This window comes from Amycolatopsis coloradensis (genome assembly GCF_001953865.1).
GTDB lineage: Bacteria > Actinomycetota > Actinomycetes > Mycobacteriales > Pseudonocardiaceae > Amycolatopsis > Amycolatopsis coloradensis.
Map to the genome: position 1 here is coordinate 57672 of NZ_MQUQ01000005.1, position 57006 is coordinate 114677.

54 protein-coding genes (2 of these 54 running past the window's edge) are annotated in these 57006 nt (G+C 68.2%); 30 read left to right on the plus strand and 24 right to left on the minus strand.

The annotated features are described in order from the left end of the window. Both BS329_RS09800 and BS329_RS09805 read right to left on the minus strand, forming a co-directional pair. Positions 1-1169, minus strand: partial view of an AfsR/SARP family transcriptional regulator gene (locus BS329_RS09800; RefSeq protein WP_084749549.1) — the 5' end (the start) only. It extends 1753 nt beyond the left edge of the window; 1169 of the gene's 2922 nt are visible here — the first part of the coding sequence; it begins with the start codon at positions 1167-1169; its stop codon lies off the left edge, out of view. 885 nt (positions 1170-2054) lie between these two features. Next, complete coding sequence (locus BS329_RS09805) at positions 2055-2486, minus strand: AfsR/SARP family transcriptional regulator (protein ID WP_076158387.1); 432 nt, start codon at positions 2484-2486, stop codon at positions 2055-2057. A gap of 184 nt (positions 2487-2670) precedes the next feature. Between BS329_RS09805 and BS329_RS09810 the strand changes: the two genes are divergently transcribed. Then, positions 2671-3165, plus strand: a complete 495-nt coding sequence (locus BS329_RS09810; RefSeq protein WP_076158390.1) for a hypothetical protein — start codon at positions 2671-2673, stop codon at positions 3163-3165. A 960-nt stretch (positions 3166-4125) separates the two neighbouring features. Here BS329_RS09810 and BS329_RS09815 read toward each other — a convergent pair. Continuing rightward, the gene (locus tag BS329_RS09815) at positions 4126-5196 is read right to left on the minus strand and encodes a hypothetical protein (protein ID WP_076158393.1); all 1071 of its coding nucleotides are present in this window, start codon (positions 5194-5196) and stop codon (positions 4126-4128) included. Positions 5197-6086: 890 nt separating this feature from the next. Here BS329_RS09815 and BS329_RS09820 point away from each other — a divergent pair. Beyond that, the gene (locus BS329_RS09820; protein ID WP_076158396.1) at positions 6087-6860 is read left to right on the plus strand and encodes a S1 family peptidase; all 774 of its coding nucleotides are present in this window, start codon (positions 6087-6089) and stop codon (positions 6858-6860) included. Positions 6861-6928: 68 nt separating this feature from the next. Here BS329_RS09820 and BS329_RS09825 read toward each other — a convergent pair whose 3' ends face one another. Beyond that, on the minus strand, positions 6929-7114 hold the full coding sequence (locus BS329_RS09825) for a hypothetical protein (protein ID WP_208619194.1): 186 nt from the start codon (positions 7112-7114) through the stop codon (positions 6929-6931). Between the two features lie 248 nt (positions 7115-7362). Between BS329_RS09825 and BS329_RS09830 the strand changes: the two genes are divergently transcribed. The 3 genes from BS329_RS09830 to BS329_RS09840 all read left to right on the plus strand — a co-directional run bounded on the left by BS329_RS09830 (position 7363) and on the right by BS329_RS09840 (position 11306). Then, positions 7363-8154, plus strand: coding sequence for an ArsR/SmtB family transcription factor (locus BS329_RS09830; RefSeq protein WP_076158402.1), 792 nt, complete (start codon positions 7363-7365; stop codon positions 8152-8154). Between the two features lie 41 nt (positions 8155-8195). Continuing rightward, positions 8196-8966, plus strand: a complete 771-nt coding sequence (locus BS329_RS09835) for a DUF3800 domain-containing protein (RefSeq protein ID WP_244197095.1) — start codon at positions 8196-8198, stop codon at positions 8964-8966. Positions 8967-9071: 105 nt separating this feature from the next. Further along, positions 9072-11306, plus strand: a complete 2235-nt coding sequence (locus BS329_RS09840; protein ID WP_076158408.1) for a terpene synthase family protein — start codon at positions 9072-9074, stop codon at positions 11304-11306. A 4-nt stretch (positions 11307-11310) separates the two neighbouring features. Here the strand turns inward: BS329_RS09840 and BS329_RS09845 are convergent, their stop codons facing one another. Then, positions 11311-12498, minus strand: a complete 1188-nt coding sequence (locus tag BS329_RS09845) for a beta-1,3-glucanase family protein (RefSeq protein ID WP_076158411.1) — start codon at positions 12496-12498, stop codon at positions 11311-11313. Between the two features lie 302 nt (positions 12499-12800). On the opposite strand from BS329_RS09845, the gene BS329_RS09850 reads away from it, so the two are divergent. Next, positions 12801-13424: a sigma-70 family RNA polymerase sigma factor gene (locus BS329_RS09850; RefSeq protein WP_076160091.1), complete on the plus strand. Its 624-nt coding sequence runs from the start codon at positions 12801-12803 to the stop codon at positions 13422-13424. 260 nt (positions 13425-13684) lie between these two features. Beyond that, positions 13685-14599 carry a LysR family transcriptional regulator gene (locus tag BS329_RS09855; RefSeq protein ID WP_076158414.1) on the plus strand — a complete coding sequence of 305 codons (915 nt, stop codon included), beginning with the start codon at positions 13685-13687 and terminating at the stop codon, positions 14597-14599. A gap of 168 nt (positions 14600-14767) precedes the next feature. On the opposite strand, the gene BS329_RS09860 is transcribed toward BS329_RS09855, so the two are convergent. Further along, on the minus strand, positions 14768-15772 hold the full coding sequence (locus BS329_RS09860; protein ID WP_076158416.1) for a small ribosomal subunit Rsm22 family protein: 1005 nt from the start codon (positions 15770-15772) through the stop codon (positions 14768-14770). A 134-nt stretch (positions 15773-15906) separates the two neighbouring features. On the opposite strand from BS329_RS09860, the gene BS329_RS09865 reads away from it, so the two are divergent. Continuing rightward, on the plus strand, positions 15907-16323 hold the full coding sequence (locus BS329_RS09865; protein WP_076158419.1) for a YciI family protein: 417 nt from the start codon (positions 15907-15909) through the stop codon (positions 16321-16323). 124 nt (positions 16324-16447) lie between these two features. Continuing rightward, positions 16448-17716: an RNA polymerase sigma factor gene (locus BS329_RS09870; protein ID WP_076158422.1), complete on the plus strand. Its 1269-nt coding sequence runs from the start codon at positions 16448-16450 to the stop codon at positions 17714-17716. 7 nt (positions 17717-17723) lie between these two features. Here the strand turns inward: BS329_RS09870 and BS329_RS09875 are convergent, their stop codons facing one another. Both BS329_RS09875 and BS329_RS09880 read right to left on the minus strand, forming a co-directional pair. Then, positions 17724-18119, minus strand: coding sequence for a sigma factor-like helix-turn-helix DNA-binding protein (locus BS329_RS09875; protein WP_076160092.1), 396 nt, complete (start codon positions 18117-18119; stop codon positions 17724-17726). 84 nt (positions 18120-18203) lie between these two features. Continuing rightward, on the minus strand, positions 18204-19076 hold the full coding sequence (locus BS329_RS09880) for a nuclease (protein ID WP_076158424.1): 873 nt from the start codon (positions 19074-19076) through the stop codon (positions 18204-18206). Between the two features lie 149 nt (positions 19077-19225). Here BS329_RS09880 and BS329_RS09885 point away from each other — a divergent pair, with 149 nt between their 5' ends. Continuing rightward, positions 19226-19636, plus strand: coding sequence for a GNAT family N-acetyltransferase (locus tag BS329_RS09885; protein ID WP_076158427.1), 411 nt, complete (start codon positions 19226-19228; stop codon positions 19634-19636). On the opposite strand, the gene BS329_RS09890 is transcribed toward BS329_RS09885, so the two are convergent. The 4 genes from BS329_RS09890 to BS329_RS09905 form a co-directional block, all read right to left on the minus strand. After that, complete coding sequence (locus BS329_RS09890; protein WP_076158429.1) at positions 19617-19937, minus strand: hypothetical protein; 321 nt, start codon at positions 19935-19937, stop codon at positions 19617-19619. The two genes, BS329_RS09885 and BS329_RS09890, sit on opposite strands and share 20 nt — an antisense overlap. Positions 19938-20056: 119 nt before the next feature. Further along, complete coding sequence (locus BS329_RS09895) at positions 20057-20839, minus strand: IclR family transcriptional regulator (protein ID WP_076158432.1); 783 nt, start codon at positions 20837-20839, stop codon at positions 20057-20059. A gap of 279 nt (positions 20840-21118) precedes the next feature. Continuing rightward, on the minus strand, positions 21119-21526 hold the full coding sequence (locus BS329_RS09900; RefSeq protein ID WP_076158434.1) for a CoA-binding protein: 408 nt from the start codon (positions 21524-21526) through the stop codon (positions 21119-21121). A gap of 52 nt (positions 21527-21578) precedes the next feature. Further along, entirely contained in the window at positions 21579-22151 is a 573-nt protein-coding gene (locus tag BS329_RS09905; RefSeq protein WP_076158437.1) for a hypothetical protein, read from the minus strand. 130 nt (positions 22152-22281) lie between these two features. On the opposite strand from BS329_RS09905, the gene BS329_RS09910 reads away from it, so the two are divergent. Both BS329_RS09910 and BS329_RS09915 read left to right on the plus strand, forming a co-directional pair. Further along, positions 22282-23085, plus strand: a complete 804-nt coding sequence (locus BS329_RS09910) for a 2-keto-4-pentenoate hydratase (RefSeq protein WP_076158440.1) — start codon at positions 22282-22284, stop codon at positions 23083-23085. Next, the gene (locus BS329_RS09915) at positions 23075-23836 is read left to right on the plus strand and encodes a 2-keto-4-pentenoate hydratase (RefSeq protein ID WP_076158443.1); all 762 of its coding nucleotides are present in this window, start codon (positions 23075-23077) and stop codon (positions 23834-23836) included. The genes BS329_RS09910 and BS329_RS09915 overlap by 11 nt, the downstream gene beginning before the upstream one ends. Here BS329_RS09915 and BS329_RS09920 read toward each other — a convergent pair. After that, on the minus strand, positions 23817-24701 hold the full coding sequence (locus tag BS329_RS09920; RefSeq protein WP_076158446.1) for an alpha/beta fold hydrolase: 885 nt from the start codon (positions 24699-24701) through the stop codon (positions 23817-23819). The genes BS329_RS09915 and BS329_RS09920 overlap by 20 nt on opposite strands. Before the next feature lie 14 nt (positions 24702-24715). Further along, positions 24716-26617 carry an ABC transporter ATP-binding protein gene (locus BS329_RS09925; protein ID WP_076158449.1) on the minus strand — a complete coding sequence of 634 codons (1902 nt, stop codon included), beginning with the start codon at positions 26615-26617 and terminating at the stop codon, positions 24716-24718. A gap of 346 nt (positions 26618-26963) precedes the next feature. On the opposite strand from BS329_RS09925, the gene BS329_RS09930 reads away from it, so the two are divergent. Genes BS329_RS09930 through BS329_RS09945 form a run of 4 tightly spaced genes read left to right on the plus strand, consistent with a single transcriptional unit; the run spans position 26964 to position 32080 of the window. Continuing rightward, positions 26964-27401 (plus strand): hypothetical protein, encoded by a 438-nt coding sequence (locus BS329_RS09930; RefSeq protein ID WP_143252963.1) that lies wholly within the window; start codon positions 26964-26966, stop codon positions 27399-27401. Positions 27402-27433: 32 nt separating this feature from the next. After that, a complete protein-coding gene (boxC, locus tag BS329_RS09935) occupies positions 27434-29026 on the plus strand; it encodes a 2,3-epoxybenzoyl-CoA dihydrolase (RefSeq protein WP_076158452.1) in 1593 nt (530 codons plus the stop codon). 5 nt (positions 29027-29031) lie between these two features. Continuing rightward, positions 29032-30453 (plus strand): benzoyl-CoA 2,3-epoxidase subunit BoxB, encoded by a 1422-nt coding sequence (gene boxB / locus BS329_RS09940; RefSeq protein WP_076158454.1) that lies wholly within the window; start codon positions 29032-29034, stop codon positions 30451-30453. Positions 30454-30472: 19 nt separating this feature from the next. Next, positions 30473-32080 carry a benzoate-CoA ligase family protein gene (locus BS329_RS09945; RefSeq protein WP_076158457.1) on the plus strand — a complete coding sequence of 536 codons (1608 nt, stop codon included), beginning with the start codon at positions 30473-30475 and terminating at the stop codon, positions 32078-32080. Between the two features lie 107 nt (positions 32081-32187). Here the strand turns inward: BS329_RS09945 and BS329_RS09950 are convergent, their stop codons facing one another. Beyond that, entirely contained in the window at positions 32188-32634 is a 447-nt protein-coding gene (locus BS329_RS09950) for a MarR family winged helix-turn-helix transcriptional regulator (protein ID WP_076158460.1), read from the minus strand. Between the two features lie 98 nt (positions 32635-32732). On the opposite strand from BS329_RS09950, the gene BS329_RS09955 reads away from it, so the two are divergent. Genes BS329_RS09955 through BS329_RS09970 form a run of 4 tightly spaced genes read left to right on the plus strand, consistent with a single transcriptional unit; the run spans position 32733 to position 35883 of the window. Next, the gene (locus BS329_RS09955) at positions 32733-33692 is read left to right on the plus strand and encodes a ring-cleaving dioxygenase (protein WP_076158463.1); all 960 of its coding nucleotides are present in this window, start codon (positions 32733-32735) and stop codon (positions 33690-33692) included. Beyond that, positions 33689-34321 carry an alpha/beta hydrolase gene (locus tag BS329_RS09960; protein WP_076158466.1) on the plus strand — a complete coding sequence of 211 codons (633 nt, stop codon included), beginning with the start codon at positions 33689-33691 and terminating at the stop codon, positions 34319-34321. The genes BS329_RS09955 and BS329_RS09960 overlap by 4 nt, the downstream gene beginning before the upstream one ends. Positions 34322-34330: 9 nt before the next feature. Next, complete coding sequence (locus tag BS329_RS09965; RefSeq protein ID WP_076158469.1) at positions 34331-35479, plus strand: dipeptidase; 1149 nt, start codon at positions 34331-34333, stop codon at positions 35477-35479. A gap of 38 nt (positions 35480-35517) precedes the next feature. Further along, positions 35518-35883: a LapA family protein gene (locus BS329_RS09970; protein ID WP_076158472.1), complete on the plus strand. Its 366-nt coding sequence runs from the start codon at positions 35518-35520 to the stop codon at positions 35881-35883. A 6-nt stretch (positions 35884-35889) separates the two neighbouring features. Here the strand turns inward: BS329_RS09970 and BS329_RS09975 are convergent, their stop codons facing one another. Continuing rightward, on the minus strand, positions 35890-36816 hold the full coding sequence (locus tag BS329_RS09975; protein ID WP_076158474.1) for an AraC family transcriptional regulator: 927 nt from the start codon (positions 36814-36816) through the stop codon (positions 35890-35892). Between the two features lie 82 nt (positions 36817-36898). Between BS329_RS09975 and BS329_RS09980 the strand changes: the two genes are divergently transcribed. Further along, positions 36899-37297 (plus strand): pyridoxamine 5'-phosphate oxidase family protein, encoded by a 399-nt coding sequence (locus BS329_RS09980; protein ID WP_076158477.1) that lies wholly within the window; start codon positions 36899-36901, stop codon positions 37295-37297. Here the strand turns inward: BS329_RS09980 and BS329_RS09985 are convergent. After that, entirely contained in the window at positions 37278-38129 is an 852-nt protein-coding gene (locus BS329_RS09985; protein WP_143252964.1) for a maleylpyruvate isomerase family mycothiol-dependent enzyme, read from the minus strand. The two genes, BS329_RS09980 and BS329_RS09985, sit on opposite strands and share 20 nt — an antisense overlap. Positions 38130-38209: 80 nt before the next feature. Here BS329_RS09985 and BS329_RS09990 point away from each other — a divergent pair, with 80 nt between their 5' ends. From BS329_RS09990 to BS329_RS10025, 8 genes are all read left to right on the plus strand, one after another. Beyond that, positions 38210-38992, plus strand: a complete 783-nt coding sequence (locus BS329_RS09990; protein WP_076160100.1) for an Abi-alpha family protein — start codon at positions 38210-38212, stop codon at positions 38990-38992. A 6-nt stretch (positions 38993-38998) separates the two neighbouring features. Further along, entirely contained in the window at positions 38999-40243 is a 1245-nt protein-coding gene (locus BS329_RS09995; RefSeq protein ID WP_076158479.1) for a DUF445 domain-containing protein, read from the plus strand. A 183-nt stretch (positions 40244-40426) separates the two neighbouring features. Further along, the gene (locus tag BS329_RS10000; RefSeq protein WP_076158481.1) at positions 40427-43396 is read left to right on the plus strand and encodes a patatin-like protein; all 2970 of its coding nucleotides are present in this window, start codon (positions 40427-40429) and stop codon (positions 43394-43396) included. Positions 43397-43611: 215 nt separating this feature from the next. Then, positions 43612-44103 carry a diaminobutyrate acetyltransferase gene (gene ectA, locus BS329_RS10005; RefSeq protein ID WP_076158484.1) on the plus strand — a complete coding sequence of 164 codons (492 nt, stop codon included), beginning with the start codon at positions 43612-43614 and terminating at the stop codon, positions 44101-44103. A gap of 38 nt (positions 44104-44141) precedes the next feature. Next, positions 44142-45392 carry a diaminobutyrate--2-oxoglutarate transaminase gene (gene ectB, locus BS329_RS10010; RefSeq protein ID WP_076158486.1) on the plus strand — a complete coding sequence of 417 codons (1251 nt, stop codon included), beginning with the start codon at positions 44142-44144 and terminating at the stop codon, positions 45390-45392. 34 nt (positions 45393-45426) lie between these two features. Beyond that, entirely contained in the window at positions 45427-45816 is a 390-nt protein-coding gene (locus BS329_RS10015) for an ectoine synthase (RefSeq protein ID WP_007033454.1), read from the plus strand. 22 nt (positions 45817-45838) lie between these two features. After that, complete coding sequence (gene thpD, locus BS329_RS10020; RefSeq protein WP_076158489.1) at positions 45839-46738, plus strand: ectoine hydroxylase; 900 nt, start codon at positions 45839-45841, stop codon at positions 46736-46738. A gap of 593 nt (positions 46739-47331) precedes the next feature. Then, positions 47332-50121: an AfsR/SARP family transcriptional regulator gene (locus BS329_RS10025; RefSeq protein ID WP_076158491.1), complete on the plus strand. Its 2790-nt coding sequence runs from the start codon at positions 47332-47334 to the stop codon at positions 50119-50121. A 279-nt stretch (positions 50122-50400) separates the two neighbouring features. On the opposite strand, the gene BS329_RS10030 is transcribed toward BS329_RS10025, so the two are convergent. The 6 genes from BS329_RS10030 to BS329_RS10055 all read right to left on the minus strand — a co-directional run bounded on the left by BS329_RS10030 (position 50401) and on the right by BS329_RS10055 (position 55207). Next, on the minus strand, positions 50401-51051 hold the full coding sequence (locus BS329_RS10030) for a DUF4190 domain-containing protein (RefSeq protein WP_076158494.1): 651 nt from the start codon (positions 51049-51051) through the stop codon (positions 50401-50403). 161 nt (positions 51052-51212) lie between these two features. Further along, on the minus strand, positions 51213-52097 hold the full coding sequence (locus BS329_RS10035; RefSeq protein WP_076158497.1) for a hypothetical protein: 885 nt from the start codon (positions 52095-52097) through the stop codon (positions 51213-51215). Beyond that, complete coding sequence (locus BS329_RS10040; protein ID WP_076158499.1) at positions 52094-52570, minus strand: DUF6932 family protein; 477 nt, start codon at positions 52568-52570, stop codon at positions 52094-52096. The genes BS329_RS10035 and BS329_RS10040 overlap by 4 nt, the downstream gene beginning before the upstream one ends. A 91-nt stretch (positions 52571-52661) precedes the next feature. Next, the gene (locus BS329_RS10045; RefSeq protein WP_076158502.1) at positions 52662-53099 is read right to left on the minus strand and encodes a hypothetical protein; all 438 of its coding nucleotides are present in this window, start codon (positions 53097-53099) and stop codon (positions 52662-52664) included. A 7-nt stretch (positions 53100-53106) separates the two neighbouring features. Continuing rightward, positions 53107-53823: an OmpA family protein gene (locus tag BS329_RS10050; RefSeq protein ID WP_244197096.1), complete on the minus strand. Its 717-nt coding sequence runs from the start codon at positions 53821-53823 to the stop codon at positions 53107-53109. A gap of 544 nt (positions 53824-54367) precedes the next feature. Further along, positions 54368-55207 (minus strand): SGNH/GDSL hydrolase family protein, encoded by an 840-nt coding sequence (locus BS329_RS10055; RefSeq protein WP_076158507.1) that lies wholly within the window; start codon positions 55205-55207, stop codon positions 54368-54370. A gap of 272 nt (positions 55208-55479) precedes the next feature. Here BS329_RS10055 and BS329_RS10060 point away from each other — a divergent pair, with 272 nt between their 5' ends. Further along, positions 55480-56163, plus strand: coding sequence for a DUF3159 domain-containing protein (locus BS329_RS10060; protein ID WP_076160103.1), 684 nt, complete (start codon positions 55480-55482; stop codon positions 56161-56163). Between the two features lie 107 nt (positions 56164-56270). Here the strand turns inward: BS329_RS10060 and BS329_RS10065 are convergent, their stop codons facing one another. Continuing rightward, positions 56271-57006, minus strand: partial view of an N-acetylglucosamine kinase gene (locus tag BS329_RS10065; RefSeq protein WP_084749554.1) — the 3' portion only. The gene runs 197 nt beyond the window's last position; 736 of the gene's 933 nt are visible here — the last part of the coding sequence; its start codon lies off the right edge, out of view; the stop codon is at positions 56271-56273.

Below are 57006 nucleotides of genomic sequence, written 5' to 3' on the forward strand. Positions count from 1 at the left end.
TCCAGGTCCGGCGGCAGGGCGCCCTGATTCACCCCGAGGACGGTGAGGAACCTGCGCATCGCGTCGGCCGGTTCGGTCGGCCGCCCGGCGGGGCTGAAGCCGTGCAGGTCGACGAACAGTTGCCCGTCGGGAAACCGGTGCAGGTTGCGGTGCGCCCAGGCCAACGCCAGCCACGTCTTGCCGATCCCGCCCGCCCCGCCGATCGCCGAGATCACCACCGTCCCTGCCGCCGTGGAGTTCCCGGGCACCGCGCCCGGCTGGAGGCCGCGGACCTCGCCGTCCGGGACGGCGAGTGACGGCGCGACGGTGGTCAGGGCGCGGTCCAGCTCGGTCAGCTCGGGGACACGGCCGGTGAACACCCCGGGCGCGGCGGGCAGTTGACGGGGCACCACCGGTGGCCTGGCCGCCCCTGCGCCGAGGTCGGCCAAGCCGGGGTCGGCGGTGAGGATTCGCTGGTGGAGTTGTCGCAGGTCCGGGCCGGGGTTAGTGCCCAGCTCGTCGGCCAGCCGGGTACGCACCTGCTGGTAGTGGTCCAAGGCGTCGGCCTGGCGGCCCGCGCGGTAGAGGGCGAGCATGAACTGGGCGGCCACATGTTCATCCAGCGGGTGCGCGGTGGCGCGGGCGGTCAGTTCGGGCAGCAGCGCGGCGTGCCTCCCGGCCCGCAGCGCGAGGTCGAGGCGGTCGGTGTCGGCGGCGAACCGCTCCCTCTCCAACCCTTGGCGCACCGTGGTGATCCACGGCGTGTCCAGACCAGCCAACGCCTCGCCCCGCCACAGTCCGCAGGCCTGTTCCAGCAGGTTCAGCGCGCGGGCCTGGTCGGTTTCGGCGCGAGCTTGGGCGACCAAGCGGCGGAACCGGTGCAGGTCCACGTACTCGGGGTCGACCAGCAGAACATAACCCCCGCCGCGTCGCTGGATCACCATCTCGCCCGCGCCGCCGGCGGCCAGCAGGTGGCGCAGGAGGGAGAGGTAGTTGCTGACCAACTGCCGGGCCCGCCGAGGCGGGTGCTCACCCCAGATCCGGTCCACCATCTGATCGGTGGCGACCACCTGATTGGCCTCGGCCGCCAGCACCGCCAGCACACACCGCTGCCGGGCGTGCCCGAGATCCACCCGAGTCCCGTCGGCCCGGAGCTCAATCTGGCCCAACACCTGAAGCTCTACCGTCATCGCACAGCCCTTCCCCTTCCCGGCGTCGCCGGGTGCTGTGGAAATCCGTCTGCCCGCCGCTGGCGGCGGAATCGTCGGCGCACCGTAGTTCGACCGGCTGCTCAACTCCTGATAAGTCGATGTGCTGCCTGTGCGCAATTCCGCAGGCCGGCCGCGAACTCGACCACGGGTCATGACCGTTTCCAAGAACGTTCCCTGCGCACCATTGCGACACTCCCGCCTGTGCGACCGTCACAGACCTTTCCAGAGCCCCCTTCCGGCGTCCACCATGCTGTGCACGATTACCCAGATGTTCTATGCCGCGGTCCGATCCGCCCACATGTCGGCGACGATCGGTGGTACCGCTCTACCGACAGCCGGCGCACAGAACACCGGGTAATCGGGTACTCCTCCGGTAAGGATGATTGGCACGGTTCGATATCACTTCAACTAGCTCGTGAGTTCGCCGCGTCGTCTCGAATGGGCGATGAGTATGCCGTGTTCAAGCGGCCGAGCGTAACCCGTGTGTCGGTGCAGGTGGGTGTATGTGAGAGGAGCGTGGGTGGGCGGAACAGGTACGGAGGGTCCGGGAGGTGTACCGGGTTTCCTGCTCGGCGCCTGGTCGAGGTCGTCAATGACCTATCGCTCCGCAGGACCGTGACTTTCACGGTGTTCTGCGCGTCGACTGGCGGTTTGGTGATCATCGCAGCCTTGCCGGGTGGCTGTTCTGGAACCCAAGAACGACGGTCGGACGTCGCCGAGAATGCCTTTTGCCTTCCAGTCAAGACTTTGAGTGCTACGGCGACGAGCCGTTCAAGATTGTTTGACGCATCAGTGTCGGACAGTAAATTCGCCACGTGAAAGAGGTGACAACGCAGAGCCCATGATCACTCGTTTCGACTGGGTCTAGACTGACTGCGATTGTTGACAGTCTTTTCCAGCCCGGCCAACGGCTCCCCCCCCCCCGCCACAGCGCCGCGGCCTGCTCCAGCAGTTCCAGCGCACGGCCGGGTTGGTCTCGGCGCGGGCCCGGGTGACCAGGCCCCGGAACCGGTGCAGGTCCACCCGGTCGGGATCGACCAACACGACATAGCCCTCGCCGCGCCGCTCGGTCCCCACCTCGTCCCTGACGTCGGCATCCGCGGGCAGGTACAGGTAGTTGCTGACCAATTGCCGGGCCCGCCGGGGCGGGTGCTCGCCCCAGATCCGGTCGATCACCTGGTCGGTGGCCACCGGCTGGTCGGCCTCGACCAGCAGTACCGCCAGCACATACCGCTGCCGGGCGTGCCTCCAGTCCACTCGCCTTCCGTCGGCCCAGCCCTCGACCTGGCCCAGCACCCGCAGCTCCCGCCATCGCGCGTGCCGTGGAGGAGTCCTGCCTATGCCCGCCGACCGGTGTCCGGCACCACTGAACAGGCGATTCGCAGAATGTCGTGCAGGCCCAAGGCACCGGGCGCCCAGACTTCTCCGTGCGGCGGGGCAGATCGCACCCGTCCGCGGACCCGATGGAAGGAGTTCGGAGATGTCCGGAACGAGGACCAGGCGGCCCGCCGCCCTGCTGCTGGCGGTGGCCGCGGCGCTGACCACGCTGGTCGCGGGTGGGGCGCAGGCGGGTGCCGCGCCCGCGACCGGCGGGACCACGACCTTCACCCTGCACTTCCCGAGCGCGGGCGGGGCGTCCGCAGCCGCGACGATCGTGTGCCAGGCCAACACCACCGCCACGATCATCTACGGGCTCGACGACAGCGTCTACGGGACCGGGACGTCGAAGTGCCCGGTGGCGATGACCAACCTCGTCGCGCAGACGACCCTGTACCAGTGGTCGCCCGACCTGGGCCGGTGGGAGCCGGTGTCGTACGGCAAGTACGACAGCGGACCGGGGGAGAAGAAGGAGTCGACGACGGGCGAGTACCTCTGCTCCGCGCCGCGCACCTACATCGCGTCCACCTACCACTTCGCCCGACTCGGCAACGCCACCGCCACGGCCGTCACGGCCAGCCAGCAGCGGGTCTGCTAGCCGGTCACGGCCGCCGCGAGGTCCGCTTGGTCGCTGTCCCCTGCTTCGGCCGGCCGGCCGAGGTGGTCTGGCGCAAGCGGACCTGGCGGTGCGCGGAGTCGGGCTGTGCGGCCGGGTCGTTCACCGGGCAGCAGGAGAGCATCGCTGCGCCGCGGGCGCTGCTGACGACCCGAGCGTGCTGGTGGGTGATTGGGCAGCTGCGTCGCGAGCACACCTCGGTCCAAGGGCTCGCACCCAAGTCGGGACCGCCTGGCGGACCGTGTGGCGCTCGATCAAGCCGCTACTGGACTGGCCGGCCGGCCCCGAGTCCCGGTTTGCGGGTGCGACCAACCTTAGGATGGACGAGCACGTGTGGCACCACGTCTCGACCAAACCGATCGATCAGGGCGGTCGCGGGCCGAAGGAACTGACCGAATAGTGGATCTGACCGCGACCAGCAGGGACGCGTCCAGGCACGGCTGCTCGATAGCGTTCGGTCAGGCGCGGATAGGGGCCAGGCCGACCCAGTGGGCCACACGCGCAGAGACTCCCGCGTGAGTCTCGACGGGGACGCCGCTGTCGAAGACATGTCTACGACGCAGAAGCCCTGTTCGGGAGGCTGAATCTGTGTCGAGCTGGAGATATCGCCCTGACCACCGCGAGCTCGTCCAATGTGAAATCCCGGCTGGTCGGGTCAGTGAGCCAGCGAGCGAAATCGCGGAACTTATGTCAACGATGAAGCTGTCGCAGGTGCTGCCGTGTCGCACTCGACGGCGGTGCCGCACCTGTCGGAACGACAGCCAAGCGGCCGTCACTGGTGGCCAGCCGACCGGCGAGCAGCCGGTCCAAGGCCTGCTCCAGGCGGAGCTGGAACGACATTTCAGGCAACCCCGGTGTCGGCCACGGCGCCGGGCTGTCTCGTGCGATCTGCTGACACTGGCCGCACGACGCGGGACGGCGCTGCCGACGCTCTCGAGTTCCTCAGGTCAGACCGGAAGCGTTGAGCAGGTTGGTAACCGCTTCCAGCAACGGAGTGCCAACAGTGCCTACGGCCGTTGCGACGCGCGTGAGTCGTTCAGCTGCCGCGCGGATCCTGCCAGGGTTCTGGCTGTCGGCGCCGGCGGCCTGCTCAAGGTCCGTATGGGCTTCGACCAGCTCTTGCCGCTGTTCGTCCGAGAGCAGGCCGGAAAGTTCGGAGACACGGTCCGACACACCACGAAGCTCGTCGCTGCTGACGGGATTGATGGTGAAGTCTCGGGTGTGCGCCTGGGCGTGAGGGCCGAACGCGCTTCCGTAGGCCCCACCATGGACGTTGTAGGTGTCCCCGGTGCTCATGGTGATGTGTCCTCCATGCTCGACGTGGATATACAGGCTCGGCGCGACCGGCACTACGTAGTCGTAGCCAATCGCCTTCTCGATAACGAGGTCCAGCGACCGAAGGAGCCCTAGGCTCTCGCGGCGCAATTCCCTGCGCAGGTCGTCAATCACGTCCGGCGGAGCGAGCGACTCGATTTGCTGCGCTATGTCCAGCAGAGGGATCTGATCAACACCAGCTCTGTGCTCGCGGTTGAGGATCTTCAGCCGCTCCGCAAGGTAGTCCCGCAGGCGCTGACGGTCCAGCGCCACGTCGCCCCGTCGCCACGCCCGGATCGCCGCGCGCAGCGACTCGCGCTCGGTGTGCAGTCGCCAAAGGTTTCCTCGGACCTGGCGCGCCCGGTTGCCGTCACAATGTGGCAAGAACGTGATCGTCCAAGACGGCATCCGATGCCCCGCGAATAGCACCGGCCGACACTGGAAATGGACGCCGTCCCGCCGCACGGCGCTTGGCGGGAGCCCCTTGTCGGTGTGCCATTCGGTGAGAATCATCGGCGTACCCGCTTCGACCAAGTCGTACCGCACCTCGCTGCCGTGCCGAGTGGTGATCTCGGCGAATCGCCGCGCCAACTGGCGGCCAACAGACCCGAGCGGCACCAGGCCGTCACCACGCCACGGCAGCCCAACCGGGACAGACAGGTAATCGAGGTCCTTGCGCCACACGAACCCCCAGGTCAATGTAGGGCCACCGTGAGGTGAATGCGACATCGACTCGTGTCGACAGCCGATCGCTGTACAGCCGCCGGTAACACGGGATCATCGTGATCGCTTCCCCCTCCCCCCGCTCGCGGTAAAACGAGCGAGCAAGGGGTCGGAGATGAGGCGCAGGGAATCGTAGCAGTCTAGTCGCATCGCAAAACGCGCGTTCCCCTGACCAGTCGCGGATCGCGCCACTCGGACGATCTCGCACCACGCCAGCACCGCGCACGAACTCGGCACCCGCGATGGGATCCGGCCAACTCGGCCTGTGTAGACGCCCCGGTAGGTTCCTCGGCGAGTACACGGAGGTCAGCGATCGGGAACTGGACGACGCCGAACTCACGATAGACCCGTGAGAATTGTCTGGCGCGGGACACCGGTCGCAGGCTAGCACCGCCACCGATCGGCGGTAGCGCATTTGGGTACACGGCTCCCCTGGACTAGCCAGATGGGAGCCGTCCGCAGCCATCGCCTGAATCGAGATCAGGGACTAATGCGACACATTAGCCACACTGCGGCTGTCTCTGGGCGTCCGCAACGCCGATGAGACCGGCACCATCATGACACACCGAGACACCGACGCGACGTGTCTGACTGTGCCAACGTGAGTTCGCCCTCCACTTGCACTTGTTCTCCCGCGGCCTTCGCCGGCTCGACCGAGCGCCGCGGACTGAGCATTGGAAACGGCGCGGTTTCAGCGCCTTCGTCGCAGCCGCACTTGGCCCTGCCGCGCGATGGTATGTCCGATTCAGAACCATCGGGGGTACCGGATACTTTACGGCGCACTACGGTCGAGTGTTGATCGATCAGACACTGCTGAAGTCCCTCCCATGCTGGACTCCCCTTTTACCGCAGGAGGCCGAAAAATCATGTGGATCCGACGTATGTCCATGATCGCCGCCGCCGTCGTTGCCGGGTCGCTCTTCGCCGGGCCCGCGGCGGTGGCCGAGCCGTCTTCCGGGCCGCCGGTCGAAACCTTCATCATCGGCGGCAAGGTCGTCACCACTCCTTACTCGTTCTTCGCGTCGCTGCAACGCAATGGCCGTCATTTCTGTGGAGCGTCGCTGATCGCACCGCAATGGCTCGTCACGGCGAGGCACTGCGTCCAGGGTTCCACCGGTGGCGGTTTCTCCGCTCGGATCGGTGCGGTCAACACCGGTTCCGGCGGCGAGGTCATCACCGCGGCGAGCGCGACCCTCGGCGCGAACGACATCGCTGTGGTGAAGCTGTCGAGAGCGGCCACTGCCACACCGATCAAGATCGCGGCCGCCAGTCCCGCCGTCGGCACCGTCAACAAGCTGATCGGTCACGGGCAGACCTGCGGTTCGCCCGGTTGCGGTGGTGCGTCGCCACAGCTTCGCGAGGTGGACACCACTACCGTCGCGGATTCGAGGTGTACCGCCAGTTTCAAGCCAGGCAAGGAAATCTGCTTCCAGGGTGCACCCGGGACCAGCGCCTGCTACGGCGACTCCGGTGGACCGTCCATTTTGGGCGGTGAGCTGACCGGCGCCACCAGCCGATCCGGTAACAACAGCAGCAACTGCCTCAACGGTCCCGGGATCTACAACAGCGTTCCCGGCTATCGGGCCTGGATCAACCAGGTCACCGGTGGTGCGGTGACCGCGTGGGAAGCGACGCTATAGCTCCCTGAGGGCGCTTGCCTGAGCGCCCGGCCGGCGGTCGCTCGCCGAGGACCGTCGGCCGGGTGCGCTCAACCGTGGTGGGTGGCCCGGGTCTCCGCTTCACACCATCCCCGGTCGAGGAGGCGGAATCCCGCGTCGATGGCCGCCGCCGGATCGGCCTCACGGACCGCCACCCACTGAATCCGCAAAGCGAACCGGACGTAGAAGCGGATTTCTTCGCTCGGTTCTTCCCGCCCGAAGTCTCCGGTGATCACCGAGACCAAGGCGTCCTCGGGGCGCAGCCACGAGTGCTGATCTCGATGGTGCTCTACCTCGTGATGATCTTTACCGCGGGCGACAACCCATCGGCCTCCTCTGCGCCGGCGCGGCCATCGTGAAGCCGAAAGCCGCCTGAACACCCCTCCGGCAAGTAGTCCTCTACTTGCGGCCGGACTTGACATGCAGCCATATGGCTGCCTAACCTGCGAAGGCAGCCGTGAGGCTGCATATCCAGGAAGGCGACATGGACGAGGTCTTCAAGGCGCTGGCCGACCCCAGTCGCCGCCGGTTGCTGGACGACCTGAACGCCCGGAACGGGCAGACCCTGCGTGAGCTGTGCACGGGGCTGGAGATGGCGCGGCAGTCGGTCAGCAAGCATCTGGCCGTGCTGGAGGCGGCCAACCTCGTGACCACAGTGTGGCGTGGCCGCGAGAAGTTGCATTACGTGAACGCGGAGCCGATCAACGCGATCGCCGAGCGCTGGATCGACCGGTACCACCAGGGCCGGGTCGACGCGCTCGCCGATCTGAAGCAGGCATTGGAGCAGGAACCCATGAGCACCCACGAATTCGTCTACACCAGCTACATCAAGACGACGCCCGAGCGGCTGTGGCGGGCGCTGACCGATCCGGTCTTCACGAAGCAGTACTGGGGCTGTGAGTTCACTTCGGACTGGAAGCCCGGCTCGACGATGGCCTGGGAGCAGCTCGGCGTGAAGCTGGAGGACTCCGAGCAGGTCGTGCTGGAGTCCGATCCGTACCGGCGGCTGTCCTACACGTGGCACACCTTCACCCCGGAATTCGCCAAGTCCGTGGGGCTCGACGACGACGTGACGGCGAAACTCCGGGCCGAGTCGCGGTCGAAGGTGACGTTCGACCTCGAGCCGGTCGGTGACACGGTGAAGCTGACCGTGGTGCACGACGGTTTCGACGAGGGCAGCACGGCGCTGGAGCTGGTCCAGGGTGGCTGGCCGTCGATCCTGTCGAGCCTCAAGACCCTGCTCGAGACCGGCGAACCGCTGCCCGAACCCGCGTAAGTGGGTCGACGCCGCCGGTCTCATCCGGCAGTATCCGCGGCGTGCCCCTGGAGATCGCTTGCGACGAGTCCGGGTCCGAGGGCGAGAAGCTGATCGGCGGGCAGACCGACGTGTTCGCGCACGCCGGGGTCCGGTTGGGCATCGAGGACGCCGCGGCCTGTCTGGTCGAGTTGCGGCGCAGGATCCGTTCGCCGGCGGTCGAGTACAAGGCCAACCACCTGCTCCGCACGAAGCACCGGCGGGTCCTCGAATGGTTCCTCGGCCCGTCGGGTCCGGTCCGCGGTCGCGCGCATGTGTATCTCGTGGACAAGAAACTGCTGCTGGCGAACGAACTCCGCGCGCTCGTCGGCCCGGGCGTCACACCGGGCGACGAACTCCTGGCCGCGTTCAACGACGTGCTGCGGACCAGGAACCGGCGGGAACCGGCGGCGGGATCGTTCTTCGCCTTGGTCGGCGACACGGCACAGCTGCGGGCGAAGGTGGCCGGGTTGCGTGCGGCCAAGGTCCTCGATCCGCTGGTCCCCGCGATCCTCCGCGCCGTCGCACGCTGGAGCGAGGACGGCGAGCAAGTCTTCCTCGTCCACGACGAACAGCCGTCGCTCAAGGGGGAACGGCTCGCCGAAATCGAGGCGAGTCCTGGCCTCGCCGGGCTGAAGTTCGTGGATTCGCGGACCGATCCGCGGGTACAGGTCGCCGATTTCCTGGTCGGTGTCGCCCGGCGGATCGCCGAGGACGAAGTGAACGGGAACGGTGACGCGGTATTGACCACGTTGCTCGCGCCGTATGTCGACTCGGCGTCCCTCCGGGACTGATTCACTCCTTGGTACGCCGAATCGCTCAGGTGGCCGTTGCCCCGAGTACCGGGCGGCTGGAAATGTCGAGCTGTATTCGACACCCCGTCCTGGAGGCACTCGCAGATGCAGGCTTTCACCTTGCCCGAGTTCTACGTGCCGCATCCGGCGCGGATAAACCCGCACTTGGCAGCGGCGCGGACGCACAGTATGGCCTGGGCCAGGCAAAGGGGCATGCTCGATTCGCCGACGCCGTCCGGCGACGTCGTCTGGACCGAGCAGGCGCTGGCGAAAATGGATTACGCGCTGCTCTGCGCGCACACTCATCCGGACTGTGACGGGCCGTCCCTCGATCTGGTCACGGACTGGTACGTCTGGGTGTTCTTCTTCGACGACGATTTCCTCTCGCAATTCAAATACACCCGGGACACCGAAGGCGCCAAGGCCTATTTGGACCGGCTGGAACTGTTCATGACCGGGCCGGGGGAAACGCCGCCGGAACCGGAGAATCCCGCCGAAGCCGGGCTCAAGGACCTTTGGGCGCGCACCATCCCGTCGATGACGGAGGCCTGGCGGCGGCGGTTCGTCACCAGTACGCACAACCTGATGGTCGAATCGCTCTGGGAACTGGACAACATCGACCGCGGCCGTATCGCGAACCCCATCGAGTACGTCCAGATGCGCCGCCGCGTCGGCGGGGCGCCGTGGTCGGCCAACCTGATCGAGTACGCGGTCGGCGCCGAAGTGCCGGACAAGGTCGCGGCGACCAGGCCGCTGGAGGTCCTGCGCGACACCTTCGCCGACGCCGTCCACCTGCGCAACGACCTCTTCTCCTACCAGCGCGAAGTCCGCGAGGAAGGCGAGAACTCCAACGCGGTCCTCGTCTTCGAGAAGTTCCTCGGCTGCTCGACACAGGAGGCCGCCGGACTCACCAACGACCTGCTGACCTCGCGGTTGCAGCAGTTCGAGAACACCGCGCTCGTCGAGGTGCCCGCGTTGCTGGCCGAACACGACGTCCCGCTGCCGGAACAGATCGGGATCGGCCGGTACGTCAAGGGCTTGCAGGACTGGCAGTCCGGCGGCCACGAATGGCACGCGAAATCGAGCCGGTACATGAACGAGGGCCCCGTCTCCGGCGCGAACGGCGCCGGTGGCGTGCTGGGCGGTCCGACGGGACTCGGCACGGCGTCGTTGCGGCTCTCGCCGAAGCGGCTGGGCCTCGTCCAGCGGACGCGGCAGCAGGCGCCCGCGCCGTTCGCCCCGGTGGGACACCTGCCGCTGCCCGAATTCCGCATGCCGTACCCGGTCCGCACCAGCCCGCATCTCGCCGCCGCGCGTGAGTACGCCCCGACCTGGGCGCGGGCGATGGGCATGTTCGACGCGGTGCCGGGCCTCGAACAGGGCGGGGTCTGGGACGAGCGCCGGATGCGCGGTATCGACCTGCCGCACTGCGCCGCGATGATCCACCCCGACTCGGACCTCGACCAGCTCAAGCTGTCGTCGGACTGGCTCGCGTGGGGTACCTACGGCGACGACTACTTCCCGCTGGTCTTCGGGATGAGGAGGGACCCTGTCGCGGCGAAACTGTGCAGTGACCGCCTTTCCCTCTTCATGCCGCTCGACGGCGAGACGGCGCCCGCGCCCGCCGATCCGGTCGAGCGAGGGCTCGCGGATCTGTGGAACCGCACCGCCGGGCCGCTGAGCCCGCATGCCCGCGCGGAGTTCCGGAGTGCGGTCGAGAGCATGACCGCGAGCTGGGTCTGGGAGGTGGCGAACCAGGCGCAGAACCGTGTCCCCGACCCGGTCGACTACGTGGAGATGCGGCGGCGGACGTTCGGATCGGACCTCACGAAGAGCCTCGCGCGGCTCGAACTCGGCGACGTCGTCCCGCCGGAGATCCACCAGAACCGCGTCGTGTTCGAACTCGACACCGCGGCACAGGACTACGCGGCGTTCGCCAACGATCTGTTCTCCTATCAGAAGGAGATCGAATACGAAGGCGAAGTGCACAACCTCGTCTACGTGGTCGAACGGTTCATGGACGTGGACCGGCTCCAGGCCAGGGACATCACCGCCCGCCTGATGAACGCGCGGATGGAACAGTTCGAACAGCTCGTGGACGAGGACCTGCCGCGGATGTGCGACGACCTCGTCCTCGACGGCGAGGTCCGCTCCGTGCTGATCGGGTACGCGGACAACATGAAGAACTGGATGTCCGGAATCCTGGAATGGCACCGGAAATGCGCGCGGTACAGGCCGCACGAGCTGGAACGCGCCCGCACTCCCGAGCCGTCGGCGTTCTCGCTCGCACCGAGTGGGATCGGCATGTCGGCCTGGCGGATCGGGAGCGGGGCGCGGTGAACTCCTAGAACGCGGTCAGGACGATCCGCGCGGTGCGCGGGTCGCCGTCGTGCACCAGCGACTCGAAGTGCCCGACGTCGTCGAAGGCGAAACCGTACGCCTTCCCGTCGACCATCTGCTCGTGGACGATCCGCGAGTAGTGGTCGGTGACGGACTGCTGGTAGAACTGGCCCGCGTCGTAGGTCGGTTGCGTGTGCAGGGAACCGAGGGTCGAGCGGTGCAGCGCCGCGCACAGCGTCCGCGCGATCGGGCCGACGACCTGGTCGTTCGGCGCCTGCAACCGGCCGTCGCAGTTGAAGACGTCACGGGTGCTCGGCTTGCCGAACGACGCCACCGTCGCGCCCGAGGTGTTCGTGAACCGCAGGACGTCGTCCCCGCCGGTGCGGCCGGTGAACTTCTTGCCGGGTTCGGCCTCGAACGGGACCACCGTCAGCGGCGTCGACTTGTAGGTGTTCCAGGCGTTCGTGACGTAACCGTCGAGATAGCTCCCGCTGAACTTGCCGGAGTCGAGACCCTTGCCCGGCGCGAGGACCCGCAGCCGGGCAAGGGCCAGGTTCGAGAACCCGGACTGGCCCTGGATGGCGTTGAAGATGTTCTCGCGGCCGCCCGGCTTGAGGCGTCCGGTTTCCTTGCTCACGCCGGCGCCGTTGGTCAGCCCGACCGCGTGCGGGACGCTGAACATGTCGACCTGCGAGCTGTTGATGAACAGCCCGCCGTTGTCGTAGGTGAATTCGCTCCAGTCGAACAGGATGTCGCGGTTCGGGTCGCCACCGGCCCACGGCGCCGGCTGCACCAGCCCGTCCGGGGCCAGGAAGAACTTGATCTTCTGCCCGAACGACATGTAGACGCGGCCCGAGAGCATCCGCGGGATCTTGATCGTCGTCGAGCCGCCGTTGCCGGGGCCCGCGATCGCGACGTCCGGCGCGGGGCTCGGCGGGTTCGCGCCGGGTGGCCACGGGGTGAAGACGCCGCCGGCGTTGACGTAGCCGAGCCTGCCGGTGTCGAGGTTCGTGCCGAGCACGTAAAGGTGGACCGCGTCCGAGCGGTTCGAAGTGTTGGTGACGGTCAGCGGCAGCGGATCGGGTCCCGCGGCGACCGCGGTGGGCGCCGAAAGCGCCGAAACCCCGGTGACCAGGGGGAGGGCGACCGCCAACGCGGTCAAGACGCGCCGGATCTTCTGACGGATGCGCACAGTTCACTCCTCGGCTGAATCCCGCCGCGCGAACGCTGGACGCGGCGGTGCTTGCGGATGTCGGCCGGGGGCGCGTTCCCGGCCTTCGGGGTGACCTTGGCGAGGGGTCTCAGCACGGGAAGTTACGTCCCGAGTACCACCATGTCCAGACCACCAGTGGGAACCTGTCCGGTTTCGCGCCGAGGCGGACAATTCATCGCAGACCTTCGTCGATTGAGGTGGCCGAATTCCTCGACTATCGTGGTCCGCGTTCCGTCCTGGACCCCGGCGGCCGGGTTTTCTCATCCGTGGGGAGCGGGACAATGGGCGGCGGCAAGTTTCCGGTGCGAAGAACCGGCGACGGGGAAACCTGGATTTCCCCCGCCGGCTGGGACGGCCTCGCCAGGTCCGCGGCGGACGGCGAGCCGCGCGGTATGGACGACCTCATGGCCGCCCTCGCGCCGTGGGCGCGGCAATACGCCGAAACCCGGCTCAGCGGCCGCGATCTGACCTATCTCGAACCGGCCGACGTCGCACAGGAAATCTGTCTCGCCGTCTTCGTCGCGGTTCCCGGTTACGGGCTGCGCGGCGGTTCCTTCCTGTTCCTCCTGCGAGCCATCGCGGCGAACAAGGTCGCCGACGTCTTCCGGAAGGCGGCGCGGAGCAAGCAGGTACTGACCGGTGAACTCCCGGAGCTGCCGGGTGTCGCCGCGGAGGAACCGGAGGAGCGCGCCCTGCGGGACGACCTCGGGGTCCGGCTCGGCAGGCTGATGCGGATGCTGCCGGTCTCCCACCGGGAAGTGCTGGGAATGCGGGTGATCGGCCAGCTGACGTCGAACGAGACCGCGGCGGCGCTCGGCACGACCTCGTCACGGGTGCGGGTGACCAAACACCGGGCGATCAGCAGGCTGCGTGCCTGCGCTCAGCGCCAGGACGCCTTGAGCTGAATACGGATCAACAGCCGGAAAAGCGGATTCCCCCGCTTGGCCCGGGTTTCGAGAATGCGAACGCACATGGCCCCTCCAGAGCTCGCCGTCGGCGCCGTCGCCGAGGGCCTGGGCCACGAACGCTTGTTTCCAACCCTAGGCGCGGACGGTGAAGCCCGAACCGGCTGAACGGACGATTGGTGTTCTCCCGGGGCGGAAGCGGTGCGGAACGATACCGATTCGGCGCTTGTTCGCCCCCGATTGATACCTAGACTGGATAGGTGTTCTCCTTGGAGCAGCTGGTGAGTTTCGTCGCGGTGGCCGAGGAGCTGCACTACGGCCGTGCGGCGGAGCGGCTTTCGATGACCCAGCCGCCGCTGAGCAGGCGGATCCAGTTGCTGGAGCGCGAACTGGGCGTCGAGCTTTTCGACCGTACGCACCGCACCGTCCGGTTGACACCCGCCGGACGGGTTTTTCTCGCCGAGGCAAGGAAAATACTGCGCTCGTCGCAAGAGGCGACGTTGTATGTCCGCCGGGCGAAGAAGGGTGAGGTCGGGGTCGTCACCCTCGGTTTCACCGCCACCGCGGCGTATTCGTACCTCGAACGCGTGCTCGCCGCGGCGAACGCCGAATTGCCGGGAGTCGATCTGGTGCTGCGGGAAATGGTGACCTCGGCCCAGGTGGAGGAATTGCTGACAGGCGGGATCGACCTCGGCATGATCCGGCCGCCGGTCACCGGCGGCGACATCGTGACCCTGCCGTTGTGGCGGGAACCGTTGCTGGCGGCCTTGTCGTCGGCGCATCCTTTGGCGCGGCGCAAGAAAAATCCCGATATCCGCGATTTCGACGGCGAACCGTTCATCATGTATTCGCCGTCGGAGTGCCGGTATTTCCACGACGTGCTCGTGGCGGTGTTCCGCGCGGCGCGGGTGCTGCCGGAGTACACGCAGTACCCCAGTCAGGTGCATACGGTGCTCGCGCTGGTCAAAGCGGACCTCGGTGTCGCCTTGGTGCCCGCCGCGGCGGCCGCGCTGCGGTTCGAAGGCGTCGTGCTCCGTCCGGTGGACGGCATCGAGGGCCGTCCGGTGGAACTCGAACTGATGTGGCGGCGGGGCAACAACAATCCGTCGCTCGGCGCGTTGCTCACCGTCATCGGCGGTCTGGTGCGGCGATCCCGTCAGTCCACTGTGGACTGAGCGACTGCTCGGTGGTCCTTGTCGCGAAAGCCACTTTCGCGGCGTCTGATGTCCCGAAAGTGGCTTTCGCGACACTCAGGGCGGCGCTACTGCCGGGTCGGGCCCGCCGGAGCTGTCCCGAAGGCCACCTTCAAGACGACCGGGCACCGTCCCGCTCGCCCCAGCCACTCACGACGTGGACGGCTCTGGCCAAGCGTCGCCCCACTCGGCGTCGCGGGCCGCGCGGTAGGCCTGGCCGTGCCGTTTGGTGACGATCGTTTCGGTGAGGCCCGAGTCGGCGCAGAGCGACAGGCTGACCATGCCCTTGCGTTTGACCGGATGCCGCAGGATCCGGCTCTCGGCGCGCTCCGTAGCCGCGCGTGAGGCGACGACGTAGGAGAACTTCTCGTCCTCGAACCCGAGCGTCCCGGACTTGAGCTGGCGATGCAGGACGGCGCGCGGGAGGCGGGCGGAGAAATGGCACCAGTCCTTGCCGCGCGGGATGGGGCAGGCGCCTTCGTGCGGGCAGGGCGCGACCAGGGAGAGGCCGAGTCCGACGAGCTGATCCCTGGCCTCGACGATCCGTTCGTAGCCCCCTGGGGTGCCGGGTTCGATCAGCACGAGCATCCCGGCCTTCGCCGAAAGCCAGTGGACGGTGTCGGCCCGGCGGGCTTCGGGCAGTTCGCCGAGGACGTAGGAAAGGGTCACCAGGTCGGCCTCCGGCGCGGGCGCGGCCGGGTCGATCAGGCCGCGGCGCCAGGTCGAGCCGCGGACGGCCTTGCCACCGGCGTTCCCCGCGAGCCGCCGTCCCAGCGCGATCGCGCCCGGGACCTGCTCCACGACGGTGCTCTCCTCCAGTGACGACCAGACGTCGGCCGCCGCCCAGATCGCGGCACCGGTGCCGCCCCCGACGTCGATCTGCGTGCGCGGAGCGAACCCGGGAGCGCGGAGGGCGGCTTCGGCGAGGACAGCGTGTACGGCGGCGTAGGTGGCCGGCATCCGGTAGCCCGCGTACGCCGCGATGTCGATCTCGGAGGAGAGGATGGGCGCGCTCGCGGGGTTGTTCTCGCGGTAGCGCGTGGAGAGCCGCTCGACGGACTGCGTCAGCCTGGCTTGCGGGTACTTGCCCAGCTCTGCGTCGAGGGCTGAGCGGAGGTCTGAGGGGAGAGCGGCCACGACGGCAGATTCTCCCATGTGCGGTTGACCTGCGGTTTCGAGGCTGCTCGAATACTCGCGGAAAAAAGTTTCGGGGACGTGTCGAAACCGGGAACGCCCGATCGACGCGGAGATGTGGCAGGGACGAGCCCCGCCGGGAACGGAGACGCGAGATGCGGTTCATGGTGATTGTCAAGAGCGACGAGAAGACCGACGTGGCCGGCGCCCAGCCGAGTGCCGAGGAGTTGCAGGAGATGGGGAAGTTCAACGAGGAGCTGGTGAAGGCCGGCGTCATGCTCGCGGGTGAAGGGCTGCTCCCCAGCGCCGAGGGTTTCCGTATCCAGTACTCCGGCACCACCGAGGCCAGGGTCGTCGACGGGCCCTTCGCCGAGAGCAAGGAACTCATCGCGGGTTTCTGGATCCTCCAAGTCAAGGACCGGGCCGAGGTCGTCGAATGGATGAAGCGTGCTCCGTTCCGTGAGGGCGAGATCGAGATCCGGCGGATCGCCGAGATGGAGGACTTCGACAACGCCACCCCCGAGATCGTCGAGCACGAGCAGAAGCTGCGGGAGCGGGCCGGGGCGAACTAGGCCTCGTACCGGGTCGTACTCGGGCGCGTCCACCCGTGCCGTCAGGGACCGCCTGGGCGCGAAGACCGCGAACAGACTTGCCGGACACGGCCCAGGGTTGCGGTCGTCGCGCCGACGATGTTGATTGGTCGGCGTGACGGCAACAGCAGACCCCCGGTCGGCGATCGACGCGGTGTGGCGGATCGAATCGGCCCGCCTCATCGCCGGTCTCGCGCGGATGACGCGCGACGTCGGCCTCGCCGAGGAACTGGCGCAGGACGCGCTGGTCGCCGCGCTCGAACAGTGGCCCGAGTCGGGCGTCCCGAGGAATCCGGGCGCCTGGCTCATGACCACGGCGAAACGCCGCGCCGTCGACACCTTCCGGCGCAACGAGCGGTACGAGCGGAAACTCGGCGAGATCGGCCGCGAGCAGGAGTTCGAGGAGGAACCCGACTTCACCTCGGGCCTCGACGACCACATCGAGGACGATCTGCTGAGGCTGGTGTTCACCGCCTGCCACCCGGTGCTCTCGACCGAGGCCAGGGTGGCGCTGACGCTGAAGATGATCGGCGGGCTCCAGACGCACGAGATCGCGCGGGCGTTCCTCGCGAAGGAGACCGCCATCGCGCAGCGGATCGTCCGGGCGAAGAAGACGCTCGGCGACGCCAAGGTGCCGTTCGAGGTGCCCGAGGGCGAGGATCGGGTCGCACGGCTTTCGTCGGTGCTCGAAGTGATCTACCTGATCTTCAACGAGGGCTATTCGGCGACGGCGGGCGAGGACTGGATGCGGCCGGCGTTGTGCGAGGAGGCGCTGCGGCTCGGCCGGATCCTCGCCGGGCTCATGCCGAAGGAATCCGAAGTGCACGGGCTCGTCTCGCTGATGGAGATCCAGGCTTCGCGGTCCGCCGCGCGGGTCGGGCCGAACGGTGAGCCCGTTCTGCTGCTGGACCAGGACCGGGCCAAATGGAACCGGCTGCTGATCGGCCGCGGCCTCGCCGCGCTGGACCTCGCCGAGTCACTCGCGGGCGGCGCTTTCGGCGTCTACGCGGCCCAGGCCGCCATCGCCGCCTGTCACGCGCGGGCGCGGACGGGTGAGGAGACCGACTGGGGACGCATCGCGGTCCTGTACGAAGGGCTCGGGAAGCTGAACCCGTCGCCGGTGATCGAGCTGAACCGTGCGGTGGCGCTGTCGATGGCCGTCGGGCCGGAGGCGGGACTCGAGGTCGTCGACAAGCTGACGTCGGAGCCCGCGCTGAAGTCGTATCACCTGCTGCCGAGCGTGCGTGGCGACTTCCTGGCGAAGCTCGGCCGTCTCGACGAGGCCCGTGCGGAGTTCAAGCGCGCGGCGGAGATGACCGGGAACGACCGGGAACGCACTCTGCTGCTGAACCGGGCGGCCGACTGCGCCCCCTGACATCGCGTCACGCGGGGGCGGGCCGCAGGGCGGTCATGGCGCGGTGCTGGGCCAGCCGGACGGCCTGGACGGAGCAACCGAGCGCCAGCGCGGTGTCGTCGGCGGAAAGCCCGACGAGCGACCGCAGCACCATGATCTCGCGCTGCTGCCCCGGCAGCCCCGAAAGCGGGTTCGGCAGTTCGGCGGCGGTCCGGTGGAAGTCGTCGACGTGTCCGCGCGTGACGTCGTACGCGAACGCCAGGAGCGCGGGCACGTCACCGGCGCCGGCGACGATCGCGAGGCAACAGTTCTTCGCGACCGCGTCGGCGGCGTCGTAGGTGCCGGAACGTCGTCCGATCCGCGCCCGGCAGTAGCGCACCACCAGGACACGGACGGCGTCCCGGAGTTTCGAGGCTGTCTCCATCCGCATCGGCTCCCTCTCCCACCTTTCAGATGAGCACGGCGGAGGGGGAGGGAGGTACGGTCTTTTTGCCCACACCGGGCGGGTTCAGGCCTCGATGAAGACGATCCGCTCGGGTTCGGCCGTCAGGTTCACGGTCTGTCGCTTCACGCTCACCAAGGTCTCGAACTCCGTGGCGTGCCCGTCCGGGACGGTGAACAGCCGGTCGTCACGGGAATCGAGGAAGTCGGAGAACCCGGTCAAGGAGACCCCGCCGCTTTCGTCGAGCGCGAGGTAGTCGACGAGCCGCCGGAACAGTTTCGGCAGGATCACCAGCTCGTCGGCCAGCTGCCGCCGGGACGAGAGTTTGAACCCGGAGTTCGTGACGTCGTCCGGCCACAGCCCGAGCCCGGCTTGACGCGCCTTGCCCGCGGCTTCGGCCAAGGCGTCACGGAGATCGGGGTAGAGCAGTGAATAGAACGTCGGGTAGGCGAATCCGTCCGCGACCTGCCGGTGGTTCGCCGAGTTCTTCAGCGTTTTGACGTCGAGATGGACCTTGGAAAGATCCGCCGACCTTCCCGGCCGTTGTCCGGGAAAGGCGAACGCCACCGCTCGTCCGTATTTGTCCGCGAATCGCGTCAGTATGTGACCCGGCACCTTGATCGGGGTCGAGGAAATGACCCTTCCCCGTTCGTCGCGTTCGATGGTTTCGAAGCCGAGGGCCTTCAGCAGGTTCGCCGCGGCGGCGTCGGCGAATTCCGCGGGCTGGTGCCACATCCCGCCGGTTCCCCTGGCCTGGTAATGCGTTTCGAGCGCGTCTATCGCGTCGAGCCGCAACTGCATCCCGCCCCGGGAATTGAGCCGGACCTTCAGTCCCGCCTTCTTGGTCGCCTGGGGGTCTTCGGGATAGAAGCGCACCGAATCGCCGTCCGGTGTGGCTCCGACAAGCTGGAACGTACCTTTGATCAGCGTCATGGGCATGAGAACAACGGTAGTTCTCATTCGGATGAACGAACCATCCGTTCATCCATCCAGAGCAGTCGCCGGTGAAGATCGGATGACCATTGTGGACATTCTCGGAGATCTTCAAATGGTTGGCGTGAAATGATCACTTCGGGGATGCTGGCGGCATGACCGACTTCTCATACCGCTGGCGTGACCCGGTCACCGAAGACGAACTGTCCGCTCTCGTCCGTTCGCACGGTGGCGAGCCCGTGCCGGGCTGGTGGAACGGCATCCGGCGGCACAGCCTCGGCTGGGTCACCGCCCGCGACCGCGACGGTCTCCTGGTCGGCTTCGTCAACGTCGCCTGGGACGGCGGTGATCACGCCTTCCTGCTCGACACGAAGACCAGGGGGACCCATCAGCGGCGGGGGATCGCCACGGCCGTCGTCCGGCTGGCCGTGACCCACGCGCGAGCGGCGGGCTGTGAATGGCTGCACGTCGACTTCGTGCCGGAACTGCGTCCGTTCTATTTCGACGCCTGCGGTTTCCGGCCGACCGAGGCCGGGTTGATCCGGCTCACGGGCCAGGGATCATGAAGCTCGGCACGGTCGCCTGAAGCAGCGAGATCATCTCGCCCCTCACGCCGCCGGAGGTGTTCGTGGCACCGGCGAGGGTCGGTTCGGCACCCAGTCGCTGCGCCGAATGCAGGCGGAGAACAACGGGAACAGCAACGCCGGTGGTCGCCGGCGCGAGGCCATGAAGTTCCAGCCACGGCGGCAGGTTCTCGAAGATCGCGCCGATGCGGGAAAGGAAGATCGCCGCGATCAGGACGACGTACGGCGCCCACGCGTGCAGCGCCGCGCCGCCGACGGCCGCCGGAACCGCGTCAGGATCCACAGTGAAGCCATCGCGGCCAGTGCGGCGACGACGTCGACGAGGCTGGGGCTGATGAAGGTCGAGGTGACGAACCGTATGACCGCTAACGACAGCCCCGCGTCAGCACGGCGGGCCGGACCTCAGCTCCTTTGCGCCCGCACGTAACCCAGCCGGAGCGACAGCGCGGCGGCCGTTCCGGCCACTGTCGCGCCGAGTTCGTCGGTTCGGCGGAGCACGCGGCCCGCCGGGCCCGCGATGCTGATCGCCGCGATCGGCCGTCCGGTGTGGTCGCGGACGGCGGCGGCCACGCAGCCGACGTCGGGTTCGTTCTCGACCTCGTCCACGGCCCAGCCGCGGCGGCTCGTCCTGGCCAGGTCGTCGAGCAGCCGGGCCGGGTCGTTGATCGTCTTGAGGGTGAGACTGTCGAGTTTCATCCGGCGGATGCGTTCGACGCGGTCCTGTTCGGGCAGTGCCGCCAGCCACGCCTTGCCGAGTGAAGTCGCGTGCTGCGGACGGCGGGTGCCGAGGCGGCAGGCCAGGGTGACGGCGTTGGCGCTGCGTTCGGTGGCGACGTAGACCATCGTGTCGTTGTCCGGGACGGCGAGGTACGTCGTCTCCCCGCTCCGTTCGGCGAGCGACGCGAGATACCGCGGCGCGCAGCGGTGGAGATCGGTCGCCGCCATCGCGCGGGCGCCGAGTTCGACCAGCCGGGTCCCGAGCCGCACGCGGCCGGTGGCGCGATCGGCTTCGAGGTATTCGAGGTTTTTGAGGGTGCCGACGATGCGGTAGGCGGCGCTCCGGGAGAGACCCAGTTGCCTGGCGATCGCGTTGGTGGAAATCTCCTGGTTCTGGCCGACGTGCTCGAGAACCGCTAGTCCGCGCTCGAGTGTGCCACTGGAATCCAGGCCCCGTGGTGTGCCCACTTCGCCCTCCGTTGGACCGGGGTACCGATGGCCGGTACCAGTTGCCGCTAAGCGGATTCGGACGTTAACAGCTCGGCCCACCGTTGGGAAGGTTTCTTAACAAACTGTCGACCGGACAAGTTTCCCCAGCTCGGAGGCTTCCGGTCAAGATCACCGGTTCGGCCCAATCCGTTCGTCTGTTCCGATTCGATGTCTGACTTCAGGGGTCATTTTTCTGTTCACGGACAGGAAAGAACCCTCGCCGGAAAAGCGCGGCGAGGGTTCGGCCAAAGTCCGTTTCTAACGCACCGAGAGGTCCGCGACCGCTCGGACGACCGCCGTGCAGCGATCTTCGACGTAGTCCAAACCGCCTTCTCCGGCGATCCGGCGGGACTCGGCGGAGACGATTCCCTGCTGCAACCAGAGCGCCTTGGCGCCGATCGCGACGGCCTGTTCGGCGATCGGCGGAGTGTCCGCGGCCGGACGGAAGACGTCGACGAGGTCGACGGGCTCCGGGATGTCGGTGAGCGAGCGGTAGACCTTCTCGCCCAGCAGCTCGTCGGCCGAAGGATGGACGGGGATGATCCGGAACCCGTGTGCTTGCAGCACGGCGGCGACCCCGTGCGAGGCCTTGGCCGGATCACGGCTCAGCCCCACGACGGCGATCGTCTTCGATCCGGCGAGGATCTCGGTGGCGCGATCGGTCATACCGGGTTCAACGACGTCGGGCGCGCGGGAATTCCTTCACGGACCGCGACACCTAGAGTTTCCAGAGCCGCAGGCCACGCACCCGGTACACCGGCCAGACGACGTGCCAGGCGCGGCGCCGCAGGAAGACCGCGGAACAGGTCAGGACGTTGCGCGCGGACGTCGTCGCGACGTCGTGACGGTCCGGCCAGCTCTCGCCGTGCCTCCCGGCGGCGATCCGGAAGACGTTGACCAGGCCGCGGCCCTGCATGTCGTATTTCGCGCCGGTGTCGCCGGAATCCGGGGCCAGGGAGGCGATCTCCGGGCCGAACGCGGTCACGGGAGCGGGCCCCGCGTCGGCGGGGAGGTCGCCGACGGTTCCCGCGATCGCCTTGCCGTACAGGCGACGGGTGTAGCGGCCGAGCAGCAGCCGTTCCCACGGTGGCAGGACGCGCCGGTGCTTCAGCAGCGCCGAACACTCCGCGTGCCCGATGGCGAAGATGTCGGCCAGCTCGTCGTAGGCGTTGTGCGCCGCGGGCTCGTTGAGGTGCACACGCACCTCGTAGCGGATGCGCGCGGTGAGCTCGTCGAGCTCCTCACGCCGGTCGATCCTCGTCTTCGCCCGTGAGAGGGACCAGTCGGACATGGGAGCAGGCTAAGTGATGATCGCGGTCGCACAAGACACTTTCGGCCTAATCTGCCCGTACCGGCCAGTGGAACGGGCGTCTTGTGCGGGCCAGGGTGAGGAGGCAGAGTTCGGCTGTCGGAAGGAGCCCATGGACGCCAGCACGTTGCAGGAGGCCGCGGCCGCGCTGCTCAGCGCGTACGAGACCGGCAAGCCGATCGCGCCCCTGGTCGAGACCTATCCCGCCGCGACCTTGGAGGACGCGTACCGCATCCAGCAGCGGCTCGTCCGTTATTGGGCCGAACGCGGCGACGGGGTGCGCGGGCACAAGGTCGGTCTCGCGTCCGCCGCCATGCAGCGGCAGATGGGGGTCGACCAGCCCGACTACGGCCATCTGACCGGCTCCATGTTCCACCTCGAACACCAGCCGATCCCGATCGGCGACTTCCTGCAGCCGAAGATCGAACCGGAGATCGCGTTCGTGCTCGGCTCGCGGTTGCGCGGCCCCGGCGTCACGGTGGCGGACGCGCTGCGGGCGGTGGACTTCGTCGTCCCGGCGCTGGAGATCGTCGATTCCCGTATCCGGGACTGGAAGATCAGCATCGTCGACACGATCGCGGACAACGCGTCCTCCGGCGGGGTCGTCCTCGGCAGCAGGCCGACCGCGATCGGTGACCTTGACCTGCGGCTGGTGGGCTGCGTCCTGCACCGGAACGGCGGGATCGCGGCCACCGGCGCCGGTGGCGCCGTCCTCGGTTCGCCGGTGAACGCGCTGGTGTGGCTCGCGAACACGGTCGGGCCGCTCGGTGTCGCGCTCGAACCGGGGCACGTCGTGCTGCCGGGTTCGATGACGCGCGCGATCCCGGTGCGCCCTGGCGACACCGTCGTCGCGACGATGGCGGGGCTCGGCAGTGTCACCGCGAAGTTCTCCGGGAGGAGCGGCCGTGAGTCTTGACGTGCGGGAGGTGGCGGAAGCGCTGCTGTCCGGGGAAGAACGCGAGCCGCTGACCGACGCGTGGCCCGATTTGGACGTCGACACCGCGTACGAGATCCAGGACGAGGCGTTGCGGTTGCGGCAGGCACGCGGCGAGACCGTCATCGGCGTCAAGCTGGGCCTGACCTCGCAGGCGATGCGACAGAGCATGGGTGTCGACTCGCCGTTGCTCGCGTGGCTGACCGACGCGATGGTCCTGCCCGCCGGAGTCCCGGTGCCGTCGCTGATCCACCCGCGTGCGGAACCCGAGCTGGCTTTCGTGCTGGGAAAACGACTTTCGGGCCCCGGCGTGACCGCGGCGACCGCGATGGCGGCGGTGGACCGGGTCCACGGCGGCATCGAGATCATCGACAGCCGGTACCGCGACTACCGATTCGCACTGCCGGACGCCGTGGCGGACAACGGTTTCTCCGCGTACTTCACGCTCGGCCCGGTGGGTGCCGTGCCGTCGGAGCTGGATCTTTCGCTGGAGGCGGCGCTGGTGGAGGTCGACGGCGCCATCGTCGACACCGCCACCGGTGCCGCCGTGCTGGGCCATCCGGCGGAAGCCCTGGCTTTGGCGGCCAATGCCCTGGGCGCCCGCGGGCTCGCGTTGGAGCCGGGCTGGATCGTGCTCACCGGCGGGATGACCGACGCCGTCGAGCTGCGCCCGGGTTCACGGGTGGCGGCGCATTTCTCGCATCTGGGCTCGATCACGCTCGCCGGGTCTTGAGCTCGGCGCGGTCCGCCGTCGCGACCAGGCCGCGCACCAGCCGCGGCCAGATCGCGCGCGGGAGGTCGTGCCCCATACCGGGGACGACGTCCAATTCGGACTCCCGCAGCGCGCGGGCGGTGGCCCGGCCACCGGAAACGTGCACGAGCGGGTCTTTCGAACCGTGCACGACGAGGGCGGGCACGGTGAGGTTCCGCAACGCGTGGAACCGATCCCGGCTCGAAACGATCGCCGCCAGCTGCCGTGCGGTGCCGCCGGGGTTGACGCCGCGGTCGAACGACCGCTCCGCGCGCTCACGCATCCTGGGCTCGTCGAAGGGATAGCCCGGCGAGCCGATGGCGCGGAACGTGCGCACCAGGGAGTCGACGTACTGCTCTCGACTACGCGGAGGAGCCGAAAGCAACATCGTCATCGCCTTGGCGCTCGGCCGCCCGACGAACCGGTTCCCGGTGGTCGACATGATCGACGTCAGCGAGCGCACCCGTGCCGGATGCTCGATGGCCAGGGTCTGCGCGACCATCCCGCCCATCGACGCGCCCACGACGTGCGCGCTCCTGACGCCGAGTTCGTCCAGCAGCGCGGCGGCGTCGTCCGCCATGTCCTTCAGCGAGTACGGCGCCGTGCGCAGCGTGTACGCCAGCGGCAGGCTCACCCGCCCGGACATCCGGCTGGACCGGCCGGCGTCCCGGTTGTCGTAGCGGATGACGAAGAACCTCATCGCCGCGAGGTTCTCGCAGAGTTCGTCGTCCCACCAGATCATCTGGGAGGCCAGGCCCATGATCATCAGCAACGGCCTGTCCTCCGGTGACCCGAACGTCTCGTGGCACAGCTCGATACCGTTCACCGCGGCGATCGTCTCCGGCATAACCGGCAGTGTGCCTACTCACCGCGATACGCGCGAGCCTGGATTTCGTAAAGCTCGTGGTAGAGACCTCCTTCTTCGATGAGTTCGGCGTGCGTGCCCTCTTCGATCAACCGTCCTTTCTCCAGCACCAGGATCCGGTCCGCGGAACGGATGTTGGCCAGCCGGTGGGTCACCAGGATCGTCGTGCGCCTGCCCGCCCCGGAGACGCTGGCGTGCCGCAACCCGGCGAAGACCCGAGCCTCGGCTTTCGCGTCGAGCGCGGCCGTCGGCTCGTCGGCGACCAGGACGGCGGCGTCGCGGTAGATCCCGCGGGCGATGCCCATCCGCTGCCATTGCCCGCCGGAGAGGTCCTGTCCGTCGTTGAACTTCTTGGACAGCACCGTTTTCTCCTTGGCGGGCAAGGATTCGATCACTTCGTCGGCGCCGGAGGAGGTGATCGCGTCGTGCCAGGCGACGCGTTCCGGGTCTTCCCGGCCGAGCCTGCCGACGATCACGTTGTGCTCCGCGGTCATCGGCCATTCGGCGGGATCCTGGGCGATCACGGCGATGTTCGCGTGCACCGACTCGTGATCGGCGCCCGCGAGATCGACGTCGTCCCAGGACACCTTCCCTTCCGAGGGCGGGTACAGCCCGGTGAGCAGTTTGCCCAGCGTGGTCTTGCCCGAACCGTTCTCGCCGACGAGCGCGATCACCTCGCCGCGCCGGATGGTCAGCGAAACCTCGCGCAACGCGGGGCTTTCCTGGCCGGGGTAGGTGAAACTGACGTTTTCCAGCCGGATCTCCGCCGGATCCGGCGGTGCGACGACCCCGCCTTTCACCGGGCCGCGTTTTTCGGATTCCCGGAGCAGCCGCTGGAAGAAGGCGATGTAGAACGACTCCTCGTACATGGCGTTCACCGCGCGCATCGTGACGGACAGCGAGTTCGACGCCGTCCGCATGGCGAGCGCGGCCGTCCCGGCGAGGGCGAGTTCCATCCGCCCGCTGTAGAGCAGGAGACCGAGCACCAGATACGCGATCGCGGTGCCCACCCCGGCCGCCGCGCGCCCGGTCAGCCGGACCAGGTTGCTGCGATGCGCGAGCCGGACCTCCTCGCGCATCAGGCTTTCGGTGATCCGCCGGTACTCACCGAGCAGCGGCTCCTGCAGCGTGAGCGCGTGCCGCTCGAGGGCGAAGGCGCGCCAGGTGGCCACCTCTTCGACGATCCTCTTCCGGATGTTCCGCCCGACGGTGTCGAGATAATGCCGGTAGTTCAGCCGCGCGACCTTGGCCGCCGCCCAGCCGTCGGCGGCCGCCGCGAGCAGCAGCACCGGCGCGAGCCACGGATTCAGCAGGCCCGCCGCCACCAGCGCGGCGATCAGCGAGATCAGCGCCGACGTCAGATCCGCGATCCAGCGCAGGCTCATCTCGATCGACCGGACCCCGTCCCGCGCGCCCTGCCTGGCCAGCTCGCGGAAATCGGCGTCCTCGAAGGCCAGCAACCGGACCCGGACCATGGCGGCGGTGACCTCGTCGCCCGCCGAGGTCACGACCCGCGGCCGGAGCGTGCCCTCGACCGCGGCCACCGCCGTGTCCAGCAGCGCGCGCAAGGCGTACGTGCCGATGACGATCGCCAGCGCGGGCAGCGATTCCAGCACCCTGTCCGGGGTCGGCCCGTTCTCCAGCAGTGCGGTGAACACGTTGGCCGTGGCCAGCAGGCCGAACGCCGTGACACAACCGGAAAGAACGTGGACGACGCCGGCGAGCAGGGTCAGCCGCGCCGACGTCCGCCAGGCCAGCCGCAGCACGATCGCCACGGCGGACGGGAGCGCGCGGATGGCCTTGACCATCCCCGCGTCGGCCACGGCGTCGTCGGGCGTGGCCCACTCGGGCATCTTGAGGTTCTCGACCCCGATCAGGGGCACGGTCGCTTCGGGCACTCCTTCGTTTTTACGCGCCCCCACCGACAGTTCCGAGAGCCAAGGCGCGGTACCAACCCGGCCCCGCGCTCGGTCCCGGCGCCCTGGTCGCTTGAAGTACAGGAAGGGGTCCTTTCTGTACTGGGGAAGGTGTGAAGGTCGCGTTTCTTCGGCTCAGCCGAGGGAAGGGGGCCTTCACGCGCCCTCGTCGTGACCGGTGGGGCTAGTGAGGCTCCCGGCGAGTCCGCGCTCGGCTCGCCTGACGCCCCCAAGTACGTGGAGGGCGGGACGAAAGTCCCTTCAGCTCCCGCCCACCTTGCGCTACTCTCTCGCTAGAGCGATCTATCAAATCGCGAAGGGGGCGAACATGGACGTTCTTCAGGGCAAGGGGCTCACCGCGTTGCGGCTGGTCATGGCCTTCACGCTGCTCTCCACCACGCTGCACTACGCGCACAACGTGATCAGGGCGGCGGACTATCCGCAGGTCGAAGGCGTTCCGGTCGCCGTCGCCGCTGTCCTGGTCGTCGTCGCCTACGTCCTCTTCACCACGTTCGGCGTGCTCGGCTACCGCGACTACCTGCGCGGACGTTACTGGCGGGCGCTGGCGTTCCTGATGGTCTTCTCGCTGTCCGGACTGGCCAGCCTCGGGCATTTCCTGGTGGCGGTGCCGCGGATCCCGGCGTTCTGGTTCGCCACGATCTACACCGACACGGCCGCCGCGCTGCTGCTGTGGGTCTTCGTGACCTGGGCGGCGACGAAGCTCAACCGGGTGACGGTGGCTGACCAACTTTCTACACAACATTGACGGTATTCAGTGCAATGTAGACAATCGGTGGGGTGACGCGGACCACATCGGTGACGTTCGAACGTCATCCCAGCGGCTACCGGCACTGGAACCTGTCCACCGACGGCGAAGTCGCGTGGCTCGAACTCGACGTCGACGCCGACGGGGGTCTCGTGCCGGGTTACGAGCTCAAACTCAACTCGTATGACCTCGGCGTCGACATCGAGCTGTACGACGCGACGCAACGACTGCGGTTCGAACATCCCGAGGTCCGCGTGGTCATCGTGACCAGCGCGAAGGACAACGTCTTCTGCGCAGGCGCGAACATTCGCATGCTGGCGTCGTCGTCGCACGAGTGGAAGGTGAACTTCTGCAAGTTCACCAACGAGACCCGCAACGCCATGGAGGACGCCACCGCGCACTCCGGCCAGCGCTACGTCGCCGCGGTCAACGGCACCTGTGCCGGCGGGGGCTACGAGATCGCGCTGGCGTGCGAAAAGATCCTGCTGGTCGACGACAACTCCTCGACCGTCGCGCTGCCGGAGGTCCCGCTGCTCGGCGTCCTCCCCGGAACCGGCGGGCTCACCAGGGTGGTCGACAAACGCGGGGTGCGGCGGGACCTCGCCGACGTCTTCGCCACCCGTCCTGACGGAATGAAGGGACGGGCCGCGGTCGACTGGCGGCTCGTCGACGAGCTGGTGCCGCGACAGGGATTCCGTGCCGCCGTCCTGGCCAGGGCGCGGGAACTCGCGCGGACGAGCGAGCGGCTCGACGGCGAAGGCGTCGAGCTGACACCGCTGACCCATCGCTATGTCGACGTCGCCCACAGCGCGGCCGAAGCGACGATCACCGTCAAGGGGCCCGAGGACGGCGACGGCTGGTTACTGGACGTCACCCGCGAACTGGACGACGCCATCCTTCGCCTGCGCACCAACGAACCCGAACTCGGTACCTGGGTGCTCCGCACCGAAGGCGATCCGGTGAAGGTCCTCGAGCACGAACGCGCCGTGTTCGACGCGAAAGACTGTGTGAGCAACGAAATCGTCCACTACTTCAAGCGGACGCTGAAGCGGCTCGACGTCACCAGCCGCAGCCTGATCGCGCTCATCGAACCTGGTAGCTGCTTTGCCGGGCTCCTGGTGGAGCTCGCGCTGGCCGCGGACCGGCAGTACATCTTGGACGGTCCGCCGATCGACGATGAAGACAGTGAAGAACGTGCGTCGATCACGTTGTCCGAAGCCAACTTCGGCCGTTTCCCGATGGGCAACGGCCTGTCCCGTCTCGAATCCCGGTTCTTCGGCGACCCTGGCCACGTCACCAGGCTCGCGAAAGAACGGGGCAAACCGCTGAGCCCCACGGAGGTGAACGAACTCGGCCTGGTCACCGGCGCGCCGGACGACCTCGATTGGGAGGACGAGATCCGGATCGCGCTGGAAGGACGGGCCTCGCTCAGCCCGGACGCCCTGACCGGAATGGAGGCGAACCACCGGTTCGTCGGCCCCGAGACGCTGGAAAGCAAGATCTTCGGCCGCCTGGCCGCCTGGCAGAACTGGATCTTCACTCGTCCGAACGCATCCGGTTCCGAGGGCGCGCTGCGTCGCTACGGTACTGGTCAGAAGGCCGTCTTCGACAGGAAGCGGGTCTGAAACCCATGCCCACCAAGATCGATTACGACGCCAAGATCCCCAACAACGTCGATCTCTCCGGGGACCGGCGGCTCCAGCGGGCGCTGGAGGGGTGGCAGCCGAAGTTCCTGGACTGGTGGGGCGAAATGGGCCCCACGCTGCGAACCCGAGGGGTGTACTTGCGCACCGCGATCAGTGTCGGCCGGGACGGCTGGGCGCATTTCGACCACGTCAACGTGCCCGACTACCGGTGGGGGATCTTCCTCGCGGAGCGTGATCCCGGCCGCGTCATCGGTTTCGGCGAGCATCAGGGCGAACCGGCCTGGCAGCAGGTGCCCGGCGAGTACCGCGCCGACTTGCAGCGGCTCATCGTCATCCAGGGTGACACCGAACCCGCGTCGGTCGAGCAGCAGAAACTGCTGGGGCTGACCGCGCCGAGCCTCTACGACCTGCGGAACCTCTTCCAGGTCAACGTCGAAGAAGGCCGCCATCTGTGGGCGATGGTGTATCTGCTGCACGCCTACTTCGGCCGGGAAGGCCGTGACGAGGCGGAAAGCCTCCTGCTCCGGAATTCCGGCAGTCCGGACGCGCCGCGCATCCTCGGTGCCTTCAACGAAGAGACCGCGGATTGGCTCGCGTTCTACATGTTCACCTATTTCACCGATCGCGACGGAAAATACCAGCTCGGCACCCTCAAGGAAAGCGGTTTCGACCCGCTTTCCCGCACTTGTGAATTCATGCTCAAGGAAGAGGCGCACCACATGTTCGTCGGCACCACCGGCGTCGACCGCGTGGTCACTCGCAGTGCCGAACTGATCCGCGAGCACGACACCTTCGACATCGCCGGGCACGGCGGGATCCCCCTGGACCTCATCCAGCGTTACCTCAACTTCCACTACACCGTCTCGCTCGACCTGTTCGGCGGCGAGACGTCGACCAACGCGGCGAACTACTACACCGCCGGGCTGAAAGGCCGCTGGCAGGAGAGCCGCCGCAAGGACGACCACAAGCTCACCGACGACGCCGGGTCGCTGTCCAGGCCGAGGGCCGACGGCACCTGGGAGACCGAGGAACTCCCCGCCATCCTGCTGTTGAACCTGGATCTGCGCGAGGAGTACCGCGCCGACTGCCAGACCGGGGTCAACCGCTGGAACAAGATCCTGGACGAGGCCGGGATCGACTTCCGATTCGTCCTCCCACACCCTGGATTCAATCGCGAAGTCGGCATAAACTCCGGCCACCATGTGACGCCCGACGGCACCGTAGTCGACGAGCGGACCTGGTCGGCCGGCAAACGCAAGTGGCTGCCCACTCCCGAAGACCTGTCCTTCGTCCGATCGCTGATGCACCCGGTGTACGAGCGAGGAAAGATCGCGAGCTGGGTGGCGCCGCCACGCCAGGGCATCAATGGGAAACCGTTCGACTACGAATACGTTTACCTGAGCTGAGCCGATTGAAGGTGCGCCCGTGACCGCTGGAGCTACCGGGTTCAACGCGGCGAGCTATCTGCTCGACCGGCATCTGGCGGAAGGACACGGCGCGAAGGCGGCGGTCGTTTCGCCGAGGCTAAGTCTCACCTACGCCGGGCTCGCGGCCGAAACCCGCCGGGTCGCGGCGGGGCTGAAGGCGATCGGTGTCCGCCCGGAGGAGCGGGTCCTGTTCTGCATGGTCGACGACGTCGAACTGCTCACCGGGATCCTCGGGGCGATGCTGGCCGGCGCGGTCGCGGTGCCGGTGTCCACCATGGTCACCGGGCTGGACCTCGGCAAGGTGCTGGCCGATTCGCGGGCCAGGGTCCTGTGCGTTTCCGGCGAGTTCGCCGAGCAGGCGACGATCGCGCTGGGGCTGGCGCCGGAGGTCACCGACGTCGTGCTGGACAGGGCGAAGGCGGCCGAACTGCCGTCCGGGATCCGCGCGCACGACTGGTGCGATCTGTCCACAGTGGATGACGAAGGGTTCGAACCGGCGCCGACCTGGGAAGACTCGCCCGCGCTCTGGCTGTACACCTCGGGGACGACGGGGAAACCGAAGGGCGCGATGCATCGGCACGCGGGCATCCGCGCGGTCTGCGAGACGTACGCGCGCGGTGTGCTCGACACCGGCCCGAACGACCGGTTCCTTTCCGTTCCGAAACTGTTTTTCGCTTACGGCTTGGGGAATTCGGCCTTCTTCCCGCTCGCGGCGGGTGGAACGGCGCTGCTCGAACCGGCCCGGCCGACCCCGGGGCTCATCGCCGCCAAGGTGCGCGCGGAGCGGCCCACGCTGTTCTTCGCCGTCCCGACCTTCTACGCGGCGCTGCTCGCCAGTGACGTCCCGGACCACACGTTCTCTTCGGTACGCCAAGCCGTTTCGGCCGGGGAACCGCTGCCTTCCGTGCTGTACGAACGATTCCGTGATCGGTTCGGCGTCGAGATCCTCGACGGGATCGGGTCGACGGAGGCGTTGCACGTCTTCCTGTCCAACCGGCCCCGCCAGGTGCGTCCTGGCAGTACCGGCGTGCCCGTCCCCGGCTATGAGGTCGCCCTGCGCGACGAGCAAGGCGCGCCGGTGCCGGACGGTCAGCCCGGTGAGCTGTTCGTCGCCGGGCCGTCGATCGCGACCGGGTACTGGGCGCGGTACGAGACGACGAAGCAGGTCTTCCAGGGCGAATGGCTGCGGACGGGCGACAGTTTCGTCCGCAACCCCGACGGGAGCTACACCTGTCTCGGCCGTTTCAACGACATGCTGAAACCGGGCGGGATCTGGGTTTCACCCACCGAGGTCGAAGAGCGGCTGCTGCAACATCCGGCGGTCGCCGAGGTCGCGGTCGTGGCCGTGTTCGACGCCGACGGCATCGAGAAACCGGTCGCGTGCGTGGTCGGCGTACCCGGCAGCCCGCTGGACGCGGACGAGCTGATCGAGTTCTGCCGGTCCGGGCTGGCGTCGTTCAAACGGCCGCGCGGCATCGTCGAGCTGGGCGAACTGCCGAAGACGGCGACCGGCAAGATCCGGCGCAACGTCATCCGGGAACTCGTGCGGGACATGTACGAGGTGCGGGCCTACCAACCAGACCCCACTTCACCCCTACCCGGCTGATCTCCCGCCAATCTCGCGTCCGGACGTGAGTTACGCCTCTGATCACGCGAGTTCCGCCTTCAATCACGCGAGTTCCGCCTCTGATCACGCGAGATCCGGCGAGGGTGTCATGCGCCGTTGACGGTGCGCAGGGTTCGCATGGCCTCGGCGAGACCTGGTGCGTCGTCACCGAGCGGGGTCAGGACGATGCGCCGCAGGATCTCCGCGCACGCCTTCCGCGCCTGCTGTGCGACGTCGAGGCCGTGCTCGGTCAGCGCCGCGAAGGTGACGCGGCGGTCGTCCGGGCTGGGCACGCGGCAGATCAGGTCCGCGGCCACCAGCCGGTCCGCGACTTTGGTGAACCCGCCGCTGGACAACGCCGCCTCGACGGCCAGCCGCGTCATCGGCATCCGGTGCTCCGGTGACCGCACGAGCCGCAGCAGGATGTCGAACGAGGCAGGCGCCAAGCCGAACCGTTCGGCGATCTCGCCCATCAGCTTGTTCTGCGTGGCCAGGTAGCCCTCGATCACCAGGCCCCACCATGTGACCACTTCGTCGTCGTTCGGTTCAGTCACGCGGGCGAGGGTACACCACAAACTCTCGCTGGAATATATCTTGCGCGCGAGAGGTTATCGGTTTAGCTTGAAATCACCGGCTACCGGAGGAGGGCGCCATGTCGATCAAGACTTCGGGCCTGCACCACGTCACCGCCATCGGTGGCGATCCCCAGCGCAACGCGGACTTCTACACCAGGGCCCTCGGCCTGCGGCTGGTGAAGACCACCGTGAACTTCGACAATCCCGGCACATACCACCTCTATTACGGCGACCGGTCCGGCAAGCCCGGCTCGCTGATGACGTTCTTCCCGTGGAAGGACGCGCCGAAGGGCCGCCACGGCACCGGCCAGGCGACCACGACTTCGTTCTCTGTCCCCGAAACCTCCCTCGGCTGGTGGAAGCGGCACCTCGCCGAAAGCCGTGTCGAGACGAGCCAGATCCGCGACTCCGACGGCGAGGAGACGCTCACCTTCCTCGATCCGGACGGCCTGAAGCTCGCGCTCGTCGCGCATCCGCAGGGCGACCCGCGCGACCCGTGGGACACGAAGCTCGTCCCCGCCGAGCACGCCATCCGCGGCCTGCACTCCGTCACGCTTTCGGTGTCCAAGGAGGACGCGACGGCCGGGATGCTGACCGACGGGCTCGGCCTGGCCTTCGAGCACCAGGAGGGCAACCGCCTGCGGTTCTCCGCCGGTGAAGGCGGCCCCGGCGCGCTCGTCGACGTCCTCGTGACGCCCGACGCCCCGCGCGGGCTGGTGGCCGCGGGCACCGTGCACCACGTCGCCTGGCGCGCGCCGGACGAGGAGACCCAGGCCGCGTGGCGTGCCGAGCTGATCGACGACGGCGTGAACGTGACGTCCATTTTGGACCGTCAGTACTTCCGCTCGATCTACTTCCGCGAGCCGGGCGGAACCCTGCTCGAAGTCGCGACCGACGAACCCGGCTTCGCGATCGACGAGCCGCTGCTGGAACTGGGCCGCGCGCTGAAACTGCCGCCGTGGCTGGAGCCCCAGCGCGAGGATATCGAGGCGATGCTGCCGAAGCTGGACCTCCCGAGCGAGAACAACCCGCGATGACTCCCCTGGAGCACAAGTACGTCGAAGGGGCGCCGGACGAGCCGGTGCTGCTGCTCCTGCACGGCACCGGCGGCGGTCCGGACGATCTCGTGCCGATCGCCCGTCAGCTGAGCCCGGCCTCCGCACTGCTCGCGCCCGCCGGGCCGGTGTCGGAACACGGTGCGCCGCGGTGGTTCCGTCGGCTGGCGGAAGGCGTTTTCGATCACGAGGACGTCGTGTTCCGGGCGAACCAGCTGGCCGATTTCGTGGTCGCCTCGCGCGAGCAGTACGGCCTCGGTGACCGGCGGCTGGTCGCCATCGGCTTCTCCAACGGCGCCAACATCGCCGCCGCGGCCACCCTGCTCCGCCCGGACGCGGTGCGGGAGGCGGTGCTGTTCGCGGCCATGTCCCCGCTTCCGTCGCCGCCACGGCTCGACCTGTCCGGTACGCAGGTCTTCCTGTCGAACGGCGAACATGATCCGATGGCGCCGCTGACGTCGGCGGAGGGACTGGTCCGCGACCTGCGCGAGCGGTCCGCGGACGTCGTCGCCCACCGCCATCCCGGCGGGCATCAGGTGACGGGCAACGGTTTGGTCGCGGCGGCGGGGTGGCTCAACGGTGAGCGGCCGGAGCAAAGTAGCCGAACGTAACATCAGCGGATGACCAACGGTGACCTCGTCCGAGCCCAGGCCCTGCTCGAAACGGTGCTCCTCGCGGACGGGCACAACGACCTGCCGTGGGAGTTGCGGGTCACGACCGGGCCGGATCCGGTCGAGGCCGTGGCGGGCACGGATCTCACCGTCCGGCAGCCGCATCTGCACACCGACTTCCCGAAGCTCGCCGAAGGCAGGCTCGGGATGCAGTTCTGGTCCGTCTACGTGCCCTGCCAGTTCGAGGGGCACAGCGCGGTCACGGCGGTGCTGGAACAGATCGAGATCGTGCACCAGATGATCGAGCGGTACCCCGGCAGGCTGGCCTTCGTGGACACCGCCGACCAGGCCGAAGCCGCGTTCCGCGACGGCAAGATCGCGTCGCTGCTCGGCGCCGAAGGCGGCCACAGCATCGCCGAATCCCTCGGTGTGCTGAGGATCCTGCGCCGCCTCGGCGTCCGCTACATGACGCTGACGCACAACTACAACACCACCTGGGCCGACTCCGCCACCGACGAACCCGAGCACGACGGGCTCACCGGGTTCGGCCGGGACGTCGTCCGCGAGATGAACAAGATCGGCATGCTGGTCGACCTTTCGCACGTCGCGCCGAGCACCATGCGCGCCGCGCTTGAGGTCAGTTCCGCGCCGGTGATCTTCAGTCACTCCTCGTGCGTCGCGGTCAACGACCACGTCCGCAACATCCCCGACGACGTCCTGGAAACCCTGGCGGCCAAGGACGGCGTCGCGATGGTGACGTTCGTGCCGGGCTTCATCTCCCCGAAGGTCACCGAGTGGGACGCCCGGTTGCGCGAGGACATGGAGGCCGCCGGGCAGGACTACCGGAACCTCGACCAGCGCACGAAGTTCACCGCGGAACGAGGCGGCCCCGAGAAGCCGAAGGCAAGCATCGGCGACGTCGTGGCTCACATCGAGCACGCGCGCGAAGTGGCCGGTGTCGACCACATCGGCCTCGGCGGCGACTACGACGGAGTCGCGACACTGCCCGAAGGCCTTGAGGACGTTTCGAAGTACCCGGTGCTGTTCGCCGCGCTGCTGGAACGCGGCTGGAGTGAAGAGGATTGCGCGAAGCTGGCCGGGAAGAACACCTTGCGGGTACTGCGCGCGGCGGACGAGGTCACCCGTTCGGACGCTTGAGAGCGCGATCAAGCCCACTTCGGCGGACACTATCGTGCATGACTCAGCCGCAGGAGAGTGCCGCCGAGATTCCGCTCGAGCCTGCCAAGCCGCCCGAGACCGCCGGTGGCGCGCGCCACAGCGGCAAGTTCGAGGCCGTTCCGAAGCTCAAGCGCACGCGGGTGAGCGGGACCTGGGTCGCCGTGATCGTGGCGTTGATCGTGCTGGTGTTCCTGCTCGTGTTCATCCTGCAGAATCAGGACACCGCCACCGTGCACTTCCTCGGCATGTCCGGCAGTATGCCGCTGGCCGTCGCGATGCTGTTCTCCGTGATCGCCGGCGGCGCGCTGGTCGCGCTCGTCGGCGGCGCCCGGATCCTGCAGTTGCGCCAGCAGGCCAAGAAATCCCGCCACCTGCAACGCTGAACCCCGTCAGGGAGCGGCGGCTCGCCGGAACTCGCTCGGATTGACCCCGCGGACCCGTTTGAACGCCGCGCTGAAGCCGAACGGGTCGGAGTAGCCGACGGTGCGGGCGATGTCCGAGATCGTCGAGGACTCCCGATCGGCCAAGAGATCCGCCGCGAGGGTCATCCGCCAGCGGGTGAGGTAGGTCAGCGGCGGTTCACCGACCAGGTCGGCGAACCGCTTGGCCAGCGTCGAACGCGACACCCCGGTGCGCCCGGCCAGCTTGCTGACCGTCCACGGCGCCGCCGGTTCGGCGTGCAGCAGGCGCAGCGCGTCGCCGACCACCGGATCCCGCTGGGCGGCCCACCACGCCGGGGGCGCACCGCCGGGCCGGTCGAACCATTCGCGCAGTGAGCAGACCAGCATCCAGTCCAGCAACCGGTCGAGGACCACCTGCTGACCGGGCGCGTCGACGGCGACCTCGGCGGCGAGGTGGTCCAGCACGGGGTCGCCCGCGCCGCCGGCGTCCACCCGGACGACGACGGGCAGCGCGTCCAGCAGCGGACGGCTGAGCTCACCGCGGACCGGGTACGCGCCGACGATCAAGGTCGTCTCGCCGCCGGTCGGGTCGTCGGCCCAGCCGAGCCGGTGCCTGGTCCCGCCTTGTCCGGGGGTGGCGCGGTGTTCGCCGCACGCGATCGGCTCCGCCCGGGTGCCGACCTCGTCCACGAAGGTGAACGTCGCGGGGCCGCGCACGATGATCGTCTCGCCCGCGCGAAGCGGTTCGGGCGGAGCGCCCTCAGGCACGATCCAGCCCGCCCCGGTGAGCACGGCGCACAGGGTCAGCGGCGCGCCGTCCACGAAGTGCAGCGACCAGGGCGGGGACAGGGTCGAACTGCCGAACAACGAGCCGTGCGCCCGCACGCCGCGGATCAGGTCACTGAACACGTCCATCCGGCCGAGGTTAGACGAATACACAGGCGATCCAGTGCTTCACCTATGGGCACGTCCGATCCGGCGGTGTTGAATCGAGCCCATGCTGACCAGTGAAGACGTCGAATTCCTTCGCCACCCGTTGCACGGCTTCCTGACCGTGGCCGACGGGCCGGTCCGGCCGGTGTGGTTCGAAGCCACCGGCGAAGGCACGATCCAGCTGTTCACGCCCCGGGACTCGCCCAAGGTGCGGCGGCTGGACGGCGATCCCCGTGCCTCGATCATCGTGGCCGCGCCCGTCGGCGAACGCGAGCGCTGGGTCTCGGTCGCCGGGCGCGTCTCGGTGGAGCCCGATGGCGCGCACGAGCTGGCCGCCCGCCTCGGCGCCCGCTACTGGGACCTCGACGACCCGGCTCACGCCGGCGAGCTCGCGGAGATCCAGGAGCTGGATCTCCTCCGGCTCGTCATCCACCCCGAGAAGGTCAGTCGCTACTCGATGTGATGATCGACGTCATCCCGAGCACGGCGGCGCAGACGTTTTCGTCACCCTTGACGCTGACCCGGTCCCGGTCCGCCGGGTTCCGGGTGCACAGTCGCCAGAACGTGTCGGCGTCGGTGGTCACCGAGGCCAGCGGCGAGCGTGACGTCGGCGCGACGCGGTCCATCTCCCAGCCACCGGCGATCCGCTGAGCCGTCCATTTCCCGCCACCCTGACCGGTGACGGTGTAGACGACCTGCCTGCCGGTCCGCGCGTCGACGTCACGCAGGGTGTGCGGCAAGGCCCGCATGAAGGTGTCCACCACCGGACCGCGGAACTCGGAGCCGTCCAGCGTCCGCGCGCCGACGGCTTCGCGGATCTGTTGCTGGTGAACCCAGAACTCGGTGTACTCGCGGGCGACGTCGAGCCAGACCGGCGCCGGTTCGTCCCCGGCCCAGCTCACCGGCTCGCCGGGGGCGTCGAGGTCGGCGCGGCCCCACATCTCGGCGAGCTGCGAGGTGCTGTCGACCAGCATCGCGAACAGCACTTCGGGGGACAGCCGGCGGCACGCGATCACCCATTCGTCGTTGATCCGGTCGAGGAACTCCCCGAAGCGTTCACCCTCGCGGGGCGCCGTCGTCCGGTAGCCGTCGCGGTCGCGGGACAGCCTGCCGAGCTTGTCGCCCAGGATGTGGGCGGCGAGATCGTGCACCGTCCAGCCCGTGCACACCGTCGGCGCGGCCCACCGCTCCGCGTCGAGACCGGTGAGGACGTCGAGCAAGGCCTGCTCCTCCCGCGCGAACAGCGGGAGGACGTCGAGCGGCGGACCCCAGCGCGAGAAGCTCATGGTGACCATCCAAACACCTTCCTCGATCACAATTTCGGCCGTTCGGCCTACTCGCAGGTAGCATCGGCGCGAACGTGAGGGGAGTGCCCGTGAGCAACGAACGACCCGCCGGTGACGACCTGGCCGCTTTCGCCAGACGCGCGGGACGGCTGGCGGGCTGGGCCGCCCGCACGGGAATCGGATTCACCCGCAAACTTCCCGGCGTCGACATCGCGGAACAGGTCGTCAAACAGGGGGAGCGGCAGCTGCTTTCGGAGCTGCGCCGCCGCCTCGACGAGGTCGACGACCCGTATCACGCCGCGCTCACCGCCGCGTCCGCCATGAACCGGCCCGGCGCCGACGGTTCGCGTCCGGTCGAAGCGAGCATCACCCTCGTGCACACGCGCGCCCAGCTCGAACCGCTTCGCGCGGCGATGGCCGAATTGCTCAACCACTCGATCGGCTTCGGTCGCGAGCGGGCGCGCGAGTACCTCTACGCGATCATCCTGCGGCAGCTTACGCCGGACGAGGCCCGCATCCTCTCCGCGCTTTCCGACGGCTCGCCGTTCCCCGCCGTCGACGTCGCCGAGCGGACCAACCTCGGCGGTGCCGGGCGGTTCGCGCTGCGCAACGCCTCCACCGTCGGCAAGGCGGCCGGGGTGTCGCTGCCCGACCAGGTGCCCGGCTACCTCACCAGGCTGATCGGGCTCGGCCTGGTCGAGCTGGACGAAGAAGTGCCGTCGCTGGAGACGCAGTACGAGATCTTGCTGACCGACGAGACCGTCCGTGAGGCGGAGAAGTCGGTCAAGCGGGCCAAGTTCGTGAAGCGCACCGTCCACATTTCCCGCCTCGGCGCCCAGTTCTGGCAGGCCTGCGACCCGAGCGCCGGTTGACCCGGCATGGGTGCGTTCCTCGACGGGATCCTCGCCGACTTCGGCAGGCACTGGCCGATTTACGTCTCCATCCCGATCGTCGCCGCCCTGATCGGCTACACCACCAAACTCGTCGCGATCCGGATGATGTTCCAGCCGGTCGAGTTCGTCGGCATACGACCGTTCCTCGGCTGGCAGGGCATCGTGCCCAAACGCGCCGCGCGGATGGCGAGCATCGCCTGCGACACGATGACCGAGCAGCTGATCAAACCCGCGGAGGTCGTCGCCAGGCTCGATCCGCGGAGAATCGCGCGTGAGATCGAGAAACCGCTCCAGGCCGCCGTCGAAGACATCGTGCGCGACGTCGCCGGTCACTACCAGCCGGGCTTGTGGGAATCGCTGCCGGTGGGCATGCAGCGGCTGGTGATCCAGCGCGTCCAGGCCGAGTCGCCGAAGATGGTCGCGGCCGTGCTGGAGCTGATCAAGTCCGATGTGGACAGTGTGTTCGACCTCAAGGGCATGGTGGTCACCGCCCTGGTCAAGGACAAACGGCTGCTGAACCGGATTTTCCAGGAGGCGGGCGACAAGGAGTTCAAGTTCATCGCCCGCTCCGGCATCTTCTTCGGCGGGCTGATCGGCGTGATCCAGATGATCGCGTGGATGCTGTTCAAGGTCCCGCTGATCATGCCGCTGTTCGGGCTTTTCACCGGCTGGTTCACCGACTGGCTCGCGCTGCGGATGATCTTCTACCCGATCGAAGAGCGCCGGTACTTCGGTGTGCGCTGGCAGGGTCTGTTCCTGAAGCGGCGCGGCGAGGTCGCGGAGGCGTATGGCGCGCTGATCGCGCAGGAGATCATCACGCCGCACAACGTGATCGAGGCGGTGCTGCACGGGCCGCTGTCGGACCGGGTGCTCGGGCTCATCCAACGTCAGCTCGACGAACAGCTCGGCCGCCGCGTCGGCGTCGGGAAACCGCTGGTGGTGTTCGCCGTCGGCAGCAGGCGGTACCAGGACATGAAGCTGAACATCGCCGAGAAGATCATGGACAAACTACCGGAGACGATGCGGTACGTCGAGGACTACGCGAACGACGCGATGGACATCCGGAACGTGCTGGTGACGAAGATGAAGGAACTGTCTCCGCGCGAGTTCGAAGGCCTGCTGCGGCCTGCGTTCCAGCAGGACGAATGGCTCCTGATCGCGACCGGCGCCGCCCTCGGCTTCGCCGTCGGTGAGGCGCAAGTCCTCCTCCTGGAACACTTCGCGGCCTGACCCCCTCTCGTCCCGCGTTTCGTCCTCTGGTTGCGGTCCTTGCGCGGGCAACTACCGCAACAAGAGGACGAAACGCGGGGGCGCCGCCCTTACGGGTGAACGAATTTCGGCACTAACGGTGGTACACCGGTTCGCCCGTCCGGTCTAAGGTGCACGGTGCACAAAGCCTTGGGGAGGGCGTACATGGCCGACACGGGGAGCCCGTGGCCGCAGGAGATCCGGCTGGCGATGACCATGGTGGGCGGGGCGAGCCTCGCGGTCTGGATGGGCGGGGTCGCCACCGAGACCTCGCATCTGCTGCGGGCGTCGAGAACACCGGAAGCCGAAGGGCCGTACCGGACCCTGCTCGATCTGCTCCACGCCACCGTCTCGCTCGACGTGCTCACCGGCACGAGCGCGGGCGGCATCAACGCGGCGTGTCTCGGGCTGGCCGAGGCGTTCCGGTCGAGCCCGCAGGTGCTGCGCGACACGTGGATCAGCACGGGATCGCTCGACAACCTGATCCGCGACCCCGGCGAGCAGGGGCCGAGGTCGCTGTTGAACGGCGACAAGGTGCTGCTGGCGGACCTCAAGGACGCGCTGCACCGGATCACCGACAAGGCGACGGTGAAACCGGATTGTCCCGACATCACCGTGCTGCTCACCGGAACGATGATCGACGGCGAGACGACCAGGTTCGACGACGCGCTGGGAAACCTGGTGCGGGACACCGAACATCGCCTGCTGTTCCGCTTCGACGGTCCTTTATGGACTGACGACGTCGTGGGACCGCTCGCGCTCGCGGCCCGCTCCACGGCGTCGTTCCCCGGCGCGTTCGAACTGTCCCGGATGCCGATCGGCGAGAAGACCGGGCCGCTGCATCCGGACATGACCCGGTACACCGACGTCACGCGGTCGCATTGGCTGACCGACGGCGGCGTGCTGCTGAACAAGCCGTTGCGCCCGGCGCTGCGGGAGATCTTCGAACGGCGGTCGCATTCGGACGTCCGGCGGCTGCTGCTGTACGTGGTGCCGACGGCGGAACGCGAAGCCGAGCGCGTCGAGGTCGATCCGGAGCGGCCGCCGCTGCTGGGCAGTGCGATGAGCAAGGTCGTCGGCACCGTGCTGAGCCAGACGATCAGCGCCGAACTCGAAGATCTGAACCGGCACAACGACGCCGTGGTCCGCACCAGGGGAACCCGGGTTTCCCTTGCCGCGATGGGGGTTCGCGGCGGGCCGGGAACACTCGTCGACCAACGGCTGATGAACGACTACCGCGATCGGCGGGTGCAGGAGGACGCCACCGCGCTGGTGCGCGAAGCGACCCGCAGGCTTTCACTGTCCGATGTGGAGGACCCGGGCCGTCAATGGGCGTCCGGGACGGCCGCGCAGTTGCGTGCGACGGCGTCGTCGGGGCTGCGCGAAGGCCTGCCGAGCGAACCGCCCGCGGACACCTGCGAGATCGAGAGCCTGGTCGCGTTCCGCACCACCGCGCTCGACGATTCGGTGGCCACCGGTCTCCAGCTGGTGAACGCGGGTTTCCGGCTCGATCCGGCACCGGAGCAGGCGGTACAGCTCAACCGTTGCCGGGTGCTGCTGCACGAGGCGCGCCACAAGTCCGCGCGAGGACGCCGGCTCGCGGGCTGGGTCGCCGAACAGGACCCGCCGCCGGCCGGCGTCACGCTGGCCGCCTGGATCGAAGGCCTCGCCAAGGAATGGGCGGCCCTCGGCCGGCCGGACGCGCTGAAGGAGGCGTGGCCGATGGTGGTCGCCGCGCTCCGGCAGGCGACGCCGATCCTTTTGCCGCTGGCACAGGCGAAACCCGACACCGAAGCGGCCGACACGGTCAACACGCTGCTGGCGTGGACAGGGCTCACCTCCGATGACGAGAGCGCCGGGGATCCGATCGTCACCTCGCGTCTGGTGCGCCTGCACATCGCGACCCGCGGCCTGCTCGCGCAACCGCCGTCGGTCGACCAGCGGGTCGACCTCGTCCAGGTCAGCGCGGATTCGCGGACGCTGCTGGACATGAGACGGCGCCGCTCGTGGGACAAGCTCACCGGCATGCAGGCCGACTACTTCGGCGCGTTCTACAAGGCGTCGTGGCGCGCGAACGACTGGATGTGGGGCCGGGTCGACGGCGCGGGCTGGCTGTTCCAGTGCCTGCTCGACCCGAAACGCCTGCGGCTGCTGCGTGACGTCGTCGGGCGCGAAGCCTTCCGCGCACAGGTCCGGGACGCGTTCAAGAAGATCGGCTGGCGGCGGCCGGGCACCGAAGACGGGCTGTCCCAGGCGGAAGCCGAGGCGTTGTGCGCGCAACTGGCCGGAGAGCTGGCTTTCCTCGGTCTCGACGGCGAACTCGGCGACGTGGAAGGCGAATCCGCCTTGCCGATCAGCATGCCGGTGACGGCGATGGTGCTCGCCAGGGTCCGGCAACTGGAGATCGCGCGCGAGGAACTGCCGTGCGTCGGGCTCCATTGCGGACACGACGCGAAAACGGCCAAGGGGAACGGGAAACCGTCGGAGCGGTTCCGGAAACTGATCGAGAACGAGCCGGAGACCGACGAGCAGGCCCAGCGCGCGTTCCAGGCGTGCCAGGTCTCCGGCGAGCGGTTCGAACACGAGCGCGGGACGATGCTGCTGACGAAGACGCTGGTCAAGGCGGGCGCCGCCGGGATCAACGCGGCCGCGGGGGCGACGCGGGTGCCGAAGTCGGTCCAGCCCGCCGCGACCTTCGCCAAGGCCGCCGGCCGCAGCGCGTGGTGGATCACGCGTGGCGCGGCCACCCTGCCGTCCCCGTGGAACGTGCTCGCCGCGCTGATCACCGTGCTTGCCGGGTTCGTCCTCGGTGGACAGGGCGGGCCGGTGCTCCAATGGGTGGGTGTCCCGGTCGCCGCGGGCGCCATCGTGTTCCTGGTGGTCAGCCTGATGACGTTGCGCAAGACGTGGCGGATGATGCTCACGGTGCTGGGCGTGCTGGCGGGGGCGGGACTGCTGTTCGCCGCGTTCCTGCCACCGGTCCGCGACCCGCTGTTCGGCTGGCTCGGCGACGTCGTCGCGGGCTGGCGGCGCGGTGAGGCCCCGGTCTGGTGGCTGATCGTCTGCCTGCTGATTCTGCTGCCCGCCGTCTGGACGCCGCTCGGTTCCGTATTCCGGCGGCGACGGCGCCGCTGAACCGCCGAATTGTGCCCTGAGCCTGCGACCGAGTGGTGACGGTTGGTATCGTCACAAGCGGTGAGACCGCAGCGAGGCGGCCTTACCCACAAGTGCTGCGCTTCAAACGTTACCGTTACCTTTGTCACGTGTGTTTCAGGGTTGTTGCAGGTAGCCGCGTTGCCGCCGCCGCGCGGATCTGACCGCGCCCGAATCCTCCGGTACGTTTCTTGGACATGTCCGGAAAGCACTTGATCGAATACCCGACCAAGGCAGACGGTGCCGAGCTCTGGCGAATCGCCCGCGATTCGAAGAAGCTTGATCTCAACTCGGCCTACGCCTATATGCTGTGGTGCCGCGATTTCGCGGACACCTCCGTCGTAGCGAAAGTCGACGGCACTCCGGTCGGTTTCGTGATCGGGTATCGGAAGCAGGACACCGGCTTCGTCTGGCAGGTCGCGGTCGACGCGTCCCAGCGCGGAAAAGGCCTGGCCGGGGCACTGCTCGACGAGCTGTTCAGCCGTCTTGCCGCCCACGGCGTGCGGTACCTCGAAACGACGATCACCCCGGACAACGAGGCTTCGATCCGGTTGTTCGCCTCGTTCGCCAAGCGGTGGAACACCACCTTGGAACGGCAGGATCTGTTCTCCGCGACGGATTTTCCGGCCGAGGACGGAACGCATGAGCAAGAGGACCTGTATCGAATCGGTCCGCTCAGCAGCCAGTAGAACGTAAAGCCGGGGATCTCAGGGAGAAAGAAAACGTGATGAGCATTTTCGAGGAACTCGAATCCGAAGTACGCAGTTACAGCCGTGGCTGGCCCGTGGTGTTCGACAGGGCGCAGGGGAGCTACCTGTACGACGAAGACGGCAAGGCCTACCTCGACTTCTTCGCCGGCGCCGGTGCGCTCAACTACGGGCACAACAACCCGGCGATCAAGCGGGCCCTGATCGACTACATCGCCCGTGACGGCGTCACGCACGCGCTCGACATGTTCACCGTGGCCAAGCGGGACTTCCTGGAGACGTTCAAGGAGAAGATCCTCGCGCCGCGCGAACTCGACTACAAGGTCGTTTTCCCCGGTCCCGGTGGCGCGAACGCGGTCGAGGCCGCGCTGAAGCTCGCGCGCAAGGTGACCGGCAAGGAATCCGTCATCAACTTCACCAACGCCTTCCACGGGATGACGCTGGGCGCCCTTTCGGTGACCGGCAACTCGATGAAGCGCGGCGGCGCCGGTGTCCCGCTGGTGCACGCCACCCCGATGCCGTACGACAACTACTTCGACGGCTCCATCCCCGACTTCCTCTACTTCGAGAAGCTGCTCGAAGACTCCGGCAGCGGCCTGAACGAGCCCGCCGCCGTCATCGTCGAAGGCGTGCAGGGCGAAGGCGGCATCAACGCCGCGCGCGTCGAATGGCTCAAGGCGCTGGACGACCTGTGCAAGAAGCACGGCATCCTGCTGATCCTCGACGACGTCCAGATGGGCTGCGGCCGCACCGGCCCGTTCTTCAGCTTCGAGGACGCGGGCATCAAACCCGACATCGTCTGCCTGTCGAAGTCCATCGGCGGCTACGGCATCCCGATGGCGCTGACGCTGATCCGCCCGGAACTCGACGTCTGGGAGCCGGGTGAGCACAACGGCACCTTCCGCGGCATCAGCCCGGCGTTCGTCACCGCGACCGAGGCGCTGCGCGTTTACTGGAGCGATGACGAGCTGGAGAAGTCGACCAAGGCCAAGGGCGAGCGCATCGCCGCCGCGTTCGAAGGCATCGTCGAGGCGTATCCGGAAGCGAACCTGCTCGCGAAGGGCCGCGGGCTGGCCCGTGGTCTCGAGTTCGCCGACGGCGACCTCGCGGGCAAGGTCTGCGCCGCCGCTTTCGAGCGCGGGCTGCTGATGGAGACCTCCGGCCCCGACGGCGAGGTCATGAAGCTGCTGCCACCGCTGACGCTGACCGACGAGGAACTCACGAAGGGCCTGTCGATCATCGACGAGTCCATCGCCGCCGTCCTGAACTGACCGCCCTCAACCAAGAACGAGAAGGAGTTTTCCGTTGCTTGTCAGAACACTCGACGAGGTCACCGACACCGACGCCGACATCAAGACCCCGAACTGGCGCAGCAAACGCATCGTGCTGGCCAAGGAGGGCGTCGGCTTCTCGGTGCACGAGACCACGCTTTACGCCGGGACGGTCAACGACTTCTGGTACGCGAACCACATCGAGGCGGTCTTCATCACCTCAGGTGAAGGCGAGCTGGAGAACACCGCGACAGGTGAGGTCTTCCAGCTGAAGCCGGGCACGTTGTACCTGCTGAACGACCACGACAAGCACCAGGTCCGGCCCAAGACCGAGATCAAATGCGTTTGCGTGTTCAACCCGCCCATCACCGGCCGCGAGGTCCACGACGAAAACGGCGTGTACCCGCTCGTCACGGAACCCTAAATCGCTCGAGGAGGCGACTGCAGTGACGCTGACCGACACCCGCGTCGACGACAGCTACCCGACCCGCATCACGGGTAAGCCCGAACACCTGCCCAGGACGCACCCCACCGTCTGGGGCGGTGAGGCCGACGGTCCCATCGACGCGGCAACGCTCGCCAACCACGAGGCCCGTGGTTACACCGTCGTCGACCAGTTGCTGTCGCCTGGCGAGGTCCAGACGTACTGGCAGGAACTCGTCCGCCTGTCGTCGGGCGACCACCGCGACGACGAGCGGGTCATCACTGAGGCCAAGACCGGTGAGGTCCGCTCCATCTTCGACGTCCACGAGACCAGCGAGCTGATCGCGGAACTCGTCCGCGACCCCCGGGTGCTCGACCGGGCCCGGCAGATCCTCGGCTCCGAGGTCTACATCCACCAGAGCCGCGTGAACTACATGCCCGGCTTCAAGGGCACCGGTTTCTACTGGCACTCGGACTTCGAGACCTGGCACGCCGAAGACGGCATGCCCGCGCCGCGCGCGGTCAGCTGTTCCATCGCGCTCACCGACAACTACCCGTTCAACGGCGGGCTGATGGTGATGCCCGGTTCGCAGCGGACCTTCGTCCAATGCGCCGGGGAAACCCCCGAGAACAACTACAAGAGTTCACTGAAAGAGCAGCGAGTCGGTGTTCCCGGCGAGGATGACATCACCGAACTCGCCGCCGAATACGGAATCGATCAATTCACCGGACAGGCCGGTTCGGCGCTCTGGTTCGATTCGAATGTGATGCACGGTTCGTCGAACAACATCACGCCGTACCCGCGCTCGAACATCTTCGTCGTGTTCAACAGCGTCGAGAACGCGCTGCGGGAGCCGTTCGCCGCGATCGAACCGCGCCCGGCGTTCATCGCGGGCCGCGACTCGACACCCCTGACGCGCTGACGAATCGCAGGTCGCGAAGGCCATGACAGGGCGCCTGTAGTCATCGATGCGCGCCCTGTTACGTTGTCGTCTACGTGAGCGGACCAGTGGGCTCGCACACGTTGGTGTTGTCGACGGACGAACGGGTTCTTCGCTCGGGGTGAGCCCACCCGGACGGACGTGGACGCCGATGTCCGGTGTGGGTCGCGCCCCCAGGCGGCCCAAATCGGACATCCCCCGGCTCCGTGCCATCAGATCGGGACTGATGGCACGGAGCCTTTTTCTTTCGCCGGGCGTGACCGGCGAGGTACTCACGACCCGTCACCGCTGGCCGCCCGACGTGCCTGGTGAGCGCGTGAGGTGCCACTCAGGGTGAGAGGCGTGGGACCGGCTGGATTTCGGATCATCCAGCGCCCCGAGATCCACACGGCCGCCGTCCTGGGGCGGGAATTCCCGCTCGATGTCCCCAATGCGGCATTGGCGACATCGGTCCCGCCGCTGGTCGTTTTCGCCCCGATATATCTCTCTTCCCCCGCGTTTTCTGGTTGGCGGCGTCTTCGCGCGGTAGGTTGGCTACTCCGGTAAGGGGAGAGATCGGGGGAGGGGGGTTCGTCATGGGCGAAAGCGGTTCCCCTGCTCGTTTCCAACTCCTCGGTCCCGTCCGGCTCCTCGACGGCGAACGGCCGGTCCCCGTCGGCGGTCCCGGCGTCCGCGGCCTGCTCGCGCTGCTGGCCTTGAACGTCAACAAGGTCGTCGCGCTCGACGAGATCATCGACGCGCTCTGGGGCCACGACCCGCCTGCCACCGCCCGCACGATCGTCCACGGCAACGTCTCCCATCTTCGCCGCGTGCTCCGGGACATCCAGGGCGACCATCCGCGCGGCGCCCGGATCCTCACCGCGCCACCCGGCTACCAGCTCACCGTCGAACCCGGCCGGATCGACGTCCACCGGGCCAGGGCGTCGCTGGAGCAGGCGTCCGCCGAAGATCCGGACAAGGCTTCCGAACTGCTCGCCGAGGCCCTCGCGCTCTGGCAGGGCCCCACGCTCGCCGGTGTGCCGAGTTCGGTCCGCGCCCCCGAACTGGAGGATCTGCGGCTCGCCGTCCACGGCGCCCGGGTCGACGCGGACCTCGAACTCGGCAGGCACGCCGAACTGATCGTCGAACTCAGCCCGCTGGTCCGGGCCAAGCCCCTTTCCGAGCGCACTGCGGGCCAGCTGATGCGGGCGCTCTACCACGCCGGGCGCCGCGGCGACGCGCTCGAGCTCTACCGCACGGTGTCCCGGGCGACCCTGCGCACCCTCGGCGTCGAACCCGGCGCGGATCTGCGCTGGCTGCACGAACGCGTCCTGAACGACGACCTGCCGGTCAAGGTCGTCGCGGAACAGAAGCCCGAGGCGCCGCCTGTCCAGCAGCTGCCGCCCGCGGTGCCGAACCTCGCCGGGCGCGAGGCCGATCTCGCCTGGCTCGACGGGCTCGCCGAGCGGGCCGAGGCGGGCGAGACCGCGGTCGGCGTGGTCACCGGGACCGCCGGGATCGGCAAGAGCAGCCTGGTGGTGTGGTGGGCGCACCGCGCCTCACGCCGCTTTCCCGACGGCATCCTTTTCGCCTCGCTGCGGGGTTTCGACCCGCATCACCCGCCGCTGGAACCCGCCGACCTGCTCACCCAGTTCCTGCTCGGGCTCGGCGTCCCCGCCGACGGGATCCCCGAGCGGGTCCACGAACGCATCGCCCTCTACCGCTCGATGATCGCCGGGCGCCGGATGCTGGTGATCCTCGACAACGCCCGCTCCGCCGAGCAGGTGCGGCCACTGCTGCCGCCAGGGTCGCGGTCGATGACCCTGGTGACCAGCCGCTCCAGGCTCGACGGGCTCGCCGTGTCCAACGCCGCCAAACTGCGGGTCCTCGGCACGCTTTCACCCGGGGACGCCGTCCGGCTGATCGAGGAACTCGCCGGGCCCGCCGGATTCGACCTCAACCACGCGCTCGCCCGGCTCTGCGGTTACCTCCCGCTCGCGCTGCGGATCGCGGGCGCCCGGCTCGCCGCCAGCGCGCAGTGGTCCGCGCAGGACCTGGTCGACGAACTCGGCAACGAACGGACCAGGCTGGCCGCCCTCGACGTCGAGGGACCGGACGACGGCGTCCGCGCGGCGTTCGACGTCTCGTTCCGCGGGCTGCCCGCCGACGTCGCGAACACCTTCCTGCGGCTCGGCGTGGTCCAGTGCGTGTCGGCCGGTTCCCATCTGACGGCCGCGATCGGCGGCATCACCGTCGCCGAGGCGCGGCGGCATCTGCGGGTGCTCGCCGCGCACAACCTGCTCGCCGAAACCGGTCGCGACACCTTCGTCCCGCACGACCTCGTCCGCCTGTTCCTGCGTGAGCTGGCGGAGAACGAACTCGACGAGGCCGCCCGGGAAGACGTCCTCTCGCGCTCGGTGCGGTACTACCAGGCCGTCGCCGACCGGGCCCGGCGGAAGATGCTGCGCATCGTCGACCCCCTCGACTTCACCGCTGTGCTCACCGACGCGCAGACACCGCCGATCAACTCCTTCGCCGAAGCGCAGGACTGGTTCGCCGCGGAATGGGAAAACCTGGTCGAAGTCCTCGAAGCCGCCCGCGCCGGCGGGCGCCACGACGACGTCTGGCGGCTGGCGAGGGTCGCGCACACCTATCGCGCGGTGTACCCGCTGCTGGACGAATGGACCCGCCTGGTCGAGATCGGACTGGAGGCCGCCGAGCGGTCCGGTGACGTCCTCGGCCGGTGCTGGATGCTGATCTCGCGTTGCGCCATCGCGCTCACTTTCGAGCTGCCACAGGGATGTCTCGCCGACGCCGAACGCGCGCTGGAACTCGCGAGCGCGATCGGCGACGAGCGGCTGATGGTCTCGGCGAACATCCACCTGGGCTCCGCGCTGACCCTGCTGAGACGGTACGACGAGGCCATCACGACCTTGAAGCAGGCGGTCGAGGAGACCGAGCGGACCGGCGACCTCCAACTACGCGGGCAGGCGCTCAACAACTGCGCCGAGGCGGAAAAGCGGGCCGGGCGGTTCATCGAGGCGATCGGGCACCAGGTCGCCTCGCTGGAGATCGACCGGACCCTCGGCGACGAAAGCTACGTCGTCGTCTCGCTGAACAACCTGGCCGAACTGAGCATGCGGATCGGTGAACTCGCCGCCGCCGAGCGCTACGTCTGGGAGGCCGTGGACCTGACGATCAGCAGGCGGTTCGTCCTCCAGGAGGGCGTGCTGCGGCTGACATTGGGCAGGGTGCTGCGTGCCGGGTCGGATGTGGACGGTGCCCGCGAGCAATTCGCGCTCGCGCTGAAGATCCTTTCCGACGCCAATCCCAAGCTCGCCGGGCTGGTCCGTGCGGAACTCACGGACCTCGGTGGAAGTCCGTGAGTGATCCTTAGCGGATTCTTAGTGGCCTCGCCTCTCGCGCGCGTAGGGTCCCGTTCAGTGTCGATCGAGCCCTAGGGGAGGGGCAAGCGGTAGCGATCGGCGCTCGGGCGGTTCCCTTTCCGGGGCCGCCTGAAGAGTCGCCAGGAGCGGCTCGTGGCGGTCCGGCCGGTGGAGGTTGGGGGCGATACCGGCCGGCCGCCAGGCGGCTTTCCGCGTTTCGTCCTCTGGTTGCGGTCGTTGCGTGTGCAAGTACCGCAACCAGAGGACGAAACGCGAGGGTCAGCCGGTGCTCGCGGTGCACAGGGCGATGGTCTGGCCCTTGTTCTCCGCCACTTTCCGGCCGTTGACCAGGATCGTGCAGGCGATCTGGTTGCTGACCGACGAGTTCCGGGTGTCCGCGGTGACGGTGAGCAGGTAGTCACCGGAGTTGAAGGACGCCGTGCCACGCCATTCGTCGGTGCTGGCCGGGGTCGTCTCGGTCCGCTGGTCGTTGAGCGAGCCGAACCGGACGGTCGCGCCGCCGGAAGCGCTGACGACGAACTCGACGGTGTTCTTGTCCGAGGCGACCGCCGGGATGTGCAGTCCCGACTCGCCAGTAGCGAAGAAACTGGTGTAGACCAGTAACCCGGTCGCCGCCATCAGTCCCGCGATGGAAAGCGCGAGCCCCGCCACTCCCATTCCCTTCTTGTCGGCTTCACCCTTCTTGATTTTGGTAAGACCAATCACGGAAAGGGTTATCCCGATTACGGCGAGCGGCCAGGCGGCGATCCCGGCGACGGGGACGAAGGCGACCCCGACCGCCGCGAGCCCGACCAGGAAACCCACGATGACCAGGCCGTTCTGGGGCTTTCGGTGCCGGGTGCCGTGCGTGGTGAAGCCCGGGCCGTAGCGGGTGGCGGGTGGGTGCGGGAGAGGTGGATCGGTCGGCATACATGCCCTTTCGGAGGCTTCCGTCCGAAGACGTTAACCCATCGTTCGGGGCAATGGCCGAAATTGTTACCTGCCGGAAAAAGTCATCATTCAACGATAATCGAGCGATTATCGATATTTTCTGACGAGAATTGTGGCACCGTCGAATATCGGAAACCCGATCACTGATCGAACAGGCTGACTTCGGGAGTGATCTCCAGCAGCTCGTGCACCGGGCGGCCGCGGCGGCCGTCGATGGTCGTGGTGCGCACGACGCGCAGCCGCGCGGTCACCGGCCGGTCCAGGTTCTCCTTGATCTCGTCGAGCAGATCCGGCGCGACCGCGCCCTGGATGGTGCCGCCCGATTCGCGTTCGAGATAAAAGATCCGGCGCCGGGTGCGGACGCCGTCCAGCCTGCCGCTGACCGTCTCGTAGCCAACGGCCTCCCGTGACTCGCGCAGGCTCCCGGACAGGACCCGCGCCTGCTCGGTGGTCATGCTGCGGGTCAGTTCCTCGCCGGCGGTCGGGGTCAGCGCCATGCCGATCCCGGCGTGTTTGGTGACCGCGTTGACGATGTCGCTGACCGCGTTGCGGACGGTGTCGCGCTGCAACAGCACCGCGTCCAGCGCGCCGTCGTCGGAACCGTTGGCCGGCAGGAAGTCGCACAGTTCCTTGACCGCGCGCTCGGACAGCGACTCGAGGCCGTCGTGGATGAGCGCGTCGTCGAGCGCCGGTTCCGGGAAACCGAAGAAGATCGCGTTGCCTGCCTGGCCGCGCTGGATCAGCGGGGCCTTCTCCCGGTCCGCGGGCTGGACGATGGTCACCTCGCCCGATGGGTTGCGGATGATGTGCCCGATCTTCGCCGTCGCGTCCTGCAGCGCGCGGCTGATGTCGGAGAAGGTGTAGGCGTCGAGATGCGATTCGCCGATGACAGACACGCGAAGCAGTGGCGAACGGGACGTCCGCTCGAACTTCGCGTACGCGGCCATCGCCGACGCGCGGGCGAGGTCGTCGAGCCAGGTGCCGCCGGGGATCTCGTCGGCGATGCGCCGGAATTCGTTTCTCACCAGATCACTTCCGGAATTCCCCTGCCACCCGATGCCCACACTTGTTCCCAGATCTCCTCGTCGCCCGGGCGGCAAAGGAAGCCGTCGAGCATGCCGCCGACGGGCTGGACCTGGTCGAGGTACATGGCGGGCTGCCCGACGATGACCCCGCGCAGCGTCAGCAGTCCGTACAGCGCCGAGCGGCCCGTGTCGTCGAGCCGTTTGAGCGCGCCCCATTCGTCCGGGAGCAGCACCACGTCGAGCCCGAGGGGCGGATGCGGGGTCCTGGCGGTCAGCGCGCCGCCGATCCACGCGCGGCCGGTCGGCATGATCCGCCGGGCCACCCCCAGGTAACTGTTCAACGCGCTGAACAGGATCTCACGATCGTTCTGGTGCGGTGCGTCGAAGACCAGCCGCTCGTAGACATCGGCCAGATCGGCGGGATGGCGGCCCGGAGGCAGCAGGTTGTGCGGCGTCCAATAGGGGAGCGCCAATCGGAGCCTCCTTCGTGTGCCGGGGCTCCCGATCGAAGAAACGTACCCGGCGTCACGCTCACAGTGCGTAGCCGAATTTACCAGGCGGGTGTCAGCCGCCCTGCCCCGGCCGGTGCTCGGAGGCGCGCCCGGCCGGCGGCCAGTCCTCGTCACTCGGCCAGACCGGCTCGGGTTCGTGGCCGTGGTCGCCGTTCCGGCCGGCGGGTTCCGGCTCCTCGGGGTGGTAGACCAGCGCCGGACGCACCGGTTCCGGGGTCAGCTGACCCTCACGGTGGCCTTCCGCCTCCTGGTCGTACGGCACGTCGTCGTCCTGGATCCGCGCGGGCGGGAGGAACTGCGTCTGCTCGGCGGACAGCAGCTCGGGCACGGGCTCGGGCTCCGGCTCGGAGTAGGCCGGAGCGGCGCGCTCCGGCTCGGGGGCCGCCGGCCGCTCGCGCCGTTCGCCCCGCGTCATCAGCCAGGTCACACCGCAGCCGAGGGCGAAGGAGATGAGCAGCCAGAGCCAAATCTGCCCGAAGAGCCAGAGCATTCGGCCATCACCTCTGTTCTGCCGTGATGTCGACGCGGCGGCCTTCGCCGTTCGCGCCGTCGGAGTTCCTGCGCTGGGTGGAGTACGCCTGGTCGCGGTTGACCCCGTTGCGCTCCAGCAGCCGCTCCACCGCCAGCGCCCGGTTCAGCGAAAGCTTCCGGTCCGAACCGGTCGCCACCTGCCCGGTGATCCGGAACCGCAGTTCGCGCGGAGCGTCCGTGAGCAGCTTCGCGATCTCCATCGCGCCGCGTTCGCCGTCCGCGGTGAGTGCGATGGTGTCCGGCTCGAACGTGATCGGCGTCGCCGTCAGCAGACGGTCGATCTCGGCCTGGAAACCGGCCTTGTCCGTGGGCTTGGCCGAAGTCGGCGCCGGACTGGGCGGCGGGCTCGGCGGCGCGGGACTCGACGGCTCGCCGCTGGTCGTCACCGGTCCGCCAGGCGGGGCGGTGTCACCGGAGATCTCGACCGCGCGCACCCCGTCGACCCGCTGGATGGCGTCCATCGCCTGCGCGGCCTTGTCCGGCGGGAAACCCGTGAGGTTCGCGTCGCGGCCGGAGAAGCTCACCTGACCGCCGGAGACGCCGACATCGGCCAGCGCCTCCTTCGCGCGCGCCGCCAGCTCGGCCTCGATGTCGTCCGAGGCCGACCACACGGAAATCGCCGTCAAGGCGAGCGTGACCAGCAGCGCTGTAGGCAGCAAGCGGCTCCAGCGTGTACCGGGCATGAAGGAACTGTAAGCCGCGCCCTGCCGGTTGGCGAACCGGCTTTGCCGCGTCCGGCGCAGCGCCGGGCGGCCGTTGGGGCTAATCCGCTGCGTGTTTCCGGTACGCCGTTACTCGTCGCCGGCCGGTGGCGTGTGTCCCTGGCCTGCGACGTCGGGGGTGTGGCCCGGGAGAGGTGCCCGGTCGGCGTGGCGGACCCGTGCCGACTCCGGCGCGGAACCACCGGCGGGTCGGTACACAACCCTCTTGAGTGACACCGGTCGGCCTGATCGGAGCAGCCGGTGGTCGCCTGAGTGTGCCTTCACGCGAGTCGGGAGCCTTCACGGGGACATATCGGTTGCGGAGCCCCCTGAGCGGGGAGGATTTCGGACGTTCACCGTCCGAAATCCTCCCCGCTCGACCCCTTGCGGGCACCAGCGATGTCAAAACTGGTTCCCCAGAGCAGCGCTGACCAGCAACTCTGCGACTTCGCCGGGCCTGCCCTAGGCACAAGAAAGGGGGCCTTCCTGTACTTCAGGCGACTAGAGCACCGCGCCGCGGCCGAGGTCAGCTCGCGTGGTGGTGGATCTCCCGTAGCGGTTCGACCGGGATGGAGACGCCCGCCGGTTCGATCTGCTCCAGCGGGAGCAACGGCGCGAGTTGGGGGCGCTTCGGCGACAGGCCGTCGCCCATGGACTCGCCCCTGAGCTGACGCCGGATCCACGGCAGCAGATGCACCTTCGTCCACTCGAGGTCGGAGCGGCGCGACGTGATCCAGGTGCTCGGCTCCTCGGACGCCGGCCACGGCTCACGCCAGTCGCCGTCGACCGGGACGCCGAGTACCTCGGCCGCGCGCAACGCGATCCGCCGGTGGGCCTCGGGGGTGAAGTGCAGCCGGTCGTCGCTCCAGGCGCGGCGGTCGTGCAGCGGGTCCATCGCCCACATGTCGACCATTTTCGCGCCGTGGCGGTCGGCGATCGCCCACAGATGCGCGTTGTAGATGCCGACCTTGCCGCGCAGGACGTGCATCACGGACAGGTACTTGGTGTCCGGCCCGTTGAAGATGAGCACCGGGATCCCGGCCTCGCGCAGCTTGGCGACCCCCGCCTCCAGCCGCGCGGCGACGGCGTCCACGTCCGCGCCGGGCACGATGATGTCGTTGCCACCCGCGCACAGGGTGACCAGGTCGGGTTTGACCGCGAGGGCGATCGGCAACTGCTCTTCGAGGATCTCGTCGAGCATCTTCCCGCGGAGGGCGAGGTTCGCGTACTGGAAATCGGGCCTGCCTTCGGCCAGGATCTCCGCGAGCCGGTCCGCCCAGCCCCTGAAGGTGCCGTCCGGCAGATCGTCGTTGAGTCCTTCGGTGAAGCTGTCACCGATCGCCACAAAGCTGTCGAATCCGTACACGTTGGGTCCCCTTCCGTCCGTGTGCCCCCGGTTGGTACTTGTACACCACAACTAACAGCTGAGAGCGCCCCTGCAATCCCACCTGAGCGAAACCCGTGGTTCAGCCCGTTGACACAGTCTCTTATTTTGTCGGACGTCCCTGCATCCCCATTACCGGGATGACACTCCTGTGCTGCGGAGATTCCCCTCAAGTGGACGTAAAACGGACACATGATGTGGCGAACGTCTCCCCGCCAGGGTGCTCGGGCTCAGGGATCCGGCAGGCTGTGAGGGTGACCTATCGACCCCCGCGCGAGTCGCTCGCCCAGATCCTCGGCGGGCGGCGTGGCGCCATCGACGCGAGTATCCCGCCCGCGGCCTTCGTCATCGGCTGGCTGATCGCGGACCAGTCGATCGCCTGGGGGGCCGGGGTGGCCATCGGGGTGGCGGTGCTGCTCGGGGCGTACCGGGTCGCCCGCGGCGACAAGGCGCGCGCGGTCGTGGTGAGTCTCGCCGCGGTGATCGCCGCCGCGCTGATCGCCCTGCACACCGGCCGTGCCGAGGACTTCTTCCTCATCCAGCTGCTGTCCAATGTGGCCAGTGCGCTGCTGTGGGCGGCCAGCGTCGTGATCCGGTGGCCGCTGCTCGGCGTCATCGTGGGGCTCGTCATCGGGCAGAAAACCCGCTGGCGCCGCGATCCCGCGCTGCTGCGCGCGTATTCGCGGGCGAGCTGGGTGTGGGTCTTCCTGCAGTACACGCTGCGAGTCGTCGTCTACGGCTCGTTGTGGTGGAGCGGGCAGGTGGTCGCGCTCGGCATCGCGCGGACGGTGCTTTCCTGGCCGCTGGTCGCGGTGACGGTCGCGGTGAGCGGCTGGGTGCTGTACCGCACGCTGCCGCCGGAACATCCCGGTCTGCGGGTGGTGGAGGAGAACGAGAACCCCTCCGGATCCGAGCCCGGCGGGCTGCCGAGGACATAAGGCGGCCCCCGGCGAGGGGGGAGGGTCCGGGGGCCGGGTCCTACGGTACCCGGAGTTCGGCCCCGGAGTCGATGGTTTGGTCTTTTAGGGCTCTTTTTTGGTGTTTTTCACGGGTGCGAAGGCCGTGGCGCTCCTTCGCCGTACGCGTCGACGGCGGCGAGCCACGCGGCGCCGAGTACGCCATCGGTGCTGGTCAGGACCTCGAACCCGGCGAGTTCGGCGCGGACTTTCGCCCCGACCGGGCCGTCCGGTGACAACACACTGCCCACGAGGACGATCGGCGTGTTCTCGCCGGGTTCTCGCGCGGCCATGACCTTCGTCACCAGCAGGGCGGCCGCGCGGGTGGTGATGTCGTCCGCCGCCGGGTCGCCGTCGCGGTCGGCCTCGCTGACGAGCGGGGCGAACCTGGCGAGCCGGATCGGTGCCTCCGCGTTGGCGTTCGTGATGAGCGCGCGCCACAACGCGGACCGGTCGCTCGCCGGGTCCACTGCGGACGGTCCGAGCGCTTCGGCGAGTACGGCGCGCGTGAGCGGGCCGAGTTCGCCGCCGAGGCCCAAAGTATCCAAAGTGGAGCGAACGGCTTCGCGGCCGAGCCAAAAGGCCGAGCCTTCGTCACCGAGCAACCAGCCGTAGCCGTCGACGGTGGAGACCATCCGCCTGCCGCGGACCCGTCCGGCGATCGAGCCGGTGCCCGCCACGAGTACCGAACCGTCCGGCGCGGAAGTGGCCGACGCGTAGGCGACTTCGGAGTCGGGGACCGTCCGCACAGGACTGATTCCCGCGTTCTTCCAAGCGGCTTCGAAGATCTTCGCGATCGCCGGATCGCTCAGTTTGCTGACGCCG

What these genes read in the sequence shown, in the direction of transcription:
- BS329_RS09880 (WP_076158424.1), bottom strand. Translation starts at nt 19,076, where the DNA reads ATGCCCATGACGCTGATCAAAGGTACGTTCCAGCTTGTCGGAGCCACA.
- BS329_RS09875 (WP_076160092.1), bottom strand. Translation starts at nt 18,119, where the DNA reads ATGGAGACAGCCTCGAAACTCCGGGACGCCGTCCGTGTCCTGGTGGTG.
- BS329_RS09900 (WP_076158434.1), bottom strand. Translation starts at nt 21,526, where the DNA reads ATGACCGATCGCGCCACCGAGATCCTCGCCGGATCGAAGACGATCGCC.
- BS329_RS09840 (WP_076158408.1), top strand. Translation starts at nt 9,072, where the DNA reads ATGCAGGCTTTCACCTTGCCCGAGTTCTACGTGCCGCATCCGGCGCGG.
- BS329_RS10000 (WP_076158481.1), top strand. Translation starts at nt 40,427, where the DNA reads ATGGCCGACACGGGGAGCCCGTGGCCGCAGGAGATCCGGCTGGCGATG.
- BS329_RS10050 (WP_244197096.1), bottom strand. Translation starts at nt 53,823, where the DNA reads ATGCCCGGTACACGCTGGAGCCGCTTGCTGCCTACAGCGCTGCTGGTC.
- BS329_RS09960 (WP_076158466.1), top strand. Translation starts at nt 33,689, where the DNA reads ATGACTCCCCTGGAGCACAAGTACGTCGAAGGGGCGCCGGACGAGCCG.
- BS329_RS09810 (WP_076158390.1), top strand. Translation starts at nt 2,671, where the DNA reads ATGTCCGGAACGAGGACCAGGCGGCCCGCCGCCCTGCTGCTGGCGGTG.
- BS329_RS09980 (WP_076158477.1), top strand. Translation starts at nt 36,899, where the DNA reads ATGCTGACCAGTGAAGACGTCGAATTCCTTCGCCACCCGTTGCACGGC.
- ectA (WP_076158484.1), top strand. Translation starts at nt 43,612, where the DNA reads ATGTCCGGAAAGCACTTGATCGAATACCCGACCAAGGCAGACGGTGCC.
- BS329_RS10045 (WP_076158502.1), bottom strand. Translation starts at nt 53,099, where the DNA reads ATGCTCTGGCTCTTCGGGCAGATTTGGCTCTGGCTGCTCATCTCCTTC.
- BS329_RS10030 (WP_076158494.1), bottom strand. Translation starts at nt 51,051, where the DNA reads ATGCCGACCGATCCACCTCTCCCGCACCCACCCGCCACCCGCTACGGC.
- boxB (WP_076158454.1), top strand. Translation starts at nt 29,032, where the DNA reads ATGCCCACCAAGATCGATTACGACGCCAAGATCCCCAACAACGTCGAT.
- BS329_RS09850 (WP_076160091.1), top strand. Translation starts at nt 12,801, where the DNA reads ATGGGCGGCGGCAAGTTTCCGGTGCGAAGAACCGGCGACGGGGAAACC.
- BS329_RS09975 (WP_076158474.1), bottom strand. Translation starts at nt 36,816, where the DNA reads ATGGACGTGTTCAGTGACCTGATCCGCGGCGTGCGGGCGCACGGCTCG.
- BS329_RS09965 (WP_076158469.1), top strand. Translation starts at nt 34,331, where the DNA reads ATGACCAACGGTGACCTCGTCCGAGCCCAGGCCCTGCTCGAAACGGTG.
- BS329_RS09910 (WP_076158440.1), top strand. Translation starts at nt 22,282, where the DNA reads ATGGACGCCAGCACGTTGCAGGAGGCCGCGGCCGCGCTGCTCAGCGCG.
- BS329_RS09860 (WP_076158416.1), bottom strand. Translation starts at nt 15,772, where the DNA reads ATGGGAGAATCTGCCGTCGTGGCCGCTCTCCCCTCAGACCTCCGCTCA.
- BS329_RS09905 (WP_076158437.1), bottom strand. Translation starts at nt 22,151, where the DNA reads ATGTCCGACTGGTCCCTCTCACGGGCGAAGACGAGGATCGACCGGCGT.
- ectB (WP_076158486.1), top strand. Translation starts at nt 44,142, where the DNA reads ATGAGCATTTTCGAGGAACTCGAATCCGAAGTACGCAGTTACAGCCGT.
- BS329_RS09885 (WP_076158427.1), top strand. Translation starts at nt 19,226, where the DNA reads ATGACCGACTTCTCATACCGCTGGCGTGACCCGGTCACCGAAGACGAA.
- BS329_RS09920 (WP_076158446.1), bottom strand. Translation starts at nt 24,701, where the DNA reads ATGCCGGAGACGATCGCCGCGGTGAACGGTATCGAGCTGTGCCACGAG.
- BS329_RS09955 (WP_076158463.1), top strand. Translation starts at nt 32,733, where the DNA reads ATGTCGATCAAGACTTCGGGCCTGCACCACGTCACCGCCATCGGTGGC.
- BS329_RS09865 (WP_076158419.1), top strand. Translation starts at nt 15,907, where the DNA reads ATGCGGTTCATGGTGATTGTCAAGAGCGACGAGAAGACCGACGTGGCC.
- BS329_RS09985 (WP_143252964.1), bottom strand. Translation starts at nt 38,129, where the DNA reads ATGGTCACCATGAGCTTCTCGCGCTGGGGTCCGCCGCTCGACGTCCTC.
- BS329_RS09820 (WP_076158396.1), top strand. Translation starts at nt 6,087, where the DNA reads ATGTGGATCCGACGTATGTCCATGATCGCCGCCGCCGTCGTTGCCGGG.
- BS329_RS10025 (WP_076158491.1), top strand. Translation starts at nt 47,332, where the DNA reads ATGGGCGAAAGCGGTTCCCCTGCTCGTTTCCAACTCCTCGGTCCCGTC.
- BS329_RS09830 (WP_076158402.1), top strand. Translation starts at nt 7,363, where the DNA reads ATGGACGAGGTCTTCAAGGCGCTGGCCGACCCCAGTCGCCGCCGGTTG.
- BS329_RS09970 (WP_076158472.1), top strand. Translation starts at nt 35,518, where the DNA reads ATGACTCAGCCGCAGGAGAGTGCCGCCGAGATTCCGCTCGAGCCTGCC.
- BS329_RS09995 (WP_076158479.1), top strand. Translation starts at nt 38,999, where the DNA reads ATGGGTGCGTTCCTCGACGGGATCCTCGCCGACTTCGGCAGGCACTGG.
- BS329_RS09930 (WP_143252963.1), top strand. Translation starts at nt 26,964, where the DNA reads ATGGACGTTCTTCAGGGCAAGGGGCTCACCGCGTTGCGGCTGGTCATG.